The sequence below is a fragment of the Methylobacterium mesophilicum SR1.6/6 genome (genome assembly GCF_000364445.2).
Classification (GTDB): Bacteria; Pseudomonadota; Alphaproteobacteria; order Rhizobiales; family Beijerinckiaceae; genus Methylobacterium; species Methylobacterium mesophilicum_A.
In genome coordinates this window covers 412,501-468,940 of the sequence record NZ_CP043538.1, presented here as the reverse complement: position 1 = coordinate 468,940, position 56,440 = coordinate 412,501, and the positions used below count along the sequence as shown (strand labels likewise).

Below are 56,440 nucleotides of genomic sequence, written 5' to 3'. Positions count from 1 at the left end.
GGTTGGCCGGTCTGCCTCATCCGAGATTGAGGGCGTTCCTTGGCGAATGGGCGTAGTCGCGCTCAGCGCCGCCGGTTCCGGCAAGTACAGATCTGCTGCGGCTAGATGCTCACCGGGCAGCATGTCGCGGGAAGCAAGCCCGATCACTGCCTCGCCCTTGACCACCGGCTCGCCTGCCTGAATGGACCGCGCCACGATCTTGTGGCCTACGGGTATATCACCCGTGATTGTCAGACCCTCTGAACTGGCGCTTGCGCCTGCAGATAGTGCCACCCGTGCCAAGACAACATTATCGTGTCTGCCCACGCGCAAAACAGGATCGCCGATGGTCTGCACGGCTCGTCCTTCCGATACTTTGTTCTCAATACGTTGCAATTAACAGTGCCCACCGATGCCGGGCCAGACTAAATTTTGCATCGTTTCGATGCAACAGAAGCATCAATCGACGATGGCGGGTAAGTGGCCAATTACGGTGGCTCGATGAGATCAAGGAACGGCGACAGGGCTGGGTTGCGGTTTGCCGGTCGCCAAAGCGCATGAAACTCGGCGGCGATGGAAGGGCCGAGCTTGATCGGCCGAAACACGACGTTGTCGAAACAGGCGTTGCGGGTCTCTTCCGGCACCACACCGATGCCGAGGCCGGTGCTCACCAGTGATAAAATCGCCTGCGCTTGAGCCATGTGCTGTACGTAGAGCGGTCGGACGCTCGACATCTTGAAGGCCGCCAAGAGCAGATCGCGCATGTAGCGACCACCCTCCGAATACATGATGAACCGCTCGCCATGGAGCTGTTCCAGGGTTGGTCGCCGCCGCCTAGCCAGCGGGTGATCAAGGGGCAAGGCGAGGGAGAAGCCGCCCCGCATTATGCAGCGGGAGTTGATGCCGTCCGGGCATGTTATCGGCCGGGCGATCCCGACATCGATGCGACTGAACGACAGAGCTTCGGGCTGCTCAATTGAGGTTAGCTCTTCGAAGGCAAGGTCCACATGCGGAAGGACCTCTCGAGCCCGCACCACGATGCCCGGCAGCAGGCTGTAAGTAGTGGCTGCGACGATGCCAATCTTTAGCTGGCCGCGCGCGGTCTTCGCAGCATCCCGAACGATTTTGGCAGCCTCCTCGCTGCGTTCCAGGATCGCCTTCGCCTCGACCAGAAAGACGCGGCCTGCTGGTGTGAGGACGACGGAGCGACTCGTCCGTTCGAATAACGAAGCTTTCAGCTCGCGTTCGAGCATCTGGATCTGCCGACTGAGCGGTGGCTGCGTCATGTTCAAGCGCTGCGCCGCACGCCCGAAATGGAGTTCGCGCGCCACCTCGACGAAGCAGCGCAGCTGAGCCAACTCGAACATCGATGCCATCCGCGTATTGATGCGATGCAATTTTAGTTTTGGACGTGGATCGATGTCCAGACTACCTTCCGAGCACCGCCATTCAGAGCGGGAAAAATTGGCACGGACAGCGAGCGGTTATCGACGGCCTTCGGACCGGATTGAGGGGCCGCTCCAAGTATTCGTGCGAGGAGGGAAGCCATGCCAGCCGACATCGCACGCGCAAAAAGTCGTTACAGATTTGGCGTTCTGGCCCTGATCACGATTCTGCTGGCGCTCAGCAGCGGCGATCGTGCCACCCTAGCGATCGCTGGCCCAAATATGTCGAAGTCGCTCGGGATCGATCCGATCCAAATGGGATGGCTCTTCTCATCTTTCGCCTGGGCCTACGTTCTTGCTCATCTTCCCGCTGGTTGGATCGTCGACAAGATCGGCGCCAAAACTACGATCTTAGCCGGTGTAGTTTTATGGTCACTGATGACGTTTCTAATGAGCGGCGTCGGTCTCGTCGCATACCCGTTCCTGGCGATGCTTCTTCTGAGATTCCTACTTGGTACCTTCGAGGCGCCTGTGGGACCGGCGGCCGGACGCATCATCGCGGCGTGGTTCCCCTCCGCCGAGCGCGGCAAAGCCGGCGCGATCTTTAATAGCGCGCAGTACGTCGCGCTCGTCATTTTCACGCCCCTGATGGGCTTCCTCGACCACCGCTTCGGTTGGGAGCACATCTTCAGCGTCATGGGCGTGGTCGGTTTCGTCTTCGCGGTCGCTTGGGCGATCTTCTACTACGCTCCAAGCGAGCACCCGAGGATTAGCAAGAGCGAACTCGAACTCATCCAGTCCGGCGGCGGGTTGATCGAACTCAGCTCGAAAGCGCAAACGACCTCGCCTGGACACACCGGCCCGTCGTTCTCTGACATTGGCGAGCTGTTCCGCAGCCGGATGCTGGTCGGCGTATTCATTTCTCAGTATTGCATCTCATCCATTACGTGGTTCTTCGTGTCGTGGTTCCCGAGTTACCTCGTCAAAGGACGTGGCTTCTCGGTCTTTGATGCGAGCCTCGTCGCGACCATCCCGGCGATCGCCGGCTTCGTCGGCGGCGTCTCCACCGGCTTTATTTCTGATTGGCTGCTGCATCGAACTGGATCGCTGTCGATCGCCCGCAAGGTGCCGATCACCATCGGCCTCATCATGAGTTCGCTGATTATCGGCTGCAACTACGTCGACTCGACCGCCGTCATCATCTTCCTGATGAGCGCTGCCTTCTTCGGCAAGGGCTTCGGCTCACTTGGGTGGACTATCGTCGCCGACACGGCGCCAAAAGAGATTGTCGGCATCACCGGCGGCGTCTTCAACGCTCTGGGCAACACCGCTGGCATCGTGACCCCCTTGGCCATTGGCTACATCCTGTCCGCGACCGGATCGTTCAATGGCGCGCTCCTCTACGTCGGCCTGCACGGCCTCGGAGCGGTGCTCTGCTATTGGTTTATCGTCGGACCGATCCAGCGCCTTGAGATCCGCAAGGGCTCACGCCTCGCCCAAGCCGAGGCTGTCCCGGCCGAATGACGCGGTAGCGCCAGCTCTCACATCCTCACAATTGTCGAAGGAGATTGTTCCATGACCGGTACGACGACGTTCCCCCGCATCATCGCCAGTCCGCTCGCCGCGGGACTGGCGCCGGGTGAGGCCACTACAGACCGGATCGCGTGGGTCAAGACCTCGCTGGTATTCCTGCCGCTCGCCGCCCCGATCAGCGATGCGAAGGTGCTGACCGGGCGCCAGAAGCCGCTTACCGAGATCGCCTTCCTGTTCGCCGAGATCGAGACCGAGCGAGGCTACAGCGGCATCGGCTACAGCTACTCAAAGCGCGCTGGAGGACGAGGCCAGTTCGTCCATTCCCAGGAGATTGCGGACGAATTGATTGGTGAGGATCCGAACGACATCGCCCGCCTCTGGGATAAACTCGCGTGGGCCGGCGCTTCGGTCGGACGAAGTGGTCTCGCCACACAGGCGATTGCGGCCTTCGACATCGCGCTCTGGGACTTAAAGGCCAAGCGCGCCGACCTGCCGCTGGCCAAGCTGCTGGGCGCCCACCGCGACGCCGTGCGCTGCTACAACACCTCGGGTGGCTACCTCTCGATGCCGATCGAGGAGGTGAAGGAGCGCATTTCGATGGCGCTTGAGAAGGGCATCGGCGCGGTCAAGCTGAAGGTCGGCCAGCCCGACCCGATGATCGACCTGCAGCGCATCGAGGCGGTGCGCAACCACATCGGCGACGTGCCGCTGGCGATCGACGCGAACCAGCAGTGGGATCGGACCACGGCGCTCCGCTTCGGCCGAATCGCCGAGCAGTTCGACCTTACCTGGATCGAGGAGCCACTCGACGCCTACGACTACGAGGGCCACGCCGCGCTCGCGCGGGAGCTCGCAACCCCGATCGCCACCGGCGAGATGCTGACCAGCGTCGATGAGCATTACGAGCTGATCCGCCACGACTCGGTCGACTTCATCCAACCGGACGCGCCGCGGGTCGGGGGCATCACCCCGTTCCTCAAGATCATGGCGCTGGCTGACCACAAGAAGCTGCGTCTCGCGCCGCACTACTGCATGGAGATCCACCTCCACCTGACCGCTGCCTACGGCCGCGAGCCGTGGGTCGAGCACTTCGAGTGGTCTGAGGCGATGTTCAACGAAACCCTGGAGGTTCGGGACGGGCGGATGATCGTCCCGAACCGCCCCGGCCTCGGCTTCAGCCTCTCGGAGCAAGCTCGCGCCTGGACGCAGGCGACCCACGAGGTCGGCAAGCGCCGCTGATCCTTTTGGGATCTGGCGCCGGCAGGTGATGCCGGCGCCCTGGACACTCGAACCCACTGATCCGCGACGGCCACCGGCATCGGCCAGTCGCCCTGACGGAGAAATTGCGATGGAAGACCCAAAAAGAATCCCGGTGTCGCGGGAGGTGATCGAGCGGTTGAAGCACTGCACTAGCGGCTCGCTCACCACGGAGCTGTTCAAGAAGGGCCTGCGCCAGTGCTTCCTCGTCGGACTCAGGCCGATGAACCCGAACGCGGTTAAGTTCGCGGGCGAAGCCTACCCGATACGCATGATCCCGGCGCGCGAAGATCTCGACACGATCGACACCCTCAAGCCGCACGCCAACCCCGACAACCTCCAGTGGGAGGCGGTCGAGAATATCCCCGAGGGCCACGTCCTCGTCATCGACAGCCGCAACGATCCCCGCGCGGCCTCGGCCGGGGCGATGCTGCCGACCCGCCTTAAAGTGCGCGGCGCGGCGGCGATCGTCACGGACGGCTCGTTCCGCGACGGCGTCGAGCTGGCACAGCTCGATTTCCCCGCCTACGCGCGCGAAGTGGTCGCCTCGACTCGGCTGTCCTACCACCGGGTGGTCGACCTGAACGTGCCGGTGGCCTGCGCGGACGTCGCGGTATACCCCGGCGACATCCTGGTCGGCGACGGCGACGGCGTCACGGTGATCCCGCGCCATCTCGCCGCCGAGATGGCGGACCTGTGCGAGGCGCGCGACGCTCTGGAGAAGTACCTGCACTACCGCGTCGCCGCGGGCGAGGGCCTGTACGGCGTCTACCCGCCGACCAACCAGATCCGGGCCGACTATGCCGCCTGGAAGGCGGCTGGTGCCAAACCCGAGGACGCGCCGAAGATCCGCGCCGGAGGCCGCGATGCCGCATGATCTGACCCCAGCCGCGATGGAGGCGACGATCCGGCGCTACTTTGACGCCTGCAACGCCGCCGACTACGACGCCCTGATTGCCTCGTTCACGCCGGACGCGGTCCATTACTTCCCACCCGGCCTACCGGGCGCGCCGTGGCGCGGGGCCGAGGCGATCGCCCGCGGCTGGATTTGGTGCGTCGAGACGTTGGGCTCGCAGTGGACGATCGAGCGGGTGCTGTGCTCCTCGACCGCGCCTGAGGCGGTGATCGAGTGGACGCATTGGAAGAACAAGTCCGGCACGGTGCTGCGAGGCGACGAGTGGTACGTGTTCGACGAGGGGAGCGGCCGGATCAGGGAGATCCGTGCCTATTATGCGGCCTCGGCCGACCCGACGCTGAAGATCTCGCAGCTCCATAAATTCGATTATGCGGGTCGCGGCTATCACTTGGCGTCGAGCGGATCGTCAACCTGACCAAAGGAGGAACGGACGTCATGCAGTACGTAATCGTAGCGCGGGACGCACCTAGTGCCCTTGAGCGCCGCCTTGCGGCACGCGGGACCCACATGGAGGGCATCCGCGCCCGCAAGCAGGTGGGTGAGATCGTCGACGGCGGCGCGATCCTCGACGAGGACGGCCACATGGTCGGCTCTATCGTGATGTGCGAGTTCCCGGACCGCGCGAGCCTCGACGCGTATCTCGCCGACGAAATTTACGCTCGCGAGAAGATCTGGGACGACATCCAGATCTACCCATTCCGTCGCGTGGATTGGTCCGCGCTCATGGGACAGACAGTTTAGAGGCAGTCCGAGCGGTTTGCCGCCGGTAGGATGGTATCCGATTGCACGCGGATCCCCTCTCCCGGAGGGCTGACGGACACACGCGTCGGAACCCGACACTCGCCCGGGCGACGCCTCATTGACGTTGTCTTCGACCCTGAACCTGCCGGATTATGCCAAGCATGCGCGTAAGATGCGCGCCGTTCACAGCGAGCTGTTCTCGACCGTGCCGGCCAGCAAGCAGCCGTCGCTGCGCCACTACTTCGCGGCTGCGATCGCTGCGCTCACGCGCCGGCCGAAGCTGACGGTGGCGGACCAATGCAAGCTCGGAGCCGCCTGCATGGGCCTGCTGGAGGAGCCTTCGCCACCGACACCCATGATCGCGAAGTGATCGCCTGGGTGGCCTCGACGGGCGGGGTCACCGGTCAGATGGTGCGCGATCTCATGCTGACCGCGTGGAGGTGCGCTTCACCGGCCTGCGCACCACCCATCCCGTGCAGTGGCTGGCCGATAACGGCTCTGCCTTCACGGCCGCCGAGATGCTGTCCTTCGCGGCAGCCCTAGGTCTCGTGCCCTGCTTCACGCCGGTGCGCTCGCCCGTGAGCAACGGGTTGAGCGAGGCGTTCGTCAAAACGCTCAAGCGCGACTATGCCCGCGTCCAACCCCGTCTCGACGCCGACACCGCCCTGGCACGGATCGGCGCCTGGATCAAAGAAACCCCTTGCCAACGGAGAGCCGTCCACACACGGCCAGTTCCGGTCATAGCCGTGATTGCTGCCTCTCCGGACTCGTGGCGATGGACGCTCAGAACCATTCGCACTGTGCCCCCTCGCTCGCGCAGCTCGGCACCATTGACAATATGAATTAAATCCTATAGTATCGGTATCATCGCCCCTTGTTGTCGAGGCCCGACATGACGCGATCGCCGCACTACCGAACGCGCAGGTCCTTGGCACCCAAGCTAGGCGACCAAACCACTCCAACGCGTACACCACCAGCAAGGGGTCCCAAACGGGGCCCCTTCTTCTTTGCGAGGTTCACCATGAGCAGGGCTGAATTCTTGACATCAGCCGACCACTCCGCCGCGTTCGGCACGGCGCAGAAGCCAAGTCAGTCGTCGATAGCCGCCACCGCTTCTACCGCCTGCGTGCGCGCCCTGAACGATGCCTTTCGGCGCAGCTTCGCTGGTGGGCAAGTGGTCGAGACGCCCGGCGTGATCGAACTGGCCGAGATTGACCGCATCGCCCTGTTGCTGGCCGTGCGCCGCTTCAGCAGCTTCGACCCCGACAACGATCCCCACGGCGAGCACGACTTCGGCGCCGTGGAGGTCGGCGGCGAGCGCTTCTTCTGGAAAATCGACGCCTACGATCGGGCGCTGCTCGGCGGCTCACCGGATCCAACTGACCCCGCGGTCACGACCCGTGTGCTCACGATCATGTGCGCCGATGAGTACTGAGGTGGTGCCCGTTCCCGAGGCAGTGCGCCCGCCCCGTGATGATTCGCCCCAAAGCGACGAGGTCACACGTCCTCAACCGCGTGGCGAGGCCGAGCTCGACGCCGACACTGAGTGGGACGAGGACTGGCCAGCCGATGATGACGGGGACTGGTCCGGTTGCTCCCACGACGGCGACCGGGAGGAGGGCTGACAATGAGCTGCCCTCCCAATCCCACGATCCCTGGCTTCGGAGCTGGTGCCGCTGATAGCCAGCTTGCCGCGTCGGCATCATCACCGACCCGCCGGCGCCTACTCACACTCATGGCCGCGTTACCGGCCTCTCAAGGACGGTATGCCGCCGGGCTCAAGCCGTCGCGATTGCGCGACCGAACTGCTCCCGACCCGACACCGCGCCTTTTCGCTGAACTGCAGGCCCGCCTGCCTGCGCGGCACCTCGGGGCCGAACCACTACGGACCTGATCCGCTCGTCAGTGACGAGGCCGCCCTCGATGCTTCGGGCCCGATGCAGATGGCGCCATCCTCGGCGGCCAGCCCAGCGCCTGCCGGACCGGTTCGCACCGCCGTGATCGGCGAACTCGAACGGCTCGGCCGCCTGCGCCGCGATGGGCACCTGAGTGAGGCCGAATTCGAGGTGCTGAAGGCCGAGACGCTCGCACAAGCTCATTCCTGAAATGCTGAAGAGCGATCGATCGAGCGAGACAATCACAAATTGAGGAGCACAAGAATGGGGATAGTAAGAGGTACGCGGCTGCCGTCGCATGTGCGTCGCTGGACCATACTGCTCGCCGCAACTGGCATCCTGCTGCCCGGCGCAACACTGGCAAGGGAGCGCGCGGAACAGCCCGCGGTCGATCAGGCGATGCGCGGGGGCGATGCGGAACTGATCACAGCTCAAGAGGCGGTGCGACGCGCTCAGGAAAAGGTGAGATCCAAGCAGCGTGTGGGTGGGCGCGAACTGAGCCAGGCGCAGGAGGAGATGGTTCAGGCCAAGGAGCAGCTGCGCGTAGTCACCACTCAAGTGGAAAATCGCCGCTCCGACACTGAACGTCAGCAGTGGAGCGAGAAGATGCGCCGTGACAAGGAAGCGGCAGACGCCCGCGATGCCGAACAGGCTCGGCAACAGCAAGACGAAGCGCGTAGGCTCGCCGAGGAGACGCGGCTGAACAAGGAGCGCCAGGACGCCGAGCGGCAACGGCAGGCAGATTCCTGGCACGATCGCCTTCAGAAGTTGGATGAGCGCAACCAGCGGCAGGCGGCGGCCGAAGCGGCCGAGCGGCAGCGTCAGCGCCAGGAGCTTCAGCGCGAGCAGGCCAAGCCGCAGAACGTCCTGATGCGGCTGTACGCGTCCTACATCGAGGTCAAGCGCTGCCATGACAGCCTGGCGGGCAAGGCGTTCGTGTACGTCGATGATCGCGACCTCGCGACGGCGCGCGAGCAGACGAAGTTCGTTGAGGGCAAGCTTCTGATCGCGGATCCTGCGATTGACCGTGATGCGGCGTGGCGTTCGGCGAACGAGAAAGACCCAGGTCGATGGCTGTTCATGGGCGGCCAGCTCGATGTCGAAGCCGGGAAACTAACCGAGGATGGCCAGGAGTTCTGCCGCGGCATGTTAGCGGCGGTGAAGGAGCAATATCTCCGCCTCAACCCTGACGCAGCGATCGTGAAGAAGGATTTCTGATGGCTGCCCGCGACCGGTAGTGAGAGGCGTGGTGACCCAGCACGCGATGCACGGGCTTTTGCGAGGGTGGCTAGGTGCCTCAGGCTTCGGTGGTCAGGTGCAGTTGCCCAACCTCATCAACCAGCCCTCGATGCCCTCAAAACCGCCTCCGAACGGCTCAATCGTGCGGAAGACGGCATCGGTAAGGGTCTGGATTAGTTGTCCACCTTGTACTCTCATCATGATCGATGTGATGCATATGGCCAAGCTCGGCATGGGGGCGAAGCGGTAAGTTAGATGCTCGGGACGACTGAACCTCGGCCTTACCCCGTCGATCGGTTGCTCGACACCTTTGGACCCGTCTTTTATGCCGTTGCCCACCGAGATGGAACGGAGCTGGGTCGTGCGATTCAACCATGTCGCCCACCGGGTGAACCCAGGTCATTTCCAGACCGTCGTGGACATGTTCGTCGGGCAGCTGGAGTTCGTCGAGTTGCGACGGACAGAACGCGCTGTGTGGTTGCGGCAGGCCGGGGCTAACGTGGATCTTCAGCTCAGCCGCAGCGACACCGGGCACCGGGATCCTGACAGGGAGCGCTCTCAGATCTCGTTTCTTAGCGACACCCCGAAAGCCGACCTCGACCAGCTGGCCTCGTGGTTCGTTGAGAGGGGACTGCCAGCTCATGTCGGTGCCTATTCCGATCGCGAGTTCTACTTGGACGTACCTGCGGCATTGGTGAATTTCGTCGTCGAGGCGATGCTGCCCGAACTTGCCGATTACGACGTCGTGGTATGACCCTTTGCCGACCTAACGCATCGCCACTCCGCGCGTCAGCTCTGTGGCCTCAAGCAGACGCTCCGCGGGTGGCCACAACGTCAGCAGATTGAGCCACATGACGAGGACCGCTTCACCGATCCTTCGGCCATTTGATGCACGTTCTCCTCATGCCCGTGGCGCACTCTTACATCCGCATGTCACGCCTCAAGCAGTTGCAGGGTGACAGCCTCAGGCGTGAGAACGAGGCCGCCGACCCGCCGCATGGCGGAGGCGGACGGCGACGAACGCCTTGCGATCAGGACCGAGGTCGCGCAGGTGCTGCGCACCACGCTCGCGCGCATCGCTTTCGGGCGCTACCGGATCGTCGGTCACTACCACGATGCCCGGCTGCGCTACCGTACGGTCCGGCCGCGGCCCAACTGGAGCCTGCCGATGCCAGCGAACAAGATAACACTGTTCGACGACGCACCGGTGATGATGGATGCCAGGGACATCGCGATTTCGGACGATATGGCCGACGTGCTGAGCACGCCTCTTCCGCCCGGGTGGGGGAAGCCGCGTCCCTAATCGCAATCTCGTATCCTTCAGGATAGTGACGCCGGTCAATCGGACCGCATGGGAAGCCGATGCCCGACATCAGTTTTCCTGAGGGATACAGGTTCCAGTCCAGGGAGATAGCGGAACCTCGACGGCAGCTCCTTGTTGAACAAACCGAGATCAAATCAGCACTACGGTGGTGCGCGCCGTGGCCTGGCTGACCGTGTCGACGTCATGGAGCTTGCGGCGATGACCAGCGAGGATCATCCCGGCGTGACGGTGGAACCGGTCGAGGCCGCGGCGGAGGCGGAGGCGGCGACCGGTCCCACGGTCGAACTCGACCTGCCCGAAATACGGTTCACGGAGAAGAAGCGCATCGGAATGCGCTTCTGCGTGCTCGCGCCCGCGAGGAAAGTCGTGGTCGAACGCGTGAGCTCGATCCGCATCTCGGCGAAACGGGACGTCGAGGTCCATCATCTCGCCACCGGCGAGAACATCGTGATTGCCGACAAGAAGCTCAACTCGATTCCGGCCGGCGTCGCGGGCGTGCTGTTGCGGGAAGCCGGACGGAAGAACCGGTGGCAGTGGCACTCCGTGCTGTCAGCATTCAAGGCGCACTTCGAGGCGGACCCCGCCGCGGTCGCGGCCTCGGTCGAGGCATCGTGGCGCGACAGGTTCCAATTCAGGACCGAAATCGTCGATGGCGACGGCAACGTGGCGAAGGGCGACGAGGGCCTGAGGCCACCCCAGATCGGGGCGCTGCATGCCGTCGGGATGCACTGGAGCGTCTTCGCCACAGAGACAGCGACGGTCGTCATGCCGACCGGTACGGGCAAGACCGAGACGATGCTGTGCGCCGTCGTCAACTACCGGCGCGGCCCGACACTGGTGGCGGTACCGTCCAACGCCTTGCGCTGGCAGACCGCAAGGAAATTTGGGAGCCTCGGCCTGCTCCGTCAACTCGGCTTGGTCGACGAGGACATTCACAACCCGGTGGTGGCCGTCGTCACAGGCGAACCGTCGACGCCGGAGGATCTGGACCTCTTCCGTGGCTGCAACGTCATTGTCGGCGTGATGACCTCCCTCGGCGGGACGGCGACCGTGGCGCTGCTCCCGGACATCGCGGCGGCGATGCGCAATCTCTTCGTCGACGAGGCGCACCATGTCGCCGCCGACACGTGGAGCGCGTTCCGGGATCACTTCAAGGCGCACAGGATCGTCCAGTTCACCGCGACGCCCTTCAGGCTGGACGGCAAGCTCGTCGACGGGCGCGTGATCTTCAGCTACCCGTTGGCGGCCGCGCAGAGGGACGGCTACTTCAAGCCGATCAGGTTCCTGTCGATCTTTCAGATCGACCCCGAGAAGGCCGACGAGGAGATAGCCGAGGAGGCACTTGCCGCCTTGCGGGCCGATCTAAACGGTGGTCTCGACCATCTCCTGATGGCCCGGTGCGCCCGTATCCCGCGGGGTGACGGGCTGCTCGCCCTATACCGGCGCCTGGCACCTGGGATGAACCCGATCCTGGTGCATTCGGACATGTCCGATCTTGAGGTGTCGCGGGCGCTGGATACGCTCCGTTCCGGGGACAGCCGCATCGTCGTATGCGTCAACATGTTGGGCGAGGGCTTCGACCTGCCGCAACTGAAGGTCGCCGCGCTCCACGACCTCCACAAGAGCCTGCCCGTCCTGCTCCAATTCACCGGTCGCTTCACCCGGAGTTCGGCCGCGCGCATCGGGAACGCCACCGTCGTGGCCAACATCGCCGATCCGAGGGTCTCCTCGAAGCTGGAGCGCCTTTACAGCGAGAGCGCCGACTGGAACCAGCTCCTCAGCGAGGCGAGCTCGAATGCCGCCCGCGAGCACGCCGAGCTGACCGAGTTCCTGCGGCAATCGCAGGATCTTGTCCCGGAAGAGAACCTGGAGGGGCTACGGATCTCGAAGAACCTGCTGCGCCCCAAATTCAGCACCATCACGTATCGGTGCAAGACCTTCACCCCGAAGAACTTTCACGACGGCGTCCCGGACAAGACGTATGTCCATGCCGCTTGGCTGAACGAGGCCGATTCGCTCGTCTATTTCGTGACGCGCAAGGAGGAGCGCGTCCGCTGGAGCAGGGGAAAGAAACTCGCCGACCGGCAATGGGACCTGTACGTCCTCCACCATGACGCGGAGGCTGGTCTCCTCCACGTCAACTCCTCGGACAAAGACAGCATGCACGAGGGCTTGGCCCGGTCGGTCGGCGGGACGGTCCGGATCGACGGGGAACAGACCTTCCGGGCCCTGGGCCGTGTCAACCGGCTGATCTTCAACAACATCGGCGTCCGCAAGCACGGCCGCCGCAACATGAGCTTCGCCATGTACACCGGCGCCGACGTCCGCGCCGCGCTGACGCTGACCGAAACGACCGGCGCCACGAAATCGAACCTCGACGGGCGCGGTTGGGAGGGCGGCGCCGTCGTCTCCCCCGGTTGTTCGGCGAAGGGGCGCGTGTGGTCGAAGGCCCAGGGCACCATCCCGCAATGGCTGAGGTGGTGCCGCCCCGTGGGGCGCAAGCTGCTCGACGCCAGCATCGACGTGAATAAGATCCTCCAGAACGTGCTGGTCCCGAAGGAGGTGAAGGGCGAGTTCCCCGACGAGCACGTTCTGTCGGTCGATTGGCCGGTGGAGACGCTCAAGACTTCGGACGAGCGCATCCTGCTCGTCAAGCACGGCATCCAGGTCCCGATGGCCTACTGCGAATGGGCGCACGAGCCGGAAGCCTCGTCGAGGACGCGAATCACGTTCCGGCTGGTGTCGGCGGGCGGCGAGTTGAACGACCGCTTCGCCCTGGAGCTTGACCCGGACAGGGGCTACCGCTTCGCGGGAGTGGACCACGTCCGGATCAGGCAAGGCCGGCTCGACATGGCGCTTGTCGACTTCCTCTACGACTACCCGTTGGTGGTGCGTTACGTAAGCCTCAAGGAACTCGAAGGCGACCTGCTCTATGAGCAGACGAGCGGAGCCCCGGCGCGGATCGAGGAACGCCAGCTCCGTCCCTGGGATTGGCATGGCGTTGACATCCAAGTCGAATCCACGTGGAAGGAGGGCGTTGAACGGCCTTGGTCGGTGCAGTCGCGGGTGGCTGCGCACTACGTCGACGAGGGTTACGACGTCGTCTTCAATGATGACGACGCGGGCGAGGCTGCCGACCTCGTCTGCCTGCGAGAGACGGGCGACGCGGTCGGGCTCGTCCTAGTCCATTGCAAGTATTCAGGCCGGCCAGACCCCGGCGAACGGGTCAAGGACGTCGTCGAGGTATCGTCGCAGGCCATCAGGTCGGCCTCGTGGCGCGGGAACTTCGACCGGCTGCATAGGCACATGATCGCCCGGTCGAGGCTGGTCGGCAACGGCACCCCGGCGCGTTCGCGGTTCCTCGCCGGATCGATCCGGCGGCTCGCCGATATTGCGAAGGCTGCCCGGATGAAACCAGTTGAGCTTGAGATCGTGATCGTGCAGCCCGGCGTGAGGCGCGCCAGACTTACGGACGATCAGGCGGTCGTCCTCGGCTCGGCGACGGCATATCTCCGGCAGACGGTCGACGTCGACCTGACGGTCATTTGCTCCGCCTGAGGGCATATCGATAGCGAAGACGAGCCTTGGATCGCCGCGCCGATCATGTAGCCAAACCTCAGGATGCTGTGGCCGCCGGGCGAACCATCCCGTCGTAACGGCAGCTGTCGGGCTTCAAGCGGCCATTCAATTGGTTTCGCCCGAAGGTCCGATGTTGGCGCATTCCAGCAGTGTAGCTGAGCATATGCCGCTAAGCTGTCGGGTCCGATCAACTGGGCTAAGCTTCGCGCTTGGCCACCATCTGAAGACCCTTCAAGCGCCGTTGCAACCCCGCGATTTCGGCCCCCAGAACGCCGGTGATCGCGTACCGCCGCTTTGCCTTTTGAGAGCCGTCCGGCCGGCGCGTCATAATCAAGATCTCGTGGACCAGTGCCCGCTGCCGCGCCTCAACCTTCGCGCGTCGCGCAGCTGCAATGGCATCCATTGGCGAGGCAGACACTCGCTTCGCCACTGCGCGCTGACGTGCCCAGGCGTGAAGCCCTTCGCCCGGCGTCGCGGCCAGGGCCTGAACCCGGCTCGGCAGCACCGTGGCTGATTCGAGGTGCTGGATCGCCCGCACGTCCCGGCTGATCAGCTTGCGCGCCGCCAGTTGCTCGGCCGCGGTCTCACCACCGTAGGAGACGAACCGCTCGACGATGAGGTGCAGGTCGTGGGTGGTGCGCGAGCGCTTGCGGCCGCTCAACGCTTCAAGCTCGGCCATTATCGTGGCTTGCAATGGGCTCGCGCTGATTCGGATGTAGGTGGCGTAGGCCAGCGCGATGGCCTCAAGGTGCTGCGCATCCGACGCCTTACGAATGTTCAAACCCGCTCGCTTCAGCCAAGCCGCGCTGTCGAGCGGCTGCGACCCGGCACCGTTGACCTGATGCAGGAAACGCTCAGCGTCAGCCGCTACGGCGTCGCGGCTGCCAGCCTCAGAGCTGACTCGACTCGATTCGGCAGGCTCAGTTGCAGACTTGGCACTCGTTGGCCCGTTGGACGCTTTCACTGGCTCGCGGCGGTTCAGCAGTCGGGCCACGGGAGAGTGGGGACGAGGTCGGTTAAACCGAAACGTCGGAACTGTGTCGTTTAGCATGGCCTAAATTCATCCCAAACAGAAGGCTGCGCCTTGGGTATAGTTTGGCGCTTCATCGGTATGAATTGGTGTGCTGCCGAACAAAAATTCAGCCAAATATCGATAATTAGAAATTCTACTATTGAAAACTAACCTATATTTTTCAATAAAATTCCACAAAAGCTAGCCCAATCGTCCATCAAGTCACGTCGCTTATCGAACAAGTCACCCCGTCTATACGCCCGCTCGACCTTCGATTCGACGACATGCGCCAGCGCCATCTCCACGACTTCGGATGGATAGTGCGTGGTTTCGCTAGCCCAATCCCGAAATGAGGATCGAAAGCCGTGAACGGTCAGGTCGCCCCGGTCCATGCGCCGTAACAGCACCAACATCGCCATGTTGCTGAGTGGGCGACCATATCGGCCGCCGGGAAAGACAAATTCGCTGGTACGCACCATGGCCATTTCAGCCAAGATCGTTTGCGTGGCGGCAGTGAGAGGCACTCGATGCTCAACACCGCCCTTCATCCGTTCGGCCGGCACAGTCCAGATTCCAGCAGCTAGGTCGAACTCGCACCACCGGGCACCGAGCGCTTCGCCGGTGCGCGCAGCGGTTAGGACCGTGAACATCAGGAGTCGCGCTGCGATGCCCGGTTGCTCGGCGACGCGTCGCAGGAAGTCCGGCACCTCAGCGAAGGGCAGGGCAGGGTGGTGGATGACGCGCTGAATTTTCGTTTTGCGGGGCAGGAGGTTCTGAAGATGCCCTCGCCAACGCGCCGGGTTTTCACCAGCTCGGAAACCCCGGGCCTTTGCCCAATCGAGGATCGACTCGATTCGACCACGCACGCGGACGGCGGTTTCTGGCTTCGTGGTCCAGATCGGCTCGATCGCCTTAATCACGAGACCAGTATCGATCGCTTGAACCGACAAATCACCGAAGATGGGATGCACGTAAGCTTCGAGGGTGGCGAGCCACTGGGCTCCGTGTTTCTCGTTTCGCCAGCCCGCCTTGTGTGATTCGATGTAGGCTGCGGCGCATTGCCGAAAGGTCATGGCACGCGCTGATTCGAGGGCCGCCGCTTGGCGCTGCTGACGGCGAGCTTCGATTGGGTCGATTCCCTCGTAGCAGAGCTTGCGGCACATCAGAGCTTTGTCACGTGCTTCGGCCAACGAGAACGTGCCAGCCGAGCCAAGGCCCATCTCGCGCGATTTACCCCGCAGCGTAAAACGGAAGATCCAGCTCTTGGCACCGTTGCCAGTTACCTGAAGCCACAAGCCACCTCCGTCCCCATACATGCCGGGGACCTTGAGCTTCATGACGCCAAGGGCAGTAAGCTTAGCCGGCACGACATTTACACCCACCCCGCTACCCACATCATAATCGCCGATTTGGCCAAACACCAGCGGACCGTCTCGGACGATCAATCCAAGAAACGCCTACTGATTAAAGGGCTTAATGGACAAACGCGGACTTAGGTGGATGCGTCTTTGGCGGAAGCGGATGGGAATCGAACCCACCGTACGCTGTTGGCGTACCACTGGTTTTGAAGACCAGGAGGGCCACCAGACCCCGTTCGCCTCCGGTTCCGGGGTTATGGCCCACCGCGGGCAGGGTCAAGATCCGGCCGGCCGCGGGCCGCCGCCCAGAGTGGAGGAGCGCGCAAAGGTCGCGCCCCTCAGGGTCCGCGCTCGTCCAGCGCAACCGCGGGGGCGACCGACCTCCCGGTGCGGGCCGAGATATGGGCCGCCTCCAGGCATGCCATCACCCGCACCGCCTCCAGCGCCGCATCGTCGACCGGGCCGCGCAGCAGCGTCTCCGCCACCCTCCGGTAGAACAGCCGCTGATCCCCGGCCACGGCGGGCATGCGCGTCACCGCACCCGAACCGTCGTGCATCTCCAGCTCGTCCGGATCCGCGCCCCATCCCGGCGCGCCCGGGGCCAGTCCGGCCAGCAACTGCCCCTCCTGCGGATCGGCACGGTGCTTGATCAGGCTGCCGCCCTCGCCGTGGACCACGAAGCGGGGCGATCCGCCGGCGACCAGCATGCTCGCGTGCAGCACCACCCGCAGGCCCGGATAGTCCAGCACCGCGTGGGCCCAATCGTCGGACCGCGCGCCGTTCCGGAGCTGTGCGAGGTTCGCGGTCACCCGATCGGGCAGGCCGAAGAGCTGGAGCGCCTGATCCACGAGGTGCGGGCCGAGATCGTACCAGATCCCGCTGCCGGGCCCGGCATTCTCCCGCCACCGGTCGCGCACGCGGGGTCGGAACCGGTCGAAATGGGATTCGAGATGCCGCACCGGGCCGATCACGCCCGCGTCGATCGCCCTGCGGACGGTCAGGAAGTCGCTGTCCCAACGGCGGTTGTGGAAGACCGCGAGCAGCCGGTCCCGGCTCCGCGCCGCCGCGCGCAGGGCGCGGGCCTCGGCCAGATCGAGGGTGAAGGGCTTGTCGACGACGACGTGCTTGCCCGCCGCCAGGGCAGCCCGCGCCAGGGGGGCATGACTGTGGTTGGGTGCGGCGATCACCACGAGATCGACGGCTTCCGACCCGGCGACGGCGTTCGGGTCGGGGACCACCGTCACGCCGGGGAGGTCGGCCTCGACCTTGGCGGGATCGCGCGAGCCGATCATGCGGAGTTCGAGGCCCGCGACGGACCGGATCAGCGGCGCGTGGAAGGTCCGGCCGGAATATCCGTAGCCGATGAGGCCGACGCGGATCGCGGCGCTCACCGCCCCGCCCCGCAGGCGCGGCCCCGGGGCAGCGCCATCACCGGCACGATTGCCACGCGGTCGCCCATGCGACGCCCCCTCCGGTCGATCGAGAGTATATGCGAGACGCCATCTAGCGTGGCCCCAGTTGTCGCACGACAGATTTTACGATCGGCGCGCGATATCATCCGCTGCTAGGCCAACGCTCGTTCAGGATCTTCTCGCAGCCGGACCGCGTATTCAATCTCCCGAGACGCAGACACTTCGGATTGCCCTGAACGATCGGGCCGAGACCGGGCATGTCAACACGCCCCCCTTTCGGCCGGAGGGTAGCCCCAAGAGGTCCTCCGCCATACGGATGTGCTCCGTCCGCTGCCGCACGCTGCGACGGATTGCCGAGCCGGCCGTGGCCGCCCGGTCCGAATTCGTATTAATTCCGCCACACTGTTGTGGCCCTGCACCAGTCATGCCGTTCCTGAGACGCTCACGGACAGAGGAAGGCCCGTCGACCGACCCCGAGGGGATCGGCGAGGGGGTGGGCCCCGACGCGTCGCTGGCGGAGTCCCTGCGTCCCGGACCGCGCGGTCCGGGCTGGATCGGCGCCGCCATGGTGATCATCGCCCTGGTCTCGGCGCTGGCAACCTTTCTGATCCTGGCCGGCGTGATCCGGGTGACGCCGACGCCCGCCTACGGCGTGACGCTGCTCGCCATCAACGCCGTCCTGGTGCTCGGCCTCGCCGTCATCATCGCCTGGGAGGCGCGGGTCTTCCTGCACGCCCGCAAGGCCAACGCCGCGGTGGCGCGGCTGCACACCCGCATCGTCGGCCTGTTCTCGCTGATCGCGATCCTGCCGACGATCCTGCTCGCCGTGGTGGCGTCCGTGACGATCGACCGGGGCCTGTCGCTCGGCTTCACCGACCGGGTCCGCGACGTGGTGCTGAAATCCGTGGAGGTGGCCGACGCCTACCAGGAGAACCAGTGCCAGAGCCTCGCCCGCGAGATCCGCATCCTCGCCGACGACCTCACCCGCGCGCGGCCGAACTTCGACGTCAACCGGGACTGGTTCCAGACCTTCCTGACCACCCGGGCGACCAATCTCGGTCTGCCGGTGGCGCAGATCATGCGCGGGCCCACCGAGGTGGTGGCCCGGGCCAAGATCGACGTCCTGAAGACGAACCGCCTGCCCTCGGCAGCGGCCTTCGAGGACGCGGCGAACTCCGCCGACCCGATCTGCCTGCTGCCCACGGAGGGCCGGGTCTTCGCCGCGCTGCTGCGCATGCCGGCCTACGACGACGCCGTGCTGATGGTGCAGCGGGAGGTGAGCCAGCTCGCCATCGACTTCCCCGGCGTGTCGCGGGCGGCGGCGGCCGAGTACCTCACCTACGACTCCCTGCGCCGCTCGATCCAGATCACCTTCGCGTCGGTGTTCCTGCTGATCGCGCTGATCGCGCTCCTGTCGGCGGTGTGGTTCGGCATGAACTTCGCCAACCGCTTCGTGGCGCCGATCCGGCGGCTGATCAACGCCGCCGACCAAGTGGCGTCGGGCAATTTCTACGCCCAGGTGCCGACCAAGAAGACCAGCGGCGACCTCGCCCATCTCGGCGAGAGTTTCAACAAGATGACCCAGGAGCTGCGCCGCCAGCATGCCGGCCTGATCGCCGCGAGCGACCTGATCGACACCCGCCGCCGCTTCACCGAGGCCGTGCTGTCGGGCGTCTCGCCGGGGGTGATCGGCCTCGACGCGGCGGGCTTCGTCACCATCGCCAACCCGGCCGCCGAGCGGATGCTCGACCTCCCCAGCGACGCGCTGGTCGGCCAGCCGCTGGCCCGCGCGGTGCCGGAGCTCGCCCCCGTGCTCGCCGAGAGCGAGGCGCGCCCGCGCAGCCTGCAGCAGCAGCAGGTCCAGCTCACCCGCTCGCGGGGCGAGCGCACCATCACGGTGCGGGTCACGAGCGAGCAGGCGCAGGGGGCTTCCCGCGGCTCGGTGGTGACGCTCGACGACATCACCGACCTCGTCCAGGCGCAGCGCAGCTCCGCCTGGGGCGACGTGGCGCGCCGCATCGCCCACGAGATCAAGAACCCGCTGACCCCGATCCAGCTCTCTGCCGAGCGGATCCGGCGCAAGTACGGGAAGGTCATCACCGCCGACAAGGAGGTGTTCGACCAGTGCACCGCCACGATTGTCCGGCAGGTGGACGAGATCAAGCGCATGGTCGACGAGTTCTCGGCCTTCGCGCGGATGCCCAAGCCCGCCATCGCGCCGAACGACCTCACCGAGATCGCCAAGCAGAACCTGTTCATGATGCGGGTCGCGCACCCGGACATCGACTTCGCGTTCTCGGCTCAGAGCGGGGCCGGCGGATCCGAAAAAATTGTCGCGGCTTTCGACATAAGGCTGCTCAGCCAGGTGATCACCAACATCCTCAAGAACGCCGTCGAGGCGGTGGCCGAGGTACCGGAGGCCGAGCTCGGCAAGGGCAAGATCTCGCTCAGCCTCGCCGTCGAGGACGGGTTCGCGGTGATCGCCGTCACCGACAACGGCAAGGGTTTCCCCGCCGAGGGCCGCCAGCGGCTGCTCGAGCCCTACATGACCACCCGCGAGGGTGGGACGGGGCTGGGGCTTGCCATCGTGAGCAAGGTGCTTGAGGAGCACGGCGGCGGGATCGAGCTGAACGACAATCCCGCCGGCCGCGGCGGCCAGGTGCGGATGCGGGTCCCGCGCGAGCACGGGCCCGAGCCGGCGGCGGCGCCGTCTGAAACCCTACCTGTCACGACAGAGGAGAAGGGCGCCGCGTCGACGGCCCCCCGGATCGCGGAGATGCACGCATGAGCGCCGATATCCTGATCGTCGACGACGAGGCCGACATCCGCGACCTCGTCGCCGGGATCCTGGACGACGAGGGCCACCGCTGCCGCACGGCCGGCGGCTCGGACGAGGCGCTCGCCGCCATCGAGGCGCGCCGGCCGCACCTCGTCTTCCTCGACATCTGGCTGCAGGGCTCCCGGCTCGACGGCCTGCAGGTGCTCGACCTGATCAAGGCGGCGAACCCCGACCTGCCGGTGGTGATGATCTCGGGCCACGGCAACATCGAGACCGCGGTCTCGGCCATCAAGGCGGGCGCCTACGACTTCATCGAGAAGCCGTTCAAGGCGGACCGGCTGATCCTGGTGGCCGAGCGGGCGCTGGAGGCCTCGCGGCTCCGGCGGGAGGTCCGCGACCTGACGGCGCGCTCCGGCGCCACCAACCGGATCGTCGGCGCGTCGCTCGCCATCAACCAGCTGCGCCAGACCCTCGACCGGGTGGCGCCGACCAACGCCCGGGTGATGATCACCGGGGCGCTGGGCTCCGGCAAGGAGCTCGCGGCGCGCAGCCTGCACAAGGCCTCGGCCCGCTCGAACGGCCCGTTCGTGCTGTTGAACGCCGCCGCGATCCTGCCCGAGACCATGGAGGCGGAGCTGTTCGGGGTCGAGGGCGAGAGCGGCCGGCGGGTCGGCGCCCTGGAGGAAGCCCATGGCGGCACCCTCTACCTCGACGAGGTCGCCGACATGCCGCGGGAGACCCAGAACCGGATCCTGCGCGTCCTCGTCGACCAGAACTTCCAGCGGGTCGGCGGCACCACCCGGGTGCATGTCGACGTGCGCATCATCTCGTCCTCATCCCGGGATCTTCAGGAGGAGATCGCCGCGGGCCGGTTCCGGGAGGACCTGTTCCACCGCCTGTCGGTGGTGCCGATCCGGGTGCCGGCCCTGTCGGAGCGCCGGGAGGACGTGCCCGAGCTGATCCAGTTCTTCATGGACAACATCTCGTCCCAGACCGGCCTGCCCAAGCGCCGGATCGCCGAGGACGCGATGGCGGTGCTGCAGTCGCACAACTGGCCCGGCAACGTCCGCCAGCTCAAGAACAACGTCGAGCGGCTGATGATCCTGACCCAGGCCGACCCGGAGCAGGAGGTCACCTCGGAGATGCTGCCCTCCGAGATCGGCGCCCTGGTGCCGACGACGCCGGGCGGCGCGGGCGGCGAGAAGCTGATGAGCCTCGCGCTCCGGGAGGCCCGCGAGATCTTCGAGCGGGAGTACCTCGTGGCGCAGATCGCGCGGTTCTCCGGCAACATCTCGCGCACCGCCGAGTTCATCGGCATGGAGCGCTCGGCCCTGCACCGTAAGTTGAAATCCCTCGGCATCGGTCCGTGAGACGGGCGGCCGGGGGGATGCGGTGAGAGCGGTGCCGATCCGTCACGGATGAGGCCGGCGCGGGGGTTGCTTGCGCCCACGCTTTCACCAGATCATGGTGCTTGTATACACAGCCGCGGTCGGGAAGGTCGGACGATCCGGCGCGCGGCAGACCCATCCCGGACGGAGCGAGCCGGGACAACAAGAAGGCCAAGAAGATGGCGGGCGAACGCGCACAGAACCTTCAGGACACCTTTCTCAATCATGTCCGCAAGAACAAGATCCCGCTGACCATCTTCCTCGTCAACGGCGTCAAGCTCCAGGGCGTGGTGACGTGGTTCGACAATTTCTGCGTGCTGCTGCGCCGGGACGGGCACTCGCAGCTGGTCTACAAGCACGCGATCTCCACGATCATGCCGGGCCACCCGGTGCAGCTGTTCGAGCCGGACGAGACCGCCGAGAAGGCGTGAGTTTTCGCTGGGGTTGGGGCGAGGTAGATCCGCGCGTCTCCTCCCCTTGCAAAGGTTACGATATTCACACGTCTGGGTCTGAGACCAACGCTCTGAAAAATGGGCGCTTTTCCCTCCCCCTTGTGGGGAGGGTCCAGGGGTGGGGTGGTGCAGAAGGCACCGCACCGCTCGATCCTGCACCACCCCCACCTCCAACTCCTCCCCACAAGGGGGAGGAGAGCGCGCGTCGGTCAAGGATGCGAATCTGCGAGCCCGGCGAGGGGAGGAAGGACGTGCGCAATCCGCGCCCTCGCGGATATCCGCTGCGTTTCCGGCCCCAAGCCTTGGCCCGGCCCGCCCGCATCCCCATTCTGACGGATCCGACCTCTCGAACGAAGCCGCCGGCCGACCGGCGGTGCCAAAGGCCGTATGACCGAAACGCTGACGTCCGGCGAAGCCCGCCTCCAGGCGCAGGCCGCCCCCGAGGGCGAGATCGCCGCGGCGACCCACACCCTGGTGATCGGCCCCTACCTCGCGCGGGGCGCCGCGGGAGCCGGGCACGGACCGGTGACGCCCACGCGCTCCGTGGAGGCCCGCCTCGACGAGGCGACCGGGCTCGCCGCCGCGATCGAGCTCGACGTGGTCGAGAGCCTCGCCGTCAGCCTGCCGCGGATCCGCCCCTCCACCTATCTCGGCAAGGGCCGGGTCGAGGAGATCGCCGGCCTGATCCGCGCCCGCGAGATCGGCCTCGTCGTGATGGACTGCGCCCTCTCGCCCGTGCAGCAGCGCAACCTCGAGAAGGCCTGGGGCGCCAAGGTCATCGACCGCACCGGCCTGATCCTGGAGATCTTCGGCCGGCGCGCCTCCACGCGCGAGGGCACGCTCCAGGTGGAGCACGCGCACCTCGCCTACCAGAAGTCCCGGCTCGTCCGATCCTGGACCCATCTGGAGCGTCAGCGCGGCGGCTTCGGCTTCCTGGGCGGCCCCGGCGAGACCCAGATCGAGGCCGACCGGCGCATGATCCAGGAGCGCATGACCCGGATCGAGCGCGATCTCGACGCGGTGGTGCGCACCCGCGGCCTGCACCGGCAGAGCCGCGCACGGGTGCCGTACCCGATCGTCGCGCTGGTGGGCTACACGAACGCCGGCAAGTCGAGCCTGTTCAACGCCCTGACCCGCGCCGAGGTCACCGCCAAGGACATGCTGTTCGCCACCCTCGACCCCACCGCCCGGGCGACCAAGCTGCCCCACGGCGAGACCGTGATCCTGTCCGACACGGTGGGCTTCATCTCCGACCTGCCGACGCCGCTGATCGCGGCCTTCCGGGCGACGCTGGAGGATGCCATCGAGGCCGACGTGCTGCTCCACGTGCGCGACGTCGCCCACGTCGATTCCGAGGCGCAGGCCGAGGATGTCGGCGAGGTCCTGCGGGAGCTCGGCATCGAGACCACGGCGGACCGGATCATCGAGGTCTGGAACAAGGCCGACCTCCTCGACGACGACGAGCGCACCCGGCTCCTGAACCTCAGCGGCCAGGCCAAGGCCCGCAACGACCGCGACAGCGCCGCGCCGGTCCTGGTCTCGGCCCTGACCGGGGAGGGGCTCGCCGCCCTCGCCAGCCGGATCGAGGCGCGGATCGGGCGCAACCGCGCGAGCTTCGCGGTGTCGCTGCCCCCGGAGGACGGGGCGGCGCTGAACTGGCTCTACGAGAACGCCGAGATCCTCGACCGCCGGTCGGAGGCCGACGGCACCCTGCACCTCGCGGTCCGGATCGCCCCCGAGAAGGAGCCGCGCTTCCTCAACCGCTTCGCGGCGGCCCGGCGCCTCGGCCGGGGCGGTTGATGGCCTCGGGCAGCGCCGGCAACCCGACGCTCGCCGCGCTGCAGTCCGCGCGGTCTCCGGCCGAGGGCCGCGCGGAACCGGGATCCGACGACGCGGCGGTGCTGCGGGCGATGCAGGCCGGCGGCGGCCTGCGCCTGCTCGGCCTCCGGGTGGTGATCGTGCTGGTGCTGCTGATGGCGGCGCAGGCCTATGACGGCTCGCTCCACGCCCTGAGCCACTGGTTCATCCTCGGCCTCTACGGCCTCGGCACGGTCTGGTTCGGGCTCCGGGAGCGGGGCGGCGGCCCCGCGGCCAACGCCTACAGCTGGGCCGGCACCGGGCTCAACGCCGGGCTCGCCGTCTACGTGATCATCGAGCACATGATGGCCGGGGGCGGGGCGGGCCTCGGCGCCGACGCGGTGAGCCGCCTGCCCGCCTTCCTGCTCCTGCTCCAGACCGGCCTGAGCATGCGGGTGGCCCAGACCCTGGTGTTCTGCGGGCTGGTCACGGTCTGCTGGAGCGCGGCCTTCCTGGTCGGGCTGGTGCATCCGGACCTGTTCCCCAACGCCGACACCTTCCCGACCGCGCAGATCACCGGGCTCGCCACCTTCATGGCGGCGGGCCTCCTGGTGATCGACGGCATGATCCGCCTGCGCGCCGCGGTGGCCCGGGCTCTGCGCATGGAGCACGAGCGGACCCAGCTCGCCCGGTTCGTGCCCGACACGGTCGCCCTCGACCTCGCCGCCGAGGACGGCGATTCCGGCCTCGGGATCCACCGGCGCCACGCCTGCCTGATGATCCTCGACATCCGCGGCTTCTCCCGGCTCTCCCGCGAGCACCCGCCCGAGGCCATGGTGAAGGCCCTGCTGGCGGTCCGGGCGGCCGCGCAGGCGGCGGTGGCGGAGCAGGGCGGCCTGGTCGACAAGTATATCGGCGACGCCGTGCTGGTGCAGTTCGTGCTCGACCGGCCCGACGCCCAGGCGCGCGCGGCTCTGGCCTGCGCCCTGTCGATCCGGGACCGGATCGCCGCCCTCAACGCCGAGCGGGCGCGGGAGGGGCTGTTCACCGTGCGGGTCGTGGTCGCCCTGCACGCGGGCGACCTCCTGGTCGGCGTCTTCGACGACGGGGTGCGGGCCGAGTACACGGTGCTGGGTCCGGCGATGAACGCCCTGGCGCGGATCGAGACGCAGGCCAAGGCGGCCGAGATCGCGCTCGCCGCCTCGGGGGATTTCATGGATCTGCTCGAGGGAACGCTGCCGGTGGGGATCCGGGCCGTCCCGGTGCCGCAGGCGGTGCTGCCCGGACCGCTGACCCTGTTCGCCATCGCGGAGTGAGCGGGCCCGATCGGACAGCGCCGACGTTCCCTGCCGCAGGATGCCGCGGCACGATCCCCGGCCGCGCCGGAACCGGGCCGATTTTAATCCGTTCGGTCCGCGCGGCGCTGGGTCGCGGAGAGACATTCGTCCCATGAACAAGATCATCCTCGGCGCGACGCTCGCGCTCGGCCTCGTCCTCGGCGCCGCGAGCCCGAGCCTCGCCTCGCCGGGCGACGGCCTCGACCGGAACGCCGCCGCGCAGGGCAACGGCCGCTTCGGCGGCATGCACCGCAACGCCCGGATGGAATCGCGGATGATGCGGCACCGCGCCCACCGGATGCACCGGCATCACCGTTACCATCGCCATCACCGCTGACGGGTCCGGACCGGTTCCGGCTCCGCGGGCTTTCGGGGACGTCGTCATCGTCGACGGCGGCGGGCGAAGCGGCATCCGCTACGCCCGCCGCGGGCCACCGTCGCGGAAGCTGCGGCCGGTCGATCGGGGCGCGCCGCTAGAGCCGAGACCGATCGCGGTACAATCGAGACACGACACAAGACCGGGAAGCTCTCGGACCGGTCATCCCACCCACCACCTCATCCTGAGGTGCCGGAGCGGAGCGGAGGACTCGAAGGAGCCCTCCAGAAGCCTGCGCGATCCCTGGAGCCCGCCTTCGAGGCCCGCTGACGCGGTCACCTCAGGATGAGGGGGTTTGAGTGGATCGACTTAGTACAGCGCATTGTCGTGTACCATGCGCGTCGCAATCAGGCGCGGCTCTAAGCCTTTGTCGTGGCGCGCTCTCGCCGAACCGGTCTCCACTTCGGCGGAGAGCGCGCCAAGCCCTCCGCCTCACCACTTGTAGCTCAGGCTCGCCGTGACCCGCCGCGCCTCGCCGTAGAAGCAGGCGTTGATCGACGTGCAGGACGAGACGAAGCGCTTGTCGAAGATGTTCGCGGCGTTGATGGCGAAGCGCCAGTTGCCGCTGGTGTAGTGGACCAGCGTGTCGAACAGGACCCGCTCCGGCACCTTCAGCGTGTTGTCGGTGTTGGCGAAGGAGGACCCGACGTAGCGCACGCCGCCGCCGAAGCCGAAGCCCGCGAATTCGCCCGTGGGGATCGTGTAGTCGCCGAACACCGACGCGAAGGTCTGCGGCACGCCCGCGGGCGTCCGGCCGACATTGTCGCCCCGCTCGATCTTCAGGTCATAGGTCGTCACCGAGGCGACCACGTTGAGCTCCGGCGTGAGGCTCGCCGTGAGCGAGCCCTCGAAGCCCCGCGAGCGCGTCAGCCCGAGCTGGAGCGAGTTGAAGACGTTGTTCGGGTCGGTGGTGAGCGAGTTGTTGAGGGCGAGGTCGAAGAACGCGGCCGTGACGAACAGGTTCGTCCCCGGCGGCTCGTACTTCACGCCGGCCTCGTACTGCTCGCCCGTGGTCGGCTTGAACGGCTGGCTGAACGCGTTCGTGCCCACCTGCGGGTTGAACGAGGTCGCGTAGGAGACGTACGGCGCGAGGCCGAAGTCGAAGTTGTAGATCAGCGCGAAGCGCTCGGTGGCCGCGTTGGCGTTCTGGGTCGTGCGGGAGATCGGGCTGGCGAGCTTGTTGTTGACCTCGTTGGTGGTGAAGTCGCCGCGGCCGGAGGCGATCAGGGTCAGCTGCGGCGTGAGCTTGATCTGATCCTGCACGTAGAGGCCGGTCTGCTGGAACTGGTCGAAGTTGATGAGGTAGGGTGAGACCGGCCCGGCGGGGCTGACGAAGTTCGGCGCCGCGAGGTTGAACGGGTCGACGCCGAAGAACGTGCCCTGATTGTCGTTCAGGCTGAAATACTTGTAGTCGACGCCCATCAGGAAGGTGTGGGCGAACAGGCCGTCGTCGAACCGCGCGATCGCCTGGGTGTCGACGTTGAACTGGCGCGCCGTCGAGGCCGCCTGGAAACGGTAGCGGCTGAGCTGGGTCTGCGTGACCGGGTCGACGTATCCGATGCCGCCGCTGAGGGAGTTGTCGTAGGATTGCGAGATCGCGTAGCGGGCGTTCTGGCGCACCGTCCAGACGTCGTTGAAGACGTGCTCGAACTCGTAGCCGATGAAGGCCTGGGTGCGCCGGTACCGGTTCTGGATGTTGTCCTGGGTGTTGTACGAGCGCGGGATGCGCAGGCCCTCGGCCTGCGGGCGCACGGTGCCGTAATAGGGCAGGAACGCGTTGATGCGGCCGGTCTCGTCGTGCTGGAAGCTCGACAGGATCGTGAAGGTCGTGGCCCCGTCGGGCTTGTAGGTGAAGGACGGCGCGATGTAGCCGCGGTTGTCCTCGACGCCGTCGACCTGGGTGCCGCCGTTCCGCCCGATGGCGGTCAGGCGGTAGAACCAGTGCCCCTCCGCGTCGGCCGGGCCGCCGAGGTCGAAGGCGAGGTACTTCTGCCCGAAGGAGCCGCCGCCGGCCTCGATGTAGCGCAGCGGGTCGAGGGGCGGGCGCTTGGACACGAGGTTGACGACGCCGCCCGGATTGCCGGCGCCGAACAGCACGGCGGCGGGTCCGCGCAGCACCTCGATGCGCTCCAGGCCGAACGTCTCCAGCTGGAAGCCGCCGAAGCCGAAGTTCAGAAGTTGCAGCCCGTCCTTGTAGAGTCCGGTGTCGTTGGTGGTGAAGCCGCGGATCAGGAAGAAGTCCTGGCGGGTATCCGGGCCGAAGGGGCTGCCGAACACGCCCGGCGCGTACTGGATCGCCTCCGAGACCGACTGGGGCTTCTGGGCGTCGAGCTGCTGGCGCCCGATCACGGTGATCGATTGCGGCGTCTCGATCAGCGGCGTGTCGGTCTTGGTGGCGGTGAGCGAGCGCTTGGCGACGAAGCCGGTGATCGGCCCACGCGGATCCTCCCGCACCGGTCCGGCGACGACCGGCCCGCCCTGGCCGGTGACGCTCAGCTCCTCGAGCTGCACGCTTCCCTGCGCGGTCTGGTTGGCCGGGTTGTTCGCCCGGGGGCGCGGCGGCGTCGCGTCCTGGGCAAAGCTCGGCGCAGCCTGGACCAGGACGGCGAGCGAGGCGCCGGCAAGGAGGGCACGCAGGGCGCCGGAACGGGGGTGAGCGACTCTCATGGGACCTGGCCGTGTGCGACGAAGCGGGCAGCCGGCCGCACGCGCCGGAACCGGTCCCGACGTCGCTGCCGCGCTGTTTAGAATTGTGCTAAACTGCTGGGGGGATTGATTTTTCTTCAACCCGGAGTACGCGCAGCCACGCTTCATCGCAAGCGGCCCTCGCGCTTCAGGCGACGGCTGTTGCCGTGGCGACACGCCTCGGTAGCGAAGGCCGGCAGCCCGAAAGGTCAGGCACGTGTCAGGGGACGCGACGGTCCGGAACCGGCGCGCGATCGGCCTACCGGCCCGGCCTACCGCGCCCGGCCCGCGATCCAGCCGGCCAGCAGATCCGCCAAGGCATCGCTGTTGGTCTCCAGCATCATCATGTGGCCGTTGCCGTTCAGGCCCCGGTCGGCCAGCCGGATCACGTCGGGCTTGGCGCCGGCCTGGGCCAGGAAGGCGACCGTGCAGGCATCGTAGGTGGCGTGGAACGAGGCCTCCGCGGTCACCACCACGGTCGGCACCTTGGCGAGGTTCGGCAGGGTCCGGGCCGGCTCGCCCTGCAGCCAGCAGCGCACGGCCCCGTCGGCCGTCGCCTTGGCCTGCTGCGCCACGATCAGGTCCTCGGGCGCCTTGACGGGCGGATCGAAGGTCAGGGGCATGCGGGTCAGCCCGTAGGCGCGGGCGCGCCCGTCCCCGGCCTTCTCCCAGAAGTCCTTGCCGCCGCGGAACTGAACGTCGAAGAAGGGCGGCCCGCTCGGCTCGACCGCCACATGCGCCTTCACGAGGTCGGGCCGGGCGTCCGAGGCCGCCCAGCCGAACAGGGCCGCCTGGCCGTGGGTGAGCAGGATCGCCGGCCCGACCTTCTCGAGGAGCGCCACCAGGGCGGGGTCGACCAGCTCCTCGGTCTGCTGGCTGTTGGCCAGGAACGGGACCTGGCTGGCGAAGAACTGGTCGAACCCGGCATTGCCCTGCACGCCGGCCCCGCCCGGCCAGCGATTGTGGAGCTTGGCCTGCGGGTAGAGGTCGTAGACCTCGGGCGCCGTGTGGGTCCGCTCCAGGCTGCGGGTGCCCAGCCGGTCGTAGGGTCCGTAGACCTCCGGGTTGGTGCCCGAGCGCCCGCGTCCCACCTGATCGACCACGTAGACCTGGTAGCCTCTCTCGACGAAGCGCTGCACCCAGCCCGGGCGGCCGTCCGCGGTGGCGAGGAAGTTCACGCCGGTCTGGGCGAGGCCGTGGACCATCACCACCGGGTAGGCTTGCGTGATCCGGGCCGGGGTGCGGGACTGCACGAACATCTGGCCGACCATCACGGTCTTGTCGCCGAGCTTCTCGTAGCGGCCGCCGATGTAGAAGTAGCCCGCCCGGGTCACCGGCTCGCCCGGCTCCTGCGCCGTGGCCTGCACCGTCGCCTGCGACGGGCCCTGAGGTCCCCCCAGGGCGGCGGGCCGGGCCTGCGAGGTCGCCTGGGCCGGTATCTGGGCCGGTATCTGGGCCGGGACCGTCCCCTGGGCCAGCGCCGCCCCTGCCGCCAAGGTGATTCCCAGGATCACCCCTTGAGCGGCGAGCAACGCCACCCGGGCGCCGTTCGCGATGCCGTTGCCGGCCATGCCGTCCCTCCCGGATGCGCCCTGCTCCGCGCGGGCGCTTATTGCGGGAAACGCAACGCTCGGCCAACCGGGAAAGCTGCACCGCCCCGCACGTCAGGTCCGAATATCGCGCCCGGCCTTCGCGCATCCGGCAACCACGATCCCGGCCGAGCCCGAACCCAGGCGCATGCCTGGCGCGACCACGGCGACGCTGGCGTCGGCGCGGCGGAGCACCCACCTTGCAGATCGGACGCCCGATGCGGCGCCCCCGCCCGGACAGCCCGGGCGGGACCGAACCAAGGACTCCAAGCCGTGGATCCCGCAACCGCCAAGACCCTGGTCTCCGCCGCCCTGGTCGCCTCCATCGCCCTGTTCAGCCTGGTGTCGTTCCAGGCGTTCTTCGCCCAGATCGCGGCCGACCTGCGTGCCGCCCGGGCCGTGCGGATCCCGGTCCGGGCCGACCGCCGGGATCCCCCGCAGGCCTGACCGCAGGCCTTACGCCTCGTCCTCAGGCCTCATCCTGCCGGGCGCGCTCGCGCAGGAGGAATTTCTGCACCTTGCCGGTCGAGGTCTTCGGCAATTCGCCGAAGACCACGTGGCGGGGGAGCTTGTAGGAGGCGAGACGCCCCCGGCACCACTGGATCAGCTCGTCGGCGCTGGGCGAGGTGCCGGGCTTCAGCTCCACGAAGGCGCAGGGCGTCTCGCCCCATTTCGGGTCCGGCTTGGCCACCACCGCGGCGGCGGCCACCGCCGGGTGCTTGAACAGGGCATCCTCGACCTCGATCGACGAGATGTTCTCGCCCCCCGAGATGATGATGTCCTTCGAGCGGTCCTTGAGCTGGACGTAGCCGTCCGGGTGCTTCACCCCGAGGTCGCCGGTGCGGAACCAGCCGCCCTTGAAGGCCGCCTCCGTGGCCGCCGGGTTCTTGAGGTAGCCGCGCATCACCACGTTGCCGCGCATCATCACCTCGCCGATCGTGCTCCCGTCGGCGGGCACCGGCTCCAGCGTCTCCGGGTCGCGCACGTCGAGGGCCTCCAGCACCGGGTAGCGCACGCCCTGGCGCGCCTTCCTGGCCGCCCGCTGGTCCGCCGCGAGCGCGTCCCAGTCGGCGTGCCAGGCGTTGACCACCGCCGGGCCGTAGCTCTCGGTCAGACCGTACAGGTGGGTGACGTCGAATCCGGCCTCCGACATGCCGGCGAGCACCGCCTCGGGGGCGGGGCCGCGGCGGTGAAGAAGGCGACGCGCGTCCGCAGGTCCCGGCGCTCGGCGTCGGAAGCGTTGATCAGCATCTGCATGACGATCGGCGCGCCGCAGAGATGCGTGACCCCGTGCTCGGCCATCAGCCGGTACATCGCCTCGGCCCGCACCTGCCGCAGGCAGACATGGGTCCCGGCCACGACCGACAGGGTCCAGGGGAAGCACCAGCCGTTGCAGTGGAACATCGGCAGGGTCCAGAGATAGACCGGGTGCTGGCCGAGCCCGCCCGTGATGACGTTTCCGAGCGCGAGCAGCGCCGCGCCGCGGTGGTGGTAGACCACGCCCTTCGGGTCGCCCGTGGTGCCGGACGTGTAGTTCAGCGTGATCGCGTCCCACTCGTCGCCGGGCAGCTGCCAGTCGTGCTCCGGGTCGCCGCCGGCCAGGAAGGCCTCGTAGTCGGTCTCGCCCAGGCGGGCGCCGGGGCCGTCGTATTCCGGATCGTCGACGTCGATCACGAAGGGTTTCGCCGCGAGGCCCTCGAGGGCCGCGGCGGCCGTCCGGGCGAATTCCCGGTCGGTGATCAGCACCTTGGCCTCGCCGTGCTCCAGGCAGAAGCGGATCGCCTCGGCGTCGAGGCGGGTGTTGAGGGTGTTGAGCACCGCGCCGGTCATCGGCACGCCGTAGTGGCACTCGATCATCTCGGGCGTGTTGGCGAGCAGGGCCGCCACGGTGTCGCCGCGGCCGATCCCGCGTCCGACCAGCGCCGAGGCGAGGCGGCGGGCCCGGGCGTAGAGGTCCCGGTAGGGCCGCCGCAGGGCGCCGTGGATCACCGCCACGTGGTCGGGAAAGACCCGCGCCGCCCGGTCGAGGTAGAGCAGGGGCGTCAGCGGCTGGTGGTTGGCCGGCACGCGGTCGAGGTCGCGGTCGTAGATCGTGTCGCGGGCCATTCCCGTCCTCCCGGCAAAGTCTTTCCGCAAGTCTTTGCCGGGACAGTAGCTTGCCGGGCCGGGCGCGATCAATCGAGGGCGCGCGGCGCCGTCAGGGGCGCGTCCGGGGGCTCAGTGGCGCGGCTCGTCCTCGGGCTCGGGCAGGAAGCGGGCGAGTTCGAAGCCGATCTCGATCATCAGGTGCTCGATCCGGTCCGTGAGCGCCGGCCGGTTGAGGGCGCGGGCGAGGTCGCGCAGGGCGATGATGTGCTCCGCCATCCGGTTCACGACGCGCTCGCTCTGCACGAGGTTGGCCGCCTGCTCCTCCGTCCGGTCGATGGCGATGCCCCGGCCCCGGGTCGCCCCGCCGGCGGGGTCGCGCTCGATCCGGCCGCGCAGCAGCAGGGTGCGGATGCCAGTCCGGGTGTCGCGGGTCCGGAATTCCGCCTCCATGGGGCCGCCGGTCTCGGCCACCGCGTGCAGGTAGCTCTCGATGCGGATGCGATCCTCGGGATGGGTGCGGTCGAGGAAGGCTTCGAGAGGCACGCCGGCCGCGGCCTTCTCCGGGTCGAGGCCGAGCAGACCCGCCAGGGAGGCCGAGAGCGCCAGCTGTCCGGCCCAGATATCGTGGACCCACGTTCCGACCACGCCGGAGGCGTCCAGGACGGATTGCGGGATCGGGGCTTCGGCCATGCCATTCCTCGCCGGGACATCCATTGTCTTTAAACTTGAGGTATTCACCTCCGACACGCTCCTCAGGCCAGCCCTGTCTACGCTACGGTATTCGAACGGCGCTGGAAAGGCTGTTAACCCATTCTGTGCCGAAAATCTTAACCTGAAGTTTAGATACCTGCCCAGCTTTCCACCCGAATCCGTGTCGCCGGCGCGAGTGGCGATCTTAACGGGTCGTTAACCATGATGGCCCCACCGTGCGTCGGGGCATCCTTGGGTCACAGGATCGCGGCAGGCCGCGAATCTCGACACCTGAGGTTGACCCGCTCGGCGCGCCGGCCGGAGCCGGCTGGCGCCTGGTACGGGACGCGCGGGGCCTTCTGGAGGACGCCCAGGATGAAAGCGATCACCTTCGTCACGCAGAAGGGCGGCAGCGGCAAGAGCACGCTGTGCATCTCCCTGGCGGTGGCCGCCCGGGAGGCGGGCCACACGGTCTGCATCCTGGAGATGGACCGCCAGGCCACCATCTCCGACTGGCTCGACCACCGCACCGCCGACGGTCCGGAGGTGGCTCAGATCGACGCCACCCAGATCGACGCCGTGATGGAGCGCCTGCGCGACTCCGCCTACGACTTCGTCTTCATCGACACGCCGGGTGTCGATTCCACCGGCACGCTGTCGGCGATCCGCGCGGCGGACCTGTGCATCATCCCGTGCCGGCCGACACCCGCGGACCTGCGGGCCTTCAAGCCGACGCTGGCGGCGGTCTACCGGCTGGAGAAGAAGTTCGCCTTCGTGCTGAACCAGACCCCGCCGCGCTCCTACCGCGTCCGCGACGCCGCGGACGGCCTGGCGGTGCTCGGAATCCTGCCGGACGTGAACATCGTGTCGCGCACCGACCATCAAGACGCGATCGGCCTGGGACAGGGCGTCACCGAGTTCAACCCCAAGGGCCAGGCTGCCGGGGAGGTCCGCCGCCTGTGGTCGTGGATCGAGCGCCGCACGCAGTCCCTGAGGACGGGCCAGCATGTCCAAGCCGCCTAAGCTCAGCCTCGCGGCGATCGTGGCCTCGGCGAACCCGCCCGCCAAGGCTCTGTCCGCGAAGGGGGCCGCGGCCCGGCCGCAGGGCGCCGAGATCGTGTCGCTGGCCCTCGCCCCCCCGGCGCCGAAGCCCGCCGCCACGCTCAAGCAGCGCGCCCGCCAGATGTCGGTCTACCTGGAGCCGCCGGTCTACGACCAGCTCCGCGACCTCGCCTACGCCGAGCGGACCAAGATGCACGCCCTGATGCTGGAGGGCCTCGACCTGCTGTTCAAGCAGCGGGGCGCCCGGTCCATCGCCCAGCTGACCGACGCGCAAGGCCGCTGACGCGCGCGTCCTCCTCTCCTCCTGGACGAGGGGGCGCCGCGCTTCGCCAGGGCCGGTGTGCCGGGCCGTTGCGTGAGCGGCGTCGCCGGCGCGGCGCGGGAACCCGCACGCCCCCGCGATTTCGAACTTCTGGTTCATCTCACCGACTGTGTCCGTGCTCTCCTGCAGGACACGCGCTGCCGGCACCGCCGTGGCCGGGTTTCTGAACCCCGATGGCCGGCTTTGTTCAGGCTTCCTTTACGCGACCGCTACAATTCTGGGTGGACCCGGTTGCGGCCCCTTGGCGCGGCCGCCTCCGGTCCGGTTCGGGCCCCGGCCACGCGTAGAGTTTGGTGACCCCCCACGATGGTGCGCACGACGCTTCCCCGGCCGGCGCGCCTCGCCCTGCGGCTCATGGCCGTCTCGGGCGTGGCCCTGGCCACCGCCAACTGCGCCACCTCTCCCCAGCAGAAGCTCGCGGCGGCCGGCAACGGCGTCGATCCGAAATACGGCGTCAAGGCGAGCCCGCGCCTCTACAACGAGGGCGACATGATCCCGAAGGGCGGCGGACGCCGCTACACCGGCAAACCCTACGTGGTGGCCGGCCAGACCTACGTGCCGAAGGAGAACCCGAACGGCTACGTGCGCGAGGGCCTCGCCTCCTGGTACGGATCGGCCTTCCACGGCCGCATGACCGCCAACGGCGAGGTGTTCGACCGCCACTCGATCGCGGCCGCCCACCCGACCCTGCCGCTGCCGAGCTACGCCCGGGTGACCAACCTCGACAACGGCTACTCGATGGTGGTCCGCGTCAACGACCGCGGCCCCTACCACGCGGGCCGGGTCATGGACGTCTCGGAGGAGGCGGCCGATGCCCTGGGCTTCCACCGCAAGGGCACCGCGCGGGTGCGGGTCGAGTATGTCGGCAAGGCCTCGGTCGCCGGCAGCGACGACCGCAAGCTCTTGGCCAGCCTGCGCACCGACGGGCGCCCGGCCGGGCGCTCCGCCGTGATGGTGGCCGATCTCGGCCCGTCGGAGGAGCCCGAGCGCTACGCACGCTCGGCCCCCGAGCCCCTCGCCTTCAAGCCCGCTCAAGAGCGTGTCCAAGAGCGTGAGGAGCCCGCCGCGACTCCGGCCGCCCGGCCCGAGCGGGCGCCGGTGCGCGCACCGATCGTGCTCGCCGCGGCCGCCGTGTCGGTCCCGGCGGCGGTGCAGCCCACGGCCCCGCCGGTGCGGGACTTCCGCCCGGCGCCCGTGCAGGTCGCCGCGGCCCGGGAGGCGGGCTCCAGGGGTGCGGGCGTGCCGGCCGCGGGTGTGAAGGTTGCGGGTCTCAACCCGGCTCTGGCCCAGGCCGCCCCGCCGTCCGGTCATGCGGCCGGGAATAGGGCCGGGCATGAGGCCATGCCTGCGGCCGCCAGAACCGCCCCGAAGGCGGTCGGGACCGGGCATCCCGTGCCCGGCGCGACGCAACTCGCCAAGGCGCCCGCCGCGGCGATGCCCGCCTCCGCCAAGCTCGCCCTGGCGCGCCTCGCCGCGGTCCCGTCCAAGGCGGCCGCGCCCGTCGGCGGAGCCCCGCCCAGGGCCGGCACGCTCGCCCAGGCGGGCGCCCCCGGGAAGGCCGGTGCGGCCCCCAAGGCCGGCGCCGCCAAGCCGGCGATGGCGGGTCGCGCGGCGGGCCCCGCCGGGACGAAGAACGCCCGCCTGGCCGGGATCTACTGAGGACGGACGCGGCCCGGCCGGGCGGACGGCGTCCGGTGCCGATGCGGCATTTCGCATTCGATCCGGCGCCGAAACCGTAATATGGTCACGCTTGTTATCCGGATGCGGGCGGGGTTTCCTCGGCCGGTGGACAGGCGCGGGACGCGACGGTGATGCGCAGGACCTTTCTCACCCTTCTCGCGGCCGCCTGCGCGCTCGGGGCGGGCCTCGCCGGCGTTGCCGCGCAGGGCTTCCAGACCGCCGCCCCCCACGCGATCCTGATCGACGCCGATTCCGGCTCGGTCCTGTTCGAGAAGGCCGCCGACGAGCGGTTCTCGCCGGCCAGCATGGCCAAGCTGATGACCACCGACATCGTGTTCGAGGCGCTGAAATCCGGCCGCCTGTCGATGGACACGGAATTCACCGTCACCGAGGACGCATGGAAGCGCGGCGGGGCGGGCGGCGGCGGCTCGTCGATGTTCGCGCAGGTCAACAGCCGCATCAAGATGTCGGACCTGCTCCGCGGCCTGATCGTGCAGTCGGGCAACGACGCGGCCATCACCATCGCGGAGAACATGGCCGGGTCCGAGGAGGCCTTCGCCGGGCTGATGAACCAGCGCGCCAAGGAGATCGGGCTGACGAACTCGACCTTCCGCAACGCCACCGGCTACTCGGCGCCCGACCAGAAGGTCACGGCCCGGGACATGGCGAAGCTCGCGCTGCACATCATCGACACCTATCCGGACTACTACAAGATCTTCGCCGAGAAGGAGTTCACCTGGAACAAGATCCGCCAGCAGAACCGCAACCCGCTGCTCGCCCTCGACATCGGCGCGGACGGGCTGAAGACCGGCTACCTGGAGGAATCCGGCTACGCGCTCACCGGCTCGGCGGTGCAGAACGGCCAGCGGCTCGTGCTGGTGGTCTCGGGGCTCAAGACCGCCCGGGACCGCGCCTCCGAGTCGCGCAAGCTGATGGAGTGGGGGTTCCGGGCCTTCGAGCCCCGGCAGGTCTTCGCGCCGGGCGAGACGGTCGCGGAGGCCTCGGTGTTCGGCGGCCAGTCCGGCTCGGTACCCCTGGTGGCGAAGAAGCCCGTGCGGGTGCTGCTGCCGCGCGGCTCCAGCGACCGGGTCAGCGCCAAGGTGATCTATACCGGGCCGCTCGTCGCGCCGGTGGAGGAGGGGCAGCGGGTCGGCGCCCTGCGGATCCAGCGGGGCGACGCGGTGGCGCTCGACCAGCCGCTCTATGCCGGCGCGGCCGTGGAGCCCGGCACGCTGCCGCAGCGGGCCATGGACGCGGCGCTGGAATTCGGCACCGGGCTCGTCCGCAAGGCCCTGGACCGGGCGGGCAAGGGGGGCGACAGGAGCGGCGACAAGGCCGGCGACAGGGGCGGGGCCGGGGCCGCCAACCCGTCGTGACCCCGCGCGCGTGATCGTGCCGCGGTTCGAGGATCCCGCGGAGGCGCGGGGCGCCTTCATCACCTTCGAGGGCGGGGAGGGGGCCGGCAAGTCGACCCAGGTCGCCCGCCTCGCCGCGACCCTGCGCGCCCGGTCCGGCCGGGGCGTGTGCGTGACCCGGGAGCCCGGCGGCTCGCCCCGGGCCGAGGAGATCCGCGCGGCGCTGCTCGACGGCGTCGCCAAGCCCTACGGCCCCTTCGCGGAGGCCCTGCTGTTCAGCGCCGCCCGGATCGACCATCTCGACCGGCTGATCCGCCCGGCGCTCGAGCGGGGCGAGACCGTGCTGTGCGACCGGTTCATCGACTCGACCCGGGCCTACCAGGGCGCCGCGGGGGGCCTGGAGCCCGGCCTCATCGCCGCCCTGGAGCGGGTCGTCGTCTGCCCGACCCGGCCGGTCCTGACCCTGATCCTCGACCTGGCCCCCGAGGCCGGCCTCGCCCGCGCGGCCGCCCGGGGAGCGGGGCAGGGGGGCGGGAATGGGACCGGGGAAGGGGCCGACCGGTTCGAGGCCGAAGCCCTCGACTTCCACGTGCGGCTGCGGGAGGCATTCCTGGCGATCGCCCGGGCCGAGCCGGCGCGCTGCGCGGTGATCGACGCGGCCCGCGATCCCGATTCGGTCGAGGCCGCGATCCGCGCGACCGTCGCGGCCCGCCTGCCCGACCTGCTTCCGGGGGAGGGCAGCCGCGGCGATGCGGCGTGAACGCGTGCCCCTATCGGCCTATCCCCTGTCGGCCCCATCGCGGTAGGCAGCCGCCATGAAGCCCATCGATCGCGCCGCCGACGACGTCGAGCCCGGGGACCTGCCGGGCATCCCGCGCCCGCGCGAGACCCTCGGTCTCGTCGGCCACGGGGCCGCCGCCGATGCCTTCGCGGGCGCGATCGCCGCCGGGCGCCTGCACCATGCGTGGCTGATCGGCGGCGGCCCCGGCATCGGCAAGGCGACCCTGGCCTACCGGGTCGCGCGGCGCCTGCTCGCCCATCCCGGGGGCGGGGGTCCGCCCGGGCTCGACGTGGCGGCGGACGATCCCGTCGCCGGCAAGGTCGCGGGCCTATCGCACCCGAATCTCGTGGCCCTGCGCCGCCACCGGACGGCCGGCGCCAAGGCGCTGCCGACCAAGATCTCCGTCGACATGGTCCGCCGGGCGCTGGACCTGTTCGCCACGACGGCCGCGGATTCCGGCTGGCGGGTCTGCATCCTCGACAGCGCCGAGGACCTGAACGCCAACGCCGCCAACGCCCTGCTCAAGGTGCTGGAGGAACCGCCGCCGCGGGCGCTGTTCCTGATCCTGTCCCACCAGCCCGGCCGCCTGCTGCCGACGATCCGCTCCCGGTGCCGGGCGCTGATGCTGCGCCCGCTCGCGGCCGAGGACGTCGCCCGGGTGGTGCGCGCCCTGCCCGCGCCCTTCCCTCAGCCCGAGGATGCGGCCCTCGCCCGCGCGCTCTCCCTGTGCGAGGGCTCGGTCGCCCGGGCGCTGGCGCTGCTCGATCCGGTCACAGCCGGCCTCGTGGCGGAGGTCGAGACCCTGCTGGCGCGGGCGCGCAATCCCGACTGGGGCCGGGTGCTCAAGCTGGCCGAGACCCTGGCGGGCCGGGACGCGGAGGCGCGGTTCGAGGCGGCCCAGGACGCGGTGCTGCGCTTCGTCTCGGGCGAGCTCGACCGGCGCCGGGACGAGCCGCCGGCCCGGCTCGCCGCCCTGGTGGCGGTCGCCGAACGGTTCGGCCGCGCCGCCCGGGAGGCGGCGACCTACAACCTCGACCGACGCCCCGTGGTGCTGTCGCTGTTCGGGGATCTGGCGGAGGTCGCGTAGGACGCGGCGGGGATGTCTGGGCGGGCAGGGCGAGGCCCCCTCCCGGACCCGGTCCCTTGAAGGATGTCGCCCGGCCTGCTAGAAACTGAACCACATGGTTCAGTTTCTAGCAGCGCGCCTCGACGTCTCCTTCGCGGCGCTCTCGGATGCCACGCGTCGGGGCGTGCTCGAACGGCTCGGGCGCGGGGATGCCTCGATCACGGAACTCGCCGACACGTTCCAGATGACCCTCACGGGCATGAAGAAGCATGTCGGCATCCTGGAGGAGGCGGGGCTGGTCACGACGCGGAAGGCCGGACGCGTGCGGACCTGCAGGCTCGGCCGCAGCCGGCTCGCGGACGAGACGGCCTGGATCGAGGATTACCGCAAGCTCTGGGCCTCGCGTTTCGACGCGCTGGACCACATCGTCGAGGAACTGAAGCAGAGGGAGACGGCCGATGGATGCGAGCCAACCGAATGAGGCCGCCGCCGGGAAGGCCGGCACGACGGTCGAGCGGATATCGGACCGGGAACTCGTGGTGACGCGGATCGTCGACGGTCCGGCGCGCATCGTGTTCGACGCATGGACGAGGCCGGAGCTGTTCCAGCGCTGGTGGGCGCCCCGATCGTTCGGAGTCTCCTTGATCTCCTTCGAAGCCGATATCCGCACCGGGGGCACCTACCGGCTGGTCATGGGCCATCCGTCCTCGGACCGGCCCATGGCGTTCGTCGGCCGATATATCGAGGTGACACCCTGTTCCCGCCTCGTCTGGACCAACGAGGAGGGCGGTGGCGACGGGGCCATCACCACCGTCACCTTCGAGGAGATCGACGGCCGCACGCGGGTCGTCGTGCGCGACCTCTATCCCTCGAAGGACGCGCTCGACGCGGCGATGGCGTCCGGAAGCACAAGCGGGTGGGGCGAGCAGTTCGAGCAGCTGGACCATCTCGTCGCCGGCCTCGACGCGGGCGGCTGACGAGCGTCGGTGGGGGTCGGGCCCTGACGGCACGGACCCTGATCGGGGCTGGCAGGCGTGGCCGCCGGTCCTGCGCCGAAGGCCCGCGACGCAGCAAGGACCCGGGCGGATGGAGCGTCGGCCTGCCAGCGCGGCCCCGCTCAGGGCTTGGTCGGCGTCGACGGGGGCGTCCCCCAATCGACGATCGAGAGATCGAGCGGCAGGACATCGCGGACGGCTGACGGTGGGATCTTGCTGGCGAGGTGAAGCGGCGAGCCGGTCGCCTCGGCCTGATCGAAAGCGGCGGTCCCCGCCTCGACCGCAGCCGGAACGGTGAAGGCCTCGAACACGTAGGGCAGGCCGTCCGCCAGAAGCGCGTTCGGACCGTCCATGACGTGCAGATGCAGGTGTGGCGCTTGGCTGTTGCCGCTGTTGCCCACCTCACCGAGACGGTCACCGCGCGTGACATGATCGCCGACACGCAGGCTGACGCTGCCCGGACTGAGATGGGCATAGAGAACGAACGACCCGTTCCCGATGTCGGTGACGATGAAGTTGCCGTCCGCCTCGCCGATCGGCAGGTCGGACGGCAGCGCCCCCGGGACCTGATCGGGCAGGTCGTTGCGGGCACCGACCACCGTGCCGTCCGCCACGGCCAGCACGGGCTCACCGTAGATGCGGTAGCTCCTCACGTCCTTCAGATCACCGCGCACGATCCGGTTCCCGTCATCGATCTTCTCCCAGTCGATCGCGTAACGCTGCGCGAGACGGAAGACCCCGTTGAGCGGCAGGAGGGCGCGGACGTGCCGGACGGAGTCGCAGCAGCCGTCGCCGGCGATGTAGCCGTGTCCGCGCAGCGGTGCCCCGAGCACGGGCAGGGGCCGATCGATGACCGGGGTCGGCGCGATCTGCATCGACAGGTCGGCCTTCAGCGGTTCGGCGAAGCCGTCGACGTCGTGGACGAGCGTCTCGGGGATGGGCGCCCCCGCCTCGAGACGGACGTGAAGGAAGACGACCCCGAACTGGTAAGCCCCGAGTGACGTTGTGGGGCTCGCCCGCCGGCCACCGAGTGACAGGCGCTGGCCGATCGCCTCCCGATCGAGGGCCAGAAGCGGCCGTTTCGAGCGGCCGTCGCGCACGACGAGGCGCCTGAGGTCGAAGCGCCCGTCCAGCACGTTCGAGAGCCGAAGCTCGTAGACGAGGTGCTTGCGGCCGTCCGACATGGGCACGGCGCGGGGCGCCGCCAGCACGTCGGCGACGAGGGGCGTCATGACGGGACCTGTGGACGCGCCCGGGGGCCCGGTTTCCGCCCCGCGCGCGGCACCGCAGACCAGAGGGGCGAGGATCACGGCAGCGCGGGCGAGCGTCAGGAAGCGCATGCAGATCCCCTGGGCTTGAGTGGGCAGCGCGGCGTGCCGGACCGGTCGTCTCGACACGATCACACTAACCCGGATCGAGGCGTCGGCTGGACATCGGAAGCGGCGATCCGGGTCTCCGGGCACGCTGGTCGCGTGAGCCCCGGCGCCGGATCCTCGTCCTCCTGCGCGCAGTAGGGATGGTCGGCCTTGGGCCAGGGCTACCGGGCCCGCCGGCCCGATATCACGAGGCCGGCAAGCACCAGCGCGGCGAGCGCCGAGAGAGCGAGCCCCGGCAGCAGCCCGGCCGGCACGTAATGCAGGCGCAGCACACCCGCTCCGGCCGGGATCACCGTCGACAGAAGGACGTCGTTGACGACCTCGACCGCCAGCGGTGCGCCGTTCCAGGACGCCGCGTAGCCCGGGTACCACGCCCGCGCCCAGACGACGCGGCCGCCCCCCGGCGAGGCGACATCGTAGCGTCCCGAGGCCGCGGCCTCCGCACTGGCGGCGACGCGGAAGCCCGCCGGCCCGGCCGAGAGCGTCCCGGGCAGCGCGACCCCATCGCCCGACCGCTCGAACAGGTCCGCCACGACGCCGGGGCGCCGGATCCAGCCCGGTCCGGCGACAGCGGCGAAGCTTTCCGCGCGCAGGCCCCTTTCCGCCGCGACGCGCACCACGCGCGCGAGATCGAGCGTGCGCGCGCCCGTCACCGGGTCGAGGCGCGCCAGCCGCTCGGCGGCTTCCGGGCAGGTCGCCCCGCCGCGCCACAGGCAGAACGCGCGGAAGCCCTGCGCCGGCATGGGCGAGTAGCCACCGACCACCGCGGCCCCCGTGAGCAGCGCCGTGTTGGCGTGCGGCAGTTCGGTGAACAGCGCGGCCTGGGCCTCCGGCGCGATCGGAGCCCGGTGGTACTCCGGGTCGTAGAGCACGAGGCTCGTGTCGCCCGGGCGCAGGGGCGGGGCCAGGTAGGCCGATCGCTCCATCGGCGCCCGCCACGTGCCGACCTGGCCGTTGAACGGCATGACCGCGGTGAGGATCGCGAAGATCACGATATGGCTCGCGGCGATGACGGCGAGCCGCTCCGTCCCCTCCGTCCGCAGGGCCAGCACGGCCGCGAGGGCGACGAGCGCCGTCAGGGCGATCTGCAGCGTGGCGATATCCGGATCGCGCGCGAGCGCGACCGCGCCGCCGATCACGATGACCGCCAGCGTCGGGACGGGCGCCCAGCGGTCGCGGGCGGCGAACCAGGCCGCCACGACCGCGCAGCCGATCTGCACGTAGGGCAGGTAGCGGAAGGGCCAGCGCAACTGCGACACGCCAGGGGCGATGGCCAGCAGGGCGAGCACGCCCGTCACCGCCAGCACCAGGGCGACGCCGCGGCCCGCCGGCTCATTGAGCCGCGCCCGGGAGGCGTTCACCAGCGCGGCCGGCACCCACCACGAGACGTACTGGGCCGGCGGCCCGACATGCATCTTCAGGCCGTTGAAGCCGAGCCAGGTCTCGGGCCAGATCGGCACGCCCATCGCCAGGAGCACGGCGGGGGGTGCGTGCAGCATGTCGTGGAACAGGACTTCCGGCTGGCGGGAGCTCGTCCCGATCGCGGCGGCGAGCGGCATCCAGGACGGCGCGGCGAGCAGACCGCCGAGGCCGGCCGCGAGGGCCGCCCGCACGCAGGCCCGCCACTCGCGCCCGGCCCGGAACGCCAGGGGGAGGCCGACCCCGAGGCCGGCGATGAGCGCCGCGTCGGAGAACGGCCAGCCGCTCGCGATCGTCAGGTAGACGGCGCACGCGGCCGCCGGCACGGAGCCCGGTGCCCGGTAGGCGCGGATCAGCGCGGCCGCCGCCCAGGACAGCCACGCGGTGCTGACGAGGCCGGCGATCCACGTGATGGCGCCCCAGTAGATGATCCATCCGCTCGTCGCGGCGGTCAGCCCGGCGAGCACGGCGGCCGGCCGGCTCACACCCACCTGGCGCGCCAGGGCGTGCGTGCCGCCGGCGAGCAGGCCGACATGGACGAGGGCGAAGAAGGCGGCGGCGCGGTCGAGGCGCGCGAACCCGTCGAGCGCGAGATAGAGCGCCACGCTGACGGGATTGAACAGCGCGTACTGATACTCGGCGAGGAACGCCCCGCCCTGGAACAGGCGCGGAGACAGGAACGGCCATTCCCCCGCCTTGATCAGCCGGGCGACCTCCAGGAAGCCCGGCATGAAGTACGTCTGGTAGTCGTCGGTGAAGTAGAAGGTGGGCTCGTGGACGAGCGGGACCGCCGCGGTCGCGACGGCGAGACAGGCCGTCAGCAGGCCCCAACCGAGTTCGGCGCTGCGCGGCAGCGTGGCGACGGACGGCGACGCGCCGCCGAGGAGCCCGGCGCTCATCGCGCCCAGATCCCCAGCACCGATTTGCCCGCCCGGAATCCCAGCCAGGGATCGAGCCGGCGGGAGAGCGGCACCATCAGCCGGTCCCAGGCGGCGATCTGCGCCGCGTTCGGCATCGCGCTCCGCAGGACGAGGCGGTTGCCGAGGGAGGCGCCGAACCCGACCGCGTCGAGGTAGTCGAGCCGCACCCGCCGCAGGCCCTCCGGCGCGGCCGCGCGCAGGGTCGCCCGGGTGTAGCGCCGCTCGTGGCCGATCGCGGCATCGAAGGGCGCGTAGAGGAACGGGTGGGCCGGCGAGAGCACGACGAGGTGGCCGCCCTCCGCGAGCCGCGCGGCCGCCCGCGCCAGCTCGCCGCGATCGTCGCGGATATGCTCCAGCACGTCGATGTAGAGGACGGTGTCGAAGCGGTCGGCGGCCGTGAGGTCCTGGATCGTTCCGCGCAGCACCCGCGTGCGGGCGGGCAGCCCGCCCGCCTCGACCCGCGTCGCGAGGCGCGCGGCGAAGCGCGCGTCGGGCTCCAGGCAGGTCCAGGCTTCGATGCCCGCCCGCTCCGAGAAGACCTCCGCCGTGGCGCCCAGCCCGGCGCCGACGTCGAGCACGCGGCCGCCGACGAACGGCGCGATGACGTCGGACCAGTAGCGCTTCCAGTTGCGGGCGGCCGCGAAGAGTTCGAGTTCGCCGCCGACGTAGTCGGAGGGCGTCGTCAGGACGCCGCTCGGCGATCCGCTGGCCACTTCGCGTCTCCGTCGTTGGTCTCGTGCGCGGGGGTGGCGGGCGCGAGCAGGAACCAGTGCGCGTCGCGGGCCGGCACGATCTCGGGCAGCGCGCGCCGGTTGAGGTGCGCGGCGGCCGCCGTCGCCGCCAGCAGCGCCGCCTGGAACAGCACCACGAGGAGCAGGCCGCCCGCGTTCGTCGCCCAGCCGGGCAGGGCGAGGTCGGTGCAGAAGCGGACGAGCACCACGCCGATCATCGCGGCGACCACCCCGCACCCGAACCCCGCCAGCAGCACGAGGAGGCGCACGAGGCAGACGTCCTCGAAGACGGCGATGGCGTTGAGCCCGTGCCGGATCAGCGCCGTCGCGTTCATGGTCGAGCGCCCGGCATAGCGCTGGCCGCGGTCGAGGGGGACGCGGTGGAGGGGCAGGCCGGAGCGGAGAAGGCTCGCGGCGAAATGGCTCCACAGGGCCGGGGCGTGGACGAGGCGCGGCAGGTGCGCCGGCGCGATCGCGCAGTAATGGCCGAAGTCGATGCGCCGCCCCGTGCAGAGCCGGAACACGGCCTTGAACATCCCGTAGCCGAGCGCGAAGCGCACGCCTTCGAAGCGGCGTCGGCGCCGGGCGCAGATCACGGAATCGGGGTGGGCCTCGGCCTCCGCGACGAGGAGCGGGATGTGCTCCGGCCGGTCCTCGCCGTCGCCGTCCATGACGATGACCGCGCGATAGCCGTGCGCCCGCTCGTTCGCCTGCACGAGCCCGACCGCGATCGCGCGCTGGTGGCCGAGATTGGTGGCGAGGACGGCGGGAAGCAGGCGCAGCCGCCGCGCCGCGCCCGCGACCTCGGCGAGCACCGCCCCGCCCGGCTGCCAGGATCCGTCGTCGACGACGATGAGTTCGGCGTACAGGTCGGCCTCGACCAGGACGGCGTCGATCGCGCCCGCGAGGATGCGAAAGGCGGCCCAGTCGTTGTAGACGGGCACGACGATGGCGATCGGCCGCCTGTCGCGCGGGGCGACGCGCGCGGTCTCGCGCAGGACGGTGAGTTCGCCGGCGACCCGTGCGAACCGTTCGGCCTCGCCCGGCTCCGTGCTGCCTCCCACGACGTCTCCTCTGACATCCGTCTCCTGAGATGAATGGAGCGTGGGCGACCAGGGTAAAAACGCCGTTAAGGGCGCCCGGCAGGACTGTCGAAGGACCGAGCCGGACCGGGTCGCTGTCCGCCCGAACGGACGGCCGCGGGCGCGCCGGCGTCCAGCTCGACGGGGCGCGCTCTAATCCGCGATCAGATGGGGCACGAAGCGCGCCCTGTCGGTGGTGATGCGGCGCGTCTCCTCGCGGACGCAGAGGCCCGCGGGCTCCGCGCCGACGACCCAGCTTCCGACCAGGGCGCGTCGCCCCGCGAAGGCGGGCAGTTCCGCGAGCGCCTGGCGCACATGGCCCTCGCCCCCGTACGGCCCCTCGGCGCGTTCGAGGACCGCGCCGTCGCGGACGAGGAGCACGTTCGCGCCCTCGCGTGCGTAGAGCGGCTTCTTCGCGAAGGAGGTCCCGAGGGCCGCCTTGGCGGGATCGGCCTCGAAATAGGCCGGCAGCAGGTTCGGGTGGCCCGGCGCCATGGCCCAGAGATGGGCCAGCATCCCCTTGTTGGACAGGACCGCCTTCCAGGGCGGCTCGAGGAAGCGGGTCGGCGAGGGGCCGATGGCGGGGCCGAAGGCGTCGGCGAACATCCACTCCCATGGGTAGAGCTTGAACACGGCGTCGAGGGGCCGGCCGTCGGCGTCGAGGAAGCGGCCGTCGTCGCCCAGGCCGATCGCCTCCATCGGCACGAAGGGCGCGCGCTTCCCGGCCTGGACGGCGCAATCCTGCAGGTAGGCCACCGTGCCGCGATCCTCCGGCGCGTCGGGGAAGCACGCGAAGGCGACGGTCTCGGGCAGGCTCATCGCGCCGAAGCGCGCGATCAGCCGCTCGTGCAGCGCGTTGAACTGGTCGGCGCCCGGGGGCAGCTGCCCGCGCGCGAGGCCGTCCTCGAGCCAGAGCCACTGGAACACCGCGCTCTCGTAGAGGGCGGTCGGCGTGTCGGCGTTGTATTCGAGGAGCTTGGCCGGCCCGGTGCCGGCCCCGCCGTAGCAGAAATCCATCCGCCCGTAGAGGGTGGGGTCGCGCCTCCGGAAGCTGTCGGCGATCGCCTCCCAGGCCTGTTCGGGGATGTCCAGCGAGGCCAGGATGCCTGCATCCCGGACGGCGCGCTCGGCGAAGGCGAGGCAGAGCGCGTGGAGTTCGCGGGTCGGCGCCTCGATGTCGTCCTCGATCTCGGCGAGGCTGAAGGCGTAGTAGGCGCTCTCGTCCCAGTACGGCCCGTCCGCGAAGGTGTGGAAGGTGAAGCCCGCCTCGGCCGCGCGCGCGCGCCAGTCGGGCCGCTCCGGGATGCTCACGCGGCGCATCAGCCGCCCCCGGATCCGCCCGCATGGCTGCTGAAGGCGGAGACGGCCCGGCCCGTCGCGCCGAAGCCGCCGCGGGCGAGCGTGCGCGGGGCGCTCGTCGTGGTGCGGGCGACCGCGGAGGAGACGCGGGCGACCGATCCGCCGCCCGTCGTGAACACGCGGCCGCCCGCACCGGTGCAGTAGCCGCTGGCGAAACCGCCGGAGCCGCCGGCGGCCTCGCGCTCCTCTTCCGGAGCGTGCCGGTAGAGCGGCTGGGCGGGCAGGCCCTGCGCCTCGGTGCGGCCGATCATGTAGCCCGCCATCAGCGGCACGAAGACCGCCGGGTTGCCCGTCCCGTCGCCCGTCTTGTCGCCCGTCCTGGCGGTGCAGCCGCCCGGACCGTGGTGGCGCTCGCACGCCGCCAGCGTCGGGTAGCGCGGCGCGCCGGCGGCGTCGCTGTCGAGGGCCGCACGGTACGCGGCGATGCACGCGTCGGCCGGCCGCACGCCGGCCGCGATGCAGGCGCCGTCATTGTCGTAGACCAGGGCGTCCTCCTCGCGCTGCGACGGGTCACGCCGCGCGAGCAGGAACGCCGCGGCGCCGGCGCCGGCGATCAGCACCAGGGAGATCGTCGCCGAGCGCTTGACGCGGCGGGTCGTCCCGGTCTCGCCCGCGGGGAGGGTGGGCGGCATCGCGGCGCCTCTCAGTAGGTCATCGCGGCGGCGTTCACGATCCCGACCGCGAAGGAGGCCGCGCCGAGCAGCACCGCCGGGGCCATCCGCCCCTCGGCGATGCGCCGCGAGAGGTCCGGGATCGCGAGGCGCACCAGCCAGTAGACGAGGATCTGGACGACGAGGGCGATCAGCCCCCAGACCACGCAGTCGAGGAGCGACTGCGCGTTGAAGATCGCCGCCGCGAGGGGCAGGGCGAAGCCGGCGAGGCTGAATCCCAACGCCACCGCGGCCGCCGTCACGTCCTGCCGGATGAGCGCGAGCTCGTTGTGCGCCGTCGCGAAGGTGTAGGTCACGAGGTAGAGCCCGATCAGGCCGAGCGCCGTCCCGAGATAGAGGAGGAAGTCGGGCAGTCCCGAGATCGAATTCACCGCATCGCGTCCCGCGCGGGGCGACCTGCGCATCCTGGCGTGGCGATCCGTTCAGCCATGAGATCCGATCGGTTCGCGTCCTCACCGCACCGACGGTGCGGGGGGACCGGAGCAGGATTGTATCGGTAGCATGGGCCCGCCTCGCTTCACAAGCTTGCCGGCGAAGCGAGAGCAATCGTCATCGCTGTAGAGCACATGAGAGCAGTTGAGAGCAAATGCAGGCGCCGAACATCCGTATTGAAGCCGGTCCAGAATTTGACTGATCTTGCACTGTGCTCACGGTTCGGCTTGCCCCCGGAGGCGGATTGTGCAGGCCGGCGATGCCCGCGATCTGGCGCGGGCACGGTCGGGCCGGCGCGGTGATCCGGCCCGGAAGCCCCTCCGAACCGTGCGGATGCCGCTCACGCCGCCTTGGCCGGCAGGGCGAACAGATCGATGAAGGATCGCGCCAGGGCGGCCTCGCCCGTGAAGGCAAGCGTGCCGCCCGCGCCGTCGCGGGCCAGGGGCGCCTTGCCGTAGATCGTGCGGCGCATCGCCATCGTATCGCCGGTGAAGGTGAGGTCCGGCGCCTCGGGCGCGCCGCGCCGCACGGCGATCGCGCCATCCGCCACGGACACGGCGAAATCCTCCCCGGGGAAGCGGAAGGCGACCGAGAGGGACAGGTCCGCCGCACGCGTCCGGTCGAACAGGGCCTGGAGCGACATCATCGCGGACGCCGCCGACATGAACAGGCTTGGATCGTGCCGCGGGGAGCGCGCGGCCCAGCGCCCCAGGTCGCGCATCAGCGGCGCGGCCTCGCGTCCCCACGCCGTCAGGTCGTAGACCTGCACGTTGGCGGGCGAGGGCAGCCGCGTGCGTCGGACGATGCCCACCGCCTCCAGGCTCTCCAGCCGCTGCGTCAGCACGTTGGCGCTGATGCCCGGAAGGTTGGCCCGGATCTCGCCGAAGCGGCGGGGGCCGAACACGAGTTCGCGCATGATCAGCAGCGACCAGCGCTCGCCGATGAACTCCAGGGCGAGGGCCGTCCCGCAGGCGTCGTCGTAGCGACGCTCGCGCGGGGTCGATCCCATGTCGGTTATTTTTTCTGACTTCATGGTTGCTTTGTCTAACCGAGAATGCCAGCCTGGGCAAAGCGGGGCCGTACGGGGTGCCGCGCAGCGGCCACAGCGCCGATTGTCACGGAGGAGCGCCTGATGCCACCTGTCGAGGGGACCCCCATCTGGTTCGAGCTGAACGCGACCGATCAGGACGCCGCACAGGCCTTCTACGAGGCGGTCGCCGGCTGGCGCGTCGCGCCGTCTCCGATGCCCGAACACGGCGGCTACCGCGTCGCGGAGGCCGACGGGACGCCCGTGGCCGGGATTCGACGGTCGATGCCCGAGGCGCCGGGCCTGCCCGGCTGGGCGGTCTACCTCGCGACACGGGACGTCGATGCCCTGGCGTCCCGGGCGGTGGATCTCGGCGGCCAGGTCCGGTTCGGACCCATCGACATTCCCCATGTCGGCCGCTTCGCCATGGTGAGCGACCCGCAGGGCGTGGCCTTCGCCGTGATGCGTGCGGACGGTCCCGGTGAGCCCCGCGCCTTCGGGCCGGTGCCCCTCGGGACGGAGCAGACCCGCGGCCACGGGGTCTGGATCGAGCTCGCCACCCCCGATCCCGAGGCGGCCCTCGGGTTCTACGGCGCGCTGTTCGGCTGGGAGAAGCTCGGGGCCATGCCGATGGGGGCCCTGGGCGAGTACGCCTTCATCGGCCGGGGCGACCTGCGTCCCGGCGCGGTGATGTCGAGCACGACGACCGGCGCACCGGCCCGGTGGACCTGGTACATTCACGTGGCCGATATCGATGCCGCGCTCGCGACGGTCCGGGAGCGGGGCGGCACGGTGCTCCAGGGGCCCGATCCGATCCCCGGAGGCAGCTACTCGGCCAAGATCGCCGACCCCGCAGGCAACGGGATCGGCCTCGCCGGTCCGCGCCAGGCGTCGTGACGGGAGGCCGGCGATGACGCGCGACAAGCTGACGACCTGCCTGTGGTTCGACCACGGCGAAGCCCGCAAGGCCGCGGAGTTCTATGCCGCGACCTTCCCGGACAGCCATGTCGGCACCCCCATGAACGCCCCGTCGGATTACCCGGGCGGGTCCGCGGGCGCGGAACTCACGGTCGCGTTCACCGTCCTCGGCCGGGCCTTCGTTGGCCTGAACGGCGGCCCCGCCTTCAAGGCCAATCAGGCGGTCAGCTTCATGGTGCTGACCGAGGATCAGGCGGAGACCGACCGGTACTGGGACGCCCTCGTGAGCCGCGGCGGCGCGGAGAGCCAGTGCGGCTGGTGCACGGACCGCTGGGGCTTCTCCTGGCAGATCACGCCGCGCGCGCTCCTGCGCGCCAACAGCCATCCCGACCGGGCCGCCGCCCGGCGCGCCTTCGAGGCCATGATGACCATGCGCAAGATCGACATCGCCCGGATCGAGGCCGCCATCCGCGGAGACTCCGCCGATGCGTAAGATCACCGGCTCCCTGTTCCAGTCCCTCGACGGCGTGATCCAGGCACCGGGCGGCCCCGAAGAGGATCAGGCCGGGTTCGCGCACGGCGGCTGGACCTTCCCGTACTTCGACGAATCGCTCGCCGGACCGATGGGCACGCTGCTCGGGGGCGCGTACGAGCTGCTGCTCGGCCGGCGAACCTACGAGATCTTCGCCGCCTACTGGCCGCACAACGGCGATCAGCCGATCGGGGCGACCTTCAACGCCATCCGCAAGCATGTCGTCACCGCATCCGACCGGGCGCTCGGCTGGAACAACAGCCGGCGCCTCGTCGGCGATCCTGTCGCGGCGATCACCCGCCTCAAGGAGAGCGACGGGCCCGACCTCCTCATCCAGGGCAGCAGCAGGCTCTATCCGGCGCTGCTTCCGGCGGGGCTCATCGACCGGTTCGTGCTGATCACCTTTCCGGTCATGCTCGGTCGCGGCAAGCGCTGGTACGCGGAGCATCCGTCGGCGGCCCGTGCATGGACGCTGGTCGAGCAAGCCCACTCGCCGAAGGGCGTCCACTTCGCGGCCTTCGCGCGGGACGGAGCGGTTGAGACCGGCAGCTTCGCCACCAAACCCCCGAGCGAAGACGAACGCGCGCTCCGCCAGCGTCAGGCCGCAGGGGACTGGTGATCGGCCCGCGGCCCGTTCGTGCCGTTCCGCAGGTCCGGCCCTGCGGCCGGACGCGGCGGTCGGTGGAGGCTCGACCTTGTGGTCGAACTGTCCCGCCTCGAAGCGTATAGTCGACCGCGCGTCGGGCACGGAGGACGCCCATGACCAGCCTCGCCGACCACATGCGCACCCTGGCCGCCTACAATGCCTGGGCCAACGACCGCCTCTACGCCGCGGCCGCGGCCCTGCCGGACGCCGCCTACCGTCAGGGGGCGGGGGCCTATTTCGGCAGCCTGCACGGCACGCTGAACCATCTGCTCGTCACGGACCGGCTCTGGCTGTGGCGGCTGACCGGCACCGGCGACGCACCCAGCCGGCTGGACCTCATCCTGTTCGAAGAACTCGACGCCCTGCGGCAGGCGCGCACCGCCGAGGATGCGCGCCTGGAAGCCTATGTCGCCGGTCTCTCGCCCGAAGCGCTGGCGGCAAGCTTCGACTACGCGACGACGAGCGGCGTGGCGCAGCGCCAGCCGCGCGCGGAGGCACTGGCGCATCTCTTCAACCACCAGACCCACCATCGCGGGCAGGCGCACGCGATCCTGACCCGGCTGGGCGTGGCCGAGCCGCCGTCGCTGGACCTGTTGCTCCTGCAACGCGAACGGGCGCGCCGCGCGACCGCCCCGGCGACGTGACCGTCCGACGGCCCCTTGTCCTGCAGGGGCGCGGGTGCGCCCGCGGGCGGCCCCGCGCACGTTCCGCCCGCGACGTCCGCGCGCCGGCAGATGTGGACGCCCGGAGCCTCATCCTGGTCGGGCAGAGCCCGTCGCCTCCGCGATGACGAAGCGCATGTAGGCAAGCCCCGCCCGGACGGTCTCGACCGGCACGCGCGTCGTCGCGCCGGCATGGGCCGTGAGGGCCTCGCGGATGACGGGATGCCACCGCGCCGGGTGCGCGGAGAGGGCATGGCGGCCCCCGCCGCCCTTCGAGACGACGCGGTCGGTCTCCAACGCGCAGGCTATCCGCGCGACGCCGAGCACGCCCCAGGCCAGGGCCTCGGCGCGGGCGTCCTCTCCGGGTGCCTTCGCGGCGAGCGCCGCCGCGGCCTCGGTGATCCACGGCAGCCAGTAGCGTCGCAGGTTCTCGGTCTGGTAGGTGCGCAGCGCGTCGCCGTCGTCGGCGATGCCGAGTACCTCTGGCGGCGGTCCGAATGCGGTCCGCCCGTGGCGGGCAAGGCAGCGCCAGACGGCCGGGTTGACCTCACGGCAGACCTCGCCGGTCCGGAACCGCCCGTCCAGGCTGAACGGCCGGACCGCATACCGCGTCGGAACCCGTCGCAGCGTCTCGGCGGTCAGGTAGAGGCCATCGAAACAGGGGCCGCCGGCCTCCGACAGGCCGGCGTGGACGCGCGCGAGCGCGGCGCAGCCCTGCGCGGAGGGTTCGCGGTCCAGCACCGCGATGAAGTCGATGTCGCTGGCGCCGGGCCGGAAGTCGTCCAGCGCGACCGATCCGACGAGGTACAAGCCCCGGAGGTCGGGCATCCGCTCGGCATCCCGACGCCGCCTGAAGTCGGCGACCACCGTTTCGACGGCATCGGGAAGCGGGACCGATCGGCTCATGGCATGCGCTCCGGAGGGCCGGACCACGCGACCGCCGGTCGCGTCGCCGCGATCGAACTGGGGACGGCGACGGTTCCGGTTCAAGTCGCCGAGCGAGCCGCCACACCGGCCGGATCGGCCGGGCCGGGTCACGTCCGCGTGAGCCGCGCCGGTCGGAGGGGTCGTCCCTGTGGCGCGATCCGCCGCGGCGGGCCAACCTCCCACTGGCCGGATCCGGATCCGGTCGAGAGCCGTGAGAGGGTCACATGAGGACGGTCGCGCTCCTGCTCTTCCTCGGCGCCGCGGCGGTGGCTCTGATCCGCTTCACCGAGCCGGCGGTCGCGGCGGCGGGATGCCCGTCCTGCTACGGCTTCACCGACCTCGGGGGCGGCCTCTACGTCGAGAGCGCCATGCCCGCGGACCGCCGCGCGGCGGCCAGGGCCACGGTCGCGGCCGCCCGGGACCGGGTGCGTGCCTTCTACGGGGAACTCCGATCCGACCCGCGCGTGCTGCTCTGCGCGACCGAAGCCTGCTACCGCCCCCTCGGCGGCGGCTCGCGCGGCGTCGCGCTGCTCGACCGGGCGCTCATCCTCTCGCCGCGCGGGACGGATACCGTCATCGCCGCTCACGAACTCGCCCACGCCGAATTCCACCGGCGGATCGGCCTCGCGGCGACGCTCGCGCGCTCCGTGCCGCAATGGTTCGACGAGGGTCTGGCCGTCGTGGTGTCCGACGACCCGCGCTACCTCGCGCCGGGCCCCGACCGCTGCCGTGCCGAACCCGGCGGCGACCTGCCGACCGCGCGCTCGGCCTGGATCGAGCAGGCCGGCAGCGCCGGCCTCTACGCCAGGGCGGCCTGCAGGGTCAGCCGCTGGCTGGACGCCCACGGGGGCGCGGCGGGCCTCCCGGGTCTCGTGGCGAGCGGAAGCTACCAGGACGTCGGCCGGCACACGGGATCCTGAACGGCCGGGCACAGGCGGACGCCTTGGCGCCGGAGCTGCGGCCGGGATAGCCTGCCGCCAGGCCGATGCTGCCTGCCGCTCGCCCCGGAACCGGGATGGTGAAAGCATCGTGGACGGGTCGCGGCAAGCCGAAACCCTCGACCGGCGACGGGTCGGCAACGCGAGCACCGACGAGACGCCGCCGGCCTGAGGAGATCCCGATGACGACCGTCGACCAGGCGAAGGCCATGGCGAAGCGGCTGCGCGCCGCCCTCAGCGCGCGCGACCTCGCCGTTCCGCACGCGATCGCCCTCGAACTCGTCGCCGCCGAACTCGGCTACGATGACTGGAACACCGCCTGCGCAGCCCTCGACCGTCAGGCGGACGCGGCGCCCCGTTTCCTGGCGGCAGTGCCGATCCTGCGCATCTTCGACGAGGCCAAGGCCCGGGAATTCTACTGCGGCTTCCTGAGCTTCGAGCCTGTCTTCGAGCACCGGTTCGAGCCCGACCTTCCCCTCTACATGGAGGTCGCCCGCGCCGGCCTGCGCCTGCACCTGTCGGAGCATCACGGCGACGCCAGTCCCGGCTCGACCGCCTTCATCCCGATGCGCGGCATCCGGGCGCTCCACCGGGAGCTCACGGCCAAGCGCTACGGCTACGCCCGGCCCGGCCTCGAGGAAGCTCCGTGGGGCGACATGCTGACGGTCGCCGACCCGTTCGGCAACCGCCTGCGCTTCTGCGAGCCGCGGGAGGGACGGCACGCGCAGCGCTCCGCTCCCTCCGCCACCGGCTGAGGGGAGGGAGCCTCGATGGCCGTGGAGATCGCCCGCGTGAAGGCACTCATCGCGACGTTGCCGGCCGTCAGTTCGGCGCCGCACTTTCACCGCACCGCCTACAGGACGCCGCGCAAGACCTTCGCGACGCTGGACGAGGCGGGGAACGACCTGAACCTGATGTTCGATCCGGACCATCGGGACTTCTTCTGCGCGCAGGTCCCCGATGCGTTCAGCCCCGTTCCGGGAGGCTGGGGCCGGATGGGCGCGACGCGCTGCGACTTGGCGGTCGTCGACGAGGCGACCCTGCTCTCGGCCTTGACGGCGGCCCACCGCCTCGCCGCGCCGAGGACGCGCCGCGGCCCGGATCGGCGCGCATGATCCGGCTCTGGCCAGCCGTCCATCTGGGTCGACCGATGTGGTGCCCGATGTGATGTCCGATGAGGCGCCGGACGCGGCAGACCGCAGCGGCCGCGGCGGCGGTCGCGGCCGCCCGATGGAGACATCATGATTCATGGCCTCAGGAAGGGGTTCCTGGATCGGCCGCCGACATCGGCGGATCGGTTGGACGGGATGGCTGCGCCGGGGTGACAAACGCCGAAGTCAGGTCGATCGACGCGAGGGTCGCGGTCGGCACAGCGGTCGCGATCCGGAGCTGCGCCCTGTTGCTGGTGCGCGTCTCTGAAACCCGTCTCTGAGCCCGTCTCGGCCGCCACCTCATCGGCCGCCGCGGGCGGGGAGGGTGCCGTCCGCGGTGCGTGCGGCGGTTGCGTCCCGCGCGCCGCCGCGCGACAACGCGGGCAGCTTTTCGCGCTCATCCGGAACACCACAGACGTGACGTCCAACGCCCCGGCGAATCCCAGAAAAACCTTCGGCCTCTCGACCGCGATCTCCTATCCCAACGGCGCGCCCCATATCGGCCACGCCTACGAGGTGATCGCCGCCGACGCCATCGCGCGCTTCCACCGGCTCGACGGCTACGACGTGCTGTTCTCCACCGGCACCGACGAGCACGGGCTGAAGATCCAGCAGGCGGCGACCCGGGCCGGCACCACCCCGCGCGCCTTCGTGGACGGCACCGCCGCCCGGTTCCAGGCCATGGCCGACCGGATGGACTGCGCCTACGACCGCTTCATCCGCACCACCGAGCCCGCCCATTACGAGGCCGCCCAGGAGATCTGGCGGCGGATGGAGGCCAACGGCGACATCTACCTCGACAAGTATGCCGGCTGGTACTCGGTCCGCGACGAGGCCTACTACGACGAGTCCGAGACCCGACTCCTGGAGGACGGCAGCCGCCGCAGCCTCGCCACCGACACGCCGGTCGAGTGGATGGAGGAGGAGAATTTTCTTTTCAGGCTGTCCGCCTACCAGGACCGATTGCTCAAGCTCTACGCGGATCAGCCGGACTTCATCGGGCCGGACACGCGCCGGAACGAGGTGGCGAGCTTCGTGCGCTCCGGCCTCAAGGACCTGTCGGTCAGCCGCACCAATTTCGACTGGGGCGTGCCGGTGCCCGGCCACCCCAACCACGTGATGTACGTGTGGGTCGATGCGCTCACCAATTATCTCACCGTCACCGGCTTCCCCGACGCGGAGAACCCCCAAAAAAGATTCTGGCCGATGGACCTGCACGTGATCGGCAAGGACATCGTCCGGTTCCATGCGGTCTACTGGCCGGCCTTCCTGATGTCGGCCGGGCTGCCCCTGCCGAAGCGCGTCTTCGGCCACGGCTTCCTGCTCTCCAAGGGCGAGAAGATGTCGAAGTCGCTGGGCAACGTCCTCGACCCGTTCGAACTCGCCGACACCTACGGGGTCGATCCGGTGCGCTACTTCGTGCTGCGCGAGGTGCCGTTCGGCGGCGACGGCAGCTACAGCCACGAGGCGATCATCGGCCGGATCAACGCCGACCTCGCCAACGATCTCGGCAACCTCGCCCAGCGCTCGCTCTCGATGGTCGCCAAGAACTGCGACGGCGCGGTGCCGGATCCGGG

General features: G+C 69.5%; 53 protein-coding genes, 1 tRNA gene and 2 pseudogenes (2 of these 56 running past the window's edge). 36 read left to right on the top strand and 20 right to left on the bottom strand.

The genetic code is table 11. The annotated features are described in order from the left end of the window. Positions 1-336, bottom strand: the 5' portion of a protein-coding gene (locus MMSR116_RS02225) for a UxaA family hydrolase (RefSeq protein WP_010686488.1). 1,197 nt of this gene lie to the left of the window's left edge; the window shows 336 of its 1,533 coding nt (coding positions 1-336); its start codon is at positions 334-336; its stop codon lies beyond the left edge, outside the window. A 131-nt stretch (positions 337-467) separates the two neighbouring features. Then, the gene (locus MMSR116_RS02220) at positions 468-1,346 is read right to left on the bottom strand and encodes a LysR family transcriptional regulator (RefSeq protein WP_010686487.1); all 879 of its coding nucleotides are present in this window, start codon (positions 1,344-1,346) and stop codon (positions 468-470) included. Between the two features lie 180 nt (positions 1,347-1,526). Between MMSR116_RS02220 and MMSR116_RS02215 the strand changes: the two genes are divergently transcribed. From MMSR116_RS02215 to MMSR116_RS02155, 13 genes and pseudogenes are all read left to right on the top strand, one after another. Further along, complete coding sequence (locus MMSR116_RS02215; protein ID WP_010686486.1) at positions 1,527-2,888, top strand: MFS transporter; 1,362 nt, start codon at positions 1,527-1,529, stop codon at positions 2,886-2,888. Between the two features lie 51 nt (positions 2,889-2,939). Continuing rightward, on the top strand, positions 2,940-4,136 hold the full coding sequence (locus MMSR116_RS02210) for an L-talarate/galactarate dehydratase (protein ID WP_010686485.1): 1,197 nt from the start codon (positions 2,940-2,942) through the stop codon (positions 4,134-4,136). A 109-nt stretch (positions 4,137-4,245) separates the two neighbouring features. After that, positions 4,246-5,031, top strand: coding sequence for a hypothetical protein (locus tag MMSR116_RS02205; protein ID WP_010686484.1), 786 nt, complete (start codon positions 4,246-4,248; stop codon positions 5,029-5,031). Next, a complete protein-coding gene (locus MMSR116_RS02200) occupies positions 5,021-5,485 on the top strand; it encodes a nuclear transport factor 2 family protein (RefSeq protein ID WP_010686483.1) in 465 nt (154 codons plus the stop codon). Before MMSR116_RS02205 ends, MMSR116_RS02200 begins: the two co-directional genes overlap by 11 nt. 20 nt (positions 5,486-5,505) lie before the next feature. Then, on the top strand, positions 5,506-5,811 hold the full coding sequence (locus MMSR116_RS02195; protein ID WP_010686482.1) for a YciI family protein: 306 nt from the start codon (positions 5,506-5,508) through the stop codon (positions 5,809-5,811). 124 nt (positions 5,812-5,935) lie between these two features. Further along, complete coding sequence (locus MMSR116_RS02190) at positions 5,936-6,181, top strand: hypothetical protein (RefSeq protein WP_010686481.1); 246 nt, start codon at positions 5,936-5,938, stop codon at positions 6,179-6,181. Further along, positions 6,145-6,506 (top strand): annotated as a pseudogene (locus tag MMSR116_RS31665) (DDE-type integrase/transposase/recombinase); the annotation flags it as partial. The gene MMSR116_RS02190 and the pseudogene MMSR116_RS31665, both read left to right, overlap by 37 nt. A gap of 326 nt (positions 6,507-6,832) precedes the next feature. Further along, entirely contained in the window at positions 6,833-7,246 is a 414-nt protein-coding gene (locus MMSR116_RS02180; protein ID WP_010686480.1) for a DUF3768 domain-containing protein, read from the top strand. 235 nt (positions 7,247-7,481) lie between these two features. After that, positions 7,482-7,916 carry a hypothetical protein gene (locus tag MMSR116_RS02175; RefSeq protein WP_158168493.1) on the top strand — a complete coding sequence of 145 codons (435 nt, stop codon included), beginning with the start codon at positions 7,482-7,484 and terminating at the stop codon, positions 7,914-7,916. Between the two features lie 90 nt (positions 7,917-8,006). Next, complete coding sequence (locus MMSR116_RS02170) at positions 8,007-8,924, top strand: hypothetical protein (RefSeq protein ID WP_039894456.1); 918 nt, start codon at positions 8,007-8,009, stop codon at positions 8,922-8,924. 346 nt (positions 8,925-9,270) lie between these two features. Beyond that, positions 9,271-9,699, top strand: coding sequence for a hypothetical protein (locus MMSR116_RS02165; RefSeq protein WP_010686475.1), 429 nt, complete (start codon positions 9,271-9,273; stop codon positions 9,697-9,699). 243 nt (positions 9,700-9,942) lie between these two features. Beyond that, positions 9,943-10,248, top strand: coding sequence for a hypothetical protein (locus tag MMSR116_RS02160; RefSeq protein ID WP_010686474.1), 306 nt, complete (start codon positions 9,943-9,945; stop codon positions 10,246-10,248). A 219-nt stretch (positions 10,249-10,467) separates the two neighbouring features. Further along, positions 10,468-13,827 carry a DEAD/DEAH box helicase gene (locus tag MMSR116_RS02155; protein WP_010686473.1) on the top strand — a complete coding sequence of 1,120 codons (3,360 nt, stop codon included), beginning with the start codon at positions 10,468-10,470 and terminating at the stop codon, positions 13,825-13,827. A 217-nt stretch (positions 13,828-14,044) separates the two neighbouring features. Here MMSR116_RS02155 and MMSR116_RS02150 read toward each other — a convergent pair whose 3' ends face one another. From MMSR116_RS02150 to MMSR116_RS02135, 4 genes are all read right to left on the bottom strand, one after another. Continuing rightward, positions 14,045-14,842 (bottom strand): hypothetical protein, encoded by a 798-nt coding sequence (locus MMSR116_RS02150; protein ID WP_010686472.1) that lies wholly within the window; start codon positions 14,840-14,842, stop codon positions 14,045-14,047. Between the two features lie 185 nt (positions 14,843-15,027). Then, on the bottom strand, positions 15,028-16,227 hold the full coding sequence (locus tag MMSR116_RS02145; RefSeq protein ID WP_039894453.1) for a phage integrase central domain-containing protein: 1,200 nt from the start codon (positions 16,225-16,227) through the stop codon (positions 15,028-15,030). A gap of 142 nt (positions 16,228-16,369) precedes the next feature. Beyond that, positions 16,370-16,462: transfer RNA gene (locus MMSR116_RS02140), tRNA-Sec, on the bottom strand. Positions 16,463-16,556: 94 nt separating this feature from the next. Further along, positions 16,557-17,609: an oxidoreductase gene (locus MMSR116_RS02135; protein WP_010686470.1), complete on the bottom strand. Its 1,053-nt coding sequence runs from the start codon at positions 17,607-17,609 to the stop codon at positions 16,557-16,559. A 445-nt stretch (positions 17,610-18,054) separates the two neighbouring features. On the opposite strand from MMSR116_RS02135, the gene MMSR116_RS02130 reads away from it, so the two are divergent. From MMSR116_RS02130 to MMSR116_RS02105, 6 genes are all read left to right on the top strand, one after another. After that, on the top strand, positions 18,055-20,418 hold the full coding sequence (locus MMSR116_RS02130) for a sensor histidine kinase NtrY-like (RefSeq protein WP_039894451.1): 2,364 nt from the start codon (positions 18,055-18,057) through the stop codon (positions 20,416-20,418). Continuing rightward, complete coding sequence (locus MMSR116_RS02125; RefSeq protein ID WP_010686468.1) at positions 20,415-21,779, top strand: sigma-54-dependent transcriptional regulator; 1,365 nt, start codon at positions 20,415-20,417, stop codon at positions 21,777-21,779. The genes MMSR116_RS02130 and MMSR116_RS02125 overlap by 4 nt, the downstream gene beginning before the upstream one ends. Positions 21,780-21,976: 197 nt before the next feature. Next, entirely contained in the window at positions 21,977-22,228 is a 252-nt protein-coding gene (gene hfq, locus MMSR116_RS02120; RefSeq protein ID WP_007563033.1) for an RNA chaperone Hfq, read from the top strand. A gap of 408 nt (positions 22,229-22,636) precedes the next feature. Then, entirely contained in the window at positions 22,637-24,049 is a 1,413-nt protein-coding gene (gene hflX / locus MMSR116_RS02115) for a GTPase HflX (protein ID WP_010686467.1), read from the top strand. Beyond that, positions 24,049-25,362, top strand: a complete 1,314-nt coding sequence (locus MMSR116_RS02110; RefSeq protein ID WP_010686466.1) for an adenylate/guanylate cyclase domain-containing protein — start codon at positions 24,049-24,051, stop codon at positions 25,360-25,362. Before hflX ends, MMSR116_RS02110 begins: the two co-directional genes overlap by 1 nt. A gap of 133 nt (positions 25,363-25,495) precedes the next feature. Next, positions 25,496-25,720 carry a hypothetical protein gene (locus MMSR116_RS02105; protein WP_010686465.1) on the top strand — a complete coding sequence of 75 codons (225 nt, stop codon included), beginning with the start codon at positions 25,496-25,498 and terminating at the stop codon, positions 25,718-25,720. A gap of 471 nt (positions 25,721-26,191) precedes the next feature. Here MMSR116_RS02105 and MMSR116_RS02100 read toward each other — a convergent pair whose 3' ends face one another. Next, positions 26,192-28,426, bottom strand: a complete 2,235-nt coding sequence (locus tag MMSR116_RS02100; protein WP_010686464.1) for a TonB-dependent siderophore receptor — start codon at positions 28,424-28,426, stop codon at positions 26,192-26,194. Between the two features lie 290 nt (positions 28,427-28,716). Continuing rightward, positions 28,717-30,015 (bottom strand): alpha/beta hydrolase, encoded by a 1,299-nt coding sequence (locus tag MMSR116_RS02095; protein ID WP_010686463.1) that lies wholly within the window; start codon positions 30,013-30,015, stop codon positions 28,717-28,719. A 291-nt stretch (positions 30,016-30,306) separates the two neighbouring features. Between MMSR116_RS02095 and MMSR116_RS31255 the strand changes: the two genes are divergently transcribed. After that, positions 30,307-30,480 carry a hypothetical protein gene (locus tag MMSR116_RS31255; protein ID WP_010686462.1) on the top strand — a complete coding sequence of 58 codons (174 nt, stop codon included), beginning with the start codon at positions 30,307-30,309 and terminating at the stop codon, positions 30,478-30,480. Between the two features lie 22 nt (positions 30,481-30,502). Here MMSR116_RS31255 and MMSR116_RS32440 read toward each other — a convergent pair whose 3' ends face one another. The 3 genes and pseudogenes from MMSR116_RS32440 to MMSR116_RS02085 all read right to left on the bottom strand — a co-directional run bounded on the left by MMSR116_RS32440 (position 30,503) and on the right by MMSR116_RS02085 (position 32,811). Next, the gene (locus MMSR116_RS32440; RefSeq protein ID WP_432419898.1) at positions 30,503-30,937 is read right to left on the bottom strand and encodes an AMP-binding enzyme; all 435 of its coding nucleotides are present in this window, start codon (positions 30,935-30,937) and stop codon (positions 30,503-30,505) included. A gap of 45 nt (positions 30,938-30,982) precedes the next feature. Continuing rightward, positions 30,983-32,139: pseudogene (locus MMSR116_RS02090) on the bottom strand (AMP-binding protein); the annotation flags it as partial. A 111-nt stretch (positions 32,140-32,250) separates the two neighbouring features. Then, on the bottom strand, positions 32,251-32,811 hold the full coding sequence (locus MMSR116_RS02085; protein WP_039894448.1) for a PAS domain-containing protein: 561 nt from the start codon (positions 32,809-32,811) through the stop codon (positions 32,251-32,253). Between the two features lie 375 nt (positions 32,812-33,186). Between MMSR116_RS02085 and MMSR116_RS02080 the strand changes: the two genes are divergently transcribed. The 8 genes from MMSR116_RS02080 to MMSR116_RS02045 all read left to right on the top strand — a co-directional run bounded on the left by MMSR116_RS02080 (position 33,187) and on the right by MMSR116_RS02045 (position 40,054). Continuing rightward, complete coding sequence (locus tag MMSR116_RS02080; protein WP_010686460.1) at positions 33,187-33,834, top strand: ParA family protein; 648 nt, start codon at positions 33,187-33,189, stop codon at positions 33,832-33,834. Beyond that, a complete protein-coding gene (locus MMSR116_RS02075) occupies positions 33,818-34,156 on the top strand; it encodes a ribbon-helix-helix domain-containing protein (RefSeq protein WP_010686459.1) in 339 nt (112 codons plus the stop codon). The genes MMSR116_RS02080 and MMSR116_RS02075 overlap by 17 nt, the downstream gene beginning before the upstream one ends. A 345-nt stretch (positions 34,157-34,501) precedes the next feature. Then, positions 34,502-35,854 (top strand): septal ring lytic transglycosylase RlpA family protein, encoded by a 1,353-nt coding sequence (locus MMSR116_RS02070; RefSeq protein ID WP_010686458.1) that lies wholly within the window; start codon positions 34,502-34,504, stop codon positions 35,852-35,854. A 152-nt stretch (positions 35,855-36,006) separates the two neighbouring features. After that, positions 36,007-37,251 (top strand): D-alanyl-D-alanine carboxypeptidase family protein, encoded by a 1,245-nt coding sequence (locus tag MMSR116_RS02065; RefSeq protein ID WP_010686457.1) that lies wholly within the window; start codon positions 36,007-36,009, stop codon positions 37,249-37,251. A 10-nt stretch (positions 37,252-37,261) separates the two neighbouring features. After that, positions 37,262-37,990 carry a dTMP kinase gene (gene tmk / locus MMSR116_RS02060; protein ID WP_010686456.1) on the top strand — a complete coding sequence of 243 codons (729 nt, stop codon included), beginning with the start codon at positions 37,262-37,264 and terminating at the stop codon, positions 37,988-37,990. 55 nt (positions 37,991-38,045) lie between these two features. Then, on the top strand, positions 38,046-39,098 hold the full coding sequence (locus MMSR116_RS02055) for a DNA polymerase III subunit delta' (RefSeq protein ID WP_010686455.1): 1,053 nt from the start codon (positions 38,046-38,048) through the stop codon (positions 39,096-39,098). A 94-nt stretch (positions 39,099-39,192) separates the two neighbouring features. Further along, the gene (locus MMSR116_RS02050; RefSeq protein WP_010686454.1) at positions 39,193-39,558 is read left to right on the top strand and encodes an ArsR/SmtB family transcription factor; all 366 of its coding nucleotides are present in this window, start codon (positions 39,193-39,195) and stop codon (positions 39,556-39,558) included. Then, on the top strand, positions 39,536-40,054 hold the full coding sequence (locus MMSR116_RS02045) for an SRPBCC family protein (RefSeq protein WP_010686453.1): 519 nt from the start codon (positions 39,536-39,538) through the stop codon (positions 40,052-40,054). Before MMSR116_RS02050 ends, MMSR116_RS02045 begins: the two co-directional genes overlap by 23 nt. 140 nt (positions 40,055-40,194) lie before the next feature. Here MMSR116_RS02045 and MMSR116_RS02040 read toward each other — a convergent pair whose 3' ends face one another. From MMSR116_RS02040 to MMSR116_RS02005, 8 genes are all read right to left on the bottom strand, one after another. After that, positions 40,195-41,412, bottom strand: a complete 1,218-nt coding sequence (locus MMSR116_RS02040; protein ID WP_010686452.1) for a M23 family metallopeptidase — start codon at positions 41,410-41,412, stop codon at positions 40,195-40,197. Positions 41,413-41,609: 197 nt separating this feature from the next. Next, positions 41,610-43,766, bottom strand: a complete 2,157-nt coding sequence (locus MMSR116_RS02035) for a hypothetical protein (RefSeq protein ID WP_010686451.1) — start codon at positions 43,764-43,766, stop codon at positions 41,610-41,612. Then, complete coding sequence (locus tag MMSR116_RS02030; protein WP_051072291.1) at positions 43,763-44,500, bottom strand: class I SAM-dependent methyltransferase; 738 nt, start codon at positions 44,498-44,500, stop codon at positions 43,763-43,765. The genes MMSR116_RS02035 and MMSR116_RS02030 overlap by 4 nt, the downstream gene beginning before the upstream one ends. Beyond that, positions 44,470-45,582, bottom strand: a complete 1,113-nt coding sequence (locus MMSR116_RS02025) for a glycosyltransferase (RefSeq protein WP_010686449.1) — start codon at positions 45,580-45,582, stop codon at positions 44,470-44,472. The genes MMSR116_RS02030 and MMSR116_RS02025 overlap by 31 nt, the downstream gene beginning before the upstream one ends. Positions 45,583-45,753: 171 nt before the next feature. Continuing rightward, a complete protein-coding gene (locus tag MMSR116_RS02020) occupies positions 45,754-46,920 on the bottom strand; it encodes a glutathionylspermidine synthase family protein (RefSeq protein ID WP_010686448.1) in 1,167 nt (388 codons plus the stop codon). Further along, entirely contained in the window at positions 46,920-47,591 is a 672-nt protein-coding gene (locus tag MMSR116_RS02015; RefSeq protein ID WP_010686447.1) for a DUF1190 domain-containing protein, read from the bottom strand. The genes MMSR116_RS02020 and MMSR116_RS02015 overlap by 1 nt, the downstream gene beginning before the upstream one ends. A gap of 11 nt (positions 47,592-47,602) precedes the next feature. Continuing rightward, positions 47,603-48,001: a DUF350 domain-containing protein gene (locus MMSR116_RS02010; protein ID WP_010686446.1), complete on the bottom strand. Its 399-nt coding sequence runs from the start codon at positions 47,999-48,001 to the stop codon at positions 47,603-47,605. A 401-nt stretch (positions 48,002-48,402) separates the two neighbouring features. Continuing rightward, on the bottom strand, positions 48,403-49,095 hold the full coding sequence (locus MMSR116_RS02005) for a winged helix-turn-helix transcriptional regulator (RefSeq protein ID WP_039894446.1): 693 nt from the start codon (positions 49,093-49,095) through the stop codon (positions 48,403-48,405). A gap of 99 nt (positions 49,096-49,194) precedes the next feature. Between MMSR116_RS02005 and MMSR116_RS02000 the strand changes: the two genes are divergently transcribed. The 4 genes from MMSR116_RS02000 to MMSR116_RS01985 all read left to right on the top strand — a co-directional run bounded on the left by MMSR116_RS02000 (position 49,195) and on the right by MMSR116_RS01985 (position 51,829). Beyond that, a complete protein-coding gene (locus MMSR116_RS02000) occupies positions 49,195-49,986 on the top strand; it encodes a VOC family protein (protein ID WP_010686444.1) in 792 nt (263 codons plus the stop codon). A 13-nt stretch (positions 49,987-49,999) separates the two neighbouring features. Beyond that, on the top strand, positions 50,000-50,500 hold the full coding sequence (locus tag MMSR116_RS01995) for a VOC family protein (protein ID WP_010686443.1): 501 nt from the start codon (positions 50,000-50,002) through the stop codon (positions 50,498-50,500). Then, positions 50,493-51,158: a dihydrofolate reductase family protein gene (locus tag MMSR116_RS01990; RefSeq protein WP_010686442.1), complete on the top strand. Its 666-nt coding sequence runs from the start codon at positions 50,493-50,495 to the stop codon at positions 51,156-51,158. The genes MMSR116_RS01995 and MMSR116_RS01990 overlap by 8 nt, the downstream gene beginning before the upstream one ends. 140 nt (positions 51,159-51,298) lie before the next feature. Beyond that, positions 51,299-51,829, top strand: a complete 531-nt coding sequence (locus MMSR116_RS01985) for a DinB family protein (protein WP_010686441.1) — start codon at positions 51,299-51,301, stop codon at positions 51,827-51,829. Between the two features lie 108 nt (positions 51,830-51,937). Here the strand turns inward: MMSR116_RS01985 and MMSR116_RS01980 are convergent, their stop codons facing one another. Next, complete coding sequence (locus tag MMSR116_RS01980; RefSeq protein WP_010686440.1) at positions 51,938-52,753, bottom strand: aminoglycoside adenylyltransferase domain-containing protein; 816 nt, start codon at positions 52,751-52,753, stop codon at positions 51,938-51,940. 245 nt (positions 52,754-52,998) lie between these two features. Here MMSR116_RS01980 and MMSR116_RS01975 point away from each other — a divergent pair, with 245 nt between their 5' ends. The 4 genes from MMSR116_RS01975 to metG form a co-directional block, all read left to right on the top strand. Further along, the gene (locus tag MMSR116_RS01975; protein WP_010686439.1) at positions 52,999-53,694 is read left to right on the top strand and encodes a hypothetical protein; all 696 of its coding nucleotides are present in this window, start codon (positions 52,999-53,001) and stop codon (positions 53,692-53,694) included. A 200-nt stretch (positions 53,695-53,894) separates the two neighbouring features. Further along, complete coding sequence (locus MMSR116_RS01970; protein WP_010686438.1) at positions 53,895-54,467, top strand: glyoxalase superfamily protein; 573 nt, start codon at positions 53,895-53,897, stop codon at positions 54,465-54,467. Positions 54,468-54,482: 15 nt separating this feature from the next. Continuing rightward, complete coding sequence (locus MMSR116_RS01965; RefSeq protein WP_010686437.1) at positions 54,483-54,827, top strand: MmcQ/YjbR family DNA-binding protein; 345 nt, start codon at positions 54,483-54,485, stop codon at positions 54,825-54,827. A 453-nt stretch (positions 54,828-55,280) separates the two neighbouring features. Further along, on the top strand, positions 55,281-56,440 hold the 5' portion of the coding sequence (metG, locus tag MMSR116_RS01960) for a methionine--tRNA ligase (RefSeq protein WP_010686436.1). Its footprint extends 418 nt past the window's final position; 1,160 of the gene's 1,578 nt are visible here — the first part of the coding sequence; the start codon lies at positions 55,281-55,283; the stop codon falls past the right edge of the window.

Coding starts and splice junctions, on each gene's coding strand:
- MMSR116_RS02045 (WP_010686453.1), top strand. CDS start 39,536: ATGGATGCGAGCCAACCGAATGAGGCCGCCGCCGGGAAGGCCGGCACG.
- MMSR116_RS02015 (WP_010686447.1), bottom strand. CDS start 47,591: ATGCCGCCCACCCTCCCCGCGGGCGAGACCGGGACGACCCGCCGCGTC.
- MMSR116_RS02215 (WP_010686486.1), top strand. CDS start 1,527: ATGCCAGCCGACATCGCACGCGCAAAAAGTCGTTACAGATTTGGCGTT.
- MMSR116_RS01985 (WP_010686441.1), top strand. CDS start 51,299: ATGACCAGCCTCGCCGACCACATGCGCACCCTGGCCGCCTACAATGCC.
- MMSR116_RS02035 (WP_010686451.1), bottom strand. CDS start 43,766: ATGAGCGCCGGGCTCCTCGGCGGCGCGTCGCCGTCCGTCGCCACGCTG.
- MMSR116_RS02095 (WP_010686463.1), bottom strand. CDS start 30,015: ATGGCCGGCAACGGCATCGCGAACGGCGCCCGGGTGGCGTTGCTCGCC.
- MMSR116_RS02070 (WP_010686458.1), top strand. CDS start 34,502: ATGGTGCGCACGACGCTTCCCCGGCCGGCGCGCCTCGCCCTGCGGCTC.
- MMSR116_RS01995 (WP_010686443.1), top strand. CDS start 50,000: ATGACGCGCGACAAGCTGACGACCTGCCTGTGGTTCGACCACGGCGAA.
- MMSR116_RS02155 (WP_010686473.1), top strand. CDS start 10,468: ATGACCAGCGAGGATCATCCCGGCGTGACGGTGGAACCGGTCGAGGCC.
- MMSR116_RS02210 (WP_010686485.1), top strand. CDS start 2,940: ATGACCGGTACGACGACGTTCCCCCGCATCATCGCCAGTCCGCTCGCC.
- MMSR116_RS02080 (WP_010686460.1), top strand. CDS start 33,187: ATGAAAGCGATCACCTTCGTCACGCAGAAGGGCGGCAGCGGCAAGAGC.
- MMSR116_RS02065 (WP_010686457.1), top strand. CDS start 36,007: ATGCGCAGGACCTTTCTCACCCTTCTCGCGGCCGCCTGCGCGCTCGGG.
- MMSR116_RS02085 (WP_039894448.1), bottom strand. CDS start 32,811: ATGGCCGAAGCCCCGATCCCGCAATCCGTCCTGGACGCCTCCGGCGTG.
- MMSR116_RS02200 (WP_010686483.1), top strand. CDS start 5,021: ATGCCGCATGATCTGACCCCAGCCGCGATGGAGGCGACGATCCGGCGC.
- MMSR116_RS02160 (WP_010686474.1), top strand. CDS start 9,943: ATGGCGGAGGCGGACGGCGACGAACGCCTTGCGATCAGGACCGAGGTC.
- MMSR116_RS01980 (WP_010686440.1), bottom strand. CDS start 52,753: ATGAGCCGATCGGTCCCGCTTCCCGATGCCGTCGAAACGGTGGTCGCC.
- MMSR116_RS01975 (WP_010686439.1), top strand. CDS start 52,999: ATGAGGACGGTCGCGCTCCTGCTCTTCCTCGGCGCCGCGGCGGTGGCT.
- MMSR116_RS02105 (WP_010686465.1), top strand. CDS start 25,496: ATGAACAAGATCATCCTCGGCGCGACGCTCGCGCTCGGCCTCGTCCTC.
- hflX (WP_010686467.1), top strand. CDS start 22,637: ATGACCGAAACGCTGACGTCCGGCGAAGCCCGCCTCCAGGCGCAGGCC.
- MMSR116_RS32440 (WP_432419898.1), bottom strand. CDS start 30,937: ATGCGCGGCTACCTCAAGAACCCGGCGGCCACGGAGGCGGCCTTCAAG.
- MMSR116_RS02165 (WP_010686475.1), top strand. CDS start 9,271: ATGCCGTTGCCCACCGAGATGGAACGGAGCTGGGTCGTGCGATTCAAC.
- MMSR116_RS02050 (WP_010686454.1), top strand. CDS start 39,193: ATGGTTCAGTTTCTAGCAGCGCGCCTCGACGTCTCCTTCGCGGCGCTC.
- MMSR116_RS02180 (WP_010686480.1), top strand. CDS start 6,833: ATGAGCAGGGCTGAATTCTTGACATCAGCCGACCACTCCGCCGCGTTC.
- MMSR116_RS02000 (WP_010686444.1), top strand. CDS start 49,195: ATGCCACCTGTCGAGGGGACCCCCATCTGGTTCGAGCTGAACGCGACC.
- MMSR116_RS02100 (WP_010686464.1), bottom strand. CDS start 28,426: ATGAGAGTCGCTCACCCCCGTTCCGGCGCCCTGCGTGCCCTCCTTGCC.
- MMSR116_RS01970 (WP_010686438.1), top strand. CDS start 53,895: ATGACGACCGTCGACCAGGCGAAGGCCATGGCGAAGCGGCTGCGCGCC.
- MMSR116_RS02040 (WP_010686452.1), bottom strand. CDS start 41,412: ATGCGCTTCCTGACGCTCGCCCGCGCTGCCGTGATCCTCGCCCCTCTG.
- MMSR116_RS02075 (WP_010686459.1), top strand. CDS start 33,818: ATGTCCAAGCCGCCTAAGCTCAGCCTCGCGGCGATCGTGGCCTCGGCG.
- MMSR116_RS02110 (WP_010686466.1), top strand. CDS start 24,049: ATGGCCTCGGGCAGCGCCGGCAACCCGACGCTCGCCGCGCTGCAGTCC.
- MMSR116_RS02130 (WP_039894451.1), top strand. CDS start 18,055: ATGCCGTTCCTGAGACGCTCACGGACAGAGGAAGGCCCGTCGACCGAC.
- MMSR116_RS02205 (WP_010686484.1), top strand. CDS start 4,246: ATGGAAGACCCAAAAAGAATCCCGGTGTCGCGGGAGGTGATCGAGCGG.
- MMSR116_RS02055 (WP_010686455.1), top strand. CDS start 38,046: ATGAAGCCCATCGATCGCGCCGCCGACGACGTCGAGCCCGGGGACCTG.
- MMSR116_RS02005 (WP_039894446.1), bottom strand. CDS start 49,095: ATGAAGTCAGAAAAAATAACCGACATGGGATCGACCCCGCGCGAGCGT.
- hfq (WP_007563033.1), top strand. CDS start 21,977: ATGGCGGGCGAACGCGCACAGAACCTTCAGGACACCTTTCTCAATCAT.
- MMSR116_RS02020 (WP_010686448.1), bottom strand. CDS start 46,920: ATGCGCCGCGTGAGCATCCCGGAGCGGCCCGACTGGCGCGCGCGCGCG.
- MMSR116_RS02195 (WP_010686482.1), top strand. CDS start 5,506: ATGCAGTACGTAATCGTAGCGCGGGACGCACCTAGTGCCCTTGAGCGC.
- MMSR116_RS01990 (WP_010686442.1), top strand. CDS start 50,493: ATGCGTAAGATCACCGGCTCCCTGTTCCAGTCCCTCGACGGCGTGATC.
- MMSR116_RS02125 (WP_010686468.1), top strand. CDS start 20,415: ATGAGCGCCGATATCCTGATCGTCGACGACGAGGCCGACATCCGCGAC.
- MMSR116_RS01965 (WP_010686437.1), top strand. CDS start 54,483: ATGGCCGTGGAGATCGCCCGCGTGAAGGCACTCATCGCGACGTTGCCG.
- MMSR116_RS02220 (WP_010686487.1), bottom strand. CDS start 1,346: ATGTTCGAGTTGGCTCAGCTGCGCTGCTTCGTCGAGGTGGCGCGCGAA.